The organism is Bacillus sp. AFS031507, from assembly GCF_002584635.1.
GTDB lineage: Bacteria > Bacillota > Bacilli > Bacillales > Cytobacillaceae > Neobacillus.
In genome coordinates this window covers 1-50809 of sequence record NZ_NUOW01000017.1, presented here as the reverse complement: position 1 = coordinate 50809, position 50809 = coordinate 1, and the positions used below count along the sequence as shown (strand labels likewise).

The following is a 50809-nucleotide window of genomic DNA, read 5'->3' as shown; positions in this document are numbered from 1 at the left end:
TGGTTGTTTTTTGTGTTTTCAAAGATTTATGTATGGGTGAACAGAAAATGGTAATTGTGCCCATACAACAGAAAAAAAGCCATGGATCGTAACTAAAGAGGATACTAAAAGCTTGTCTTTTTGTTTGTCATCTGTAAGGACAATGACAATAGTAAAAAAGTACGAAGTGTTTTCAAAGAAATTACGAATAGACATACACCCAATTGCTAATTGTTACATAATATATTAATTAAGATGACGGCGAAAAGATTATTCAAAAAATTGTATACAAATAGGCACATAAGGGCAGAATGGATGTATGGAGGTGGAGGGATTGAGTTCATTATTAGCACAGAAGTATCATGAGGAAACGTGCGTTATTTGTGAAAATCAAAAACCAAAGGGCATACATCTATACACTTCATTTATTTGTACAGAATGCGAATATGATTTAATACAAACAGATACAAAGGATCCAAAATATAAATACTTTCTCAAACAACTGAAAAAAATAACCACACCAGAAATTTTTTCATAAAAGTCCATTATGGGCTTATTTTTTTGCATTCAAATGAGATTGAGCACTGATTTTTTGTTAGAATGAAGTGAAACTCCAGCAGTGGGGGGTTCTTGCCTGCTAATAAGGCTGAATAAACGAAGCTCTTAGAAGGAAGTAAACAAATGAATAATCAATTAAAAACACCTTTGTATGATGTGTTAATCGACCATGTCAAAAAGAACCCTATTTCCTTTCATGTCCCTGGACATAAATATGGTACTATAAATCAACGAGAAGCAAATCGTTATTTTAAGCAGATTTTACAAATAGATGCGACGGAGTTATCGGGGTTAGATGATCTACATTCGCCAGAAGGGGCGATAGTTGAGGCTGAGTCACTACTAGCTAGCCTATTTCAAACCCAAAAGAGTTATTTCCTTGTGAATGGTTCCACCGTAGGCAATCTAGCAATGATTATGGCAGCTTGCTCAGATGGAACAAAGGTTCTTGTTCAAAGAAATTGCCATAAATCCGTTTTAAATGGACTAAGCTTGGCAAAAGCTGACCCCGTGTTTCTCGAGCCTGAATTTGACCAGGAGTGGAAAGTCCCTTCTGGTATACGTATAGAAACGGTTAAAGAAGCTATTAACTTATATCCGGATGCAAAAGCACTCATTTTGACTTATCCGAGCTACTATGGAATGGCATATGATTTACAAGAAATAATCAAAGAAGCACATCTGCATGATATCCCTGTATTAGTGGATGAGGCACATGGACCACATTTTATTCTTGGCGGACCTTTCCCATCGTCAGCCCTTCAATTGGGTGCAGATGTTGTGGTTCAATCGGCACACAAGATACTCCCGGCCATGACAATGGGATCCTATTTGCATGTGAATAGCCAGTTGATTAATGGCAATAAGGTAAAGGAATACTTAGCCATGTTCCAATCAAGCAGCCCGTCCTATCCGATTATGGCATCCTTGGACCTGGCCAGAAATTATTTAGCTACATATAAACCAAACGATTTAACCTTTCTTTTGAATGAAATCCAACGCTTTAAAGAAATGTTGGCGGAAATTCCAGCAATCCGGGTGTTAGAATACCCCAATGATAACGGCGATCCTTTAAAATTAACCATCCAGTCCCGCTCGGGGTTAAATGGCTTTGAGCTCCAAAGAAGATTAGAAGAGGTATCCATTTATACAGAATTAGCCGATCCACATAATGTGCTCTTTATTCTTCCTTTATTAAAAGAAGGTCAAAGCTTTCCTTTGGAAGAAGCGGTCCTGAAAATTAAGAAGGCACTAGCTGGTTTACCTGTAAATGGTGCCCAAGAGGTGTTTGAGGTGGCTAGTCAAAAAATCTCAACGTTAGCGATCCCTTTTAAAGAAATGGGTAATTTAATGGTAAAAGAAGTAGATATAGCTGCAGCGATAGGTGAGGTATGCGCTGAAACGATTATTCCCTACCCCCCGGGTATTCCCTTGCTGATAAAGGGTGAAAGGATAACAAAAGATAAACTCAGTCAACTCGCCAGCCTGTTAAAATCAGGAGCTAGATTTCAAGGCGGCGCTCGATTAAAAGATGGTCTTATAAAGACCTTTTACACATCTTAAGAGATAGATAAAGTTTTGGAGGTTTTATTTAAATGGATAAAGGAATATTTATAACGTTTGAGGGCCCAGATGGTGCGGGAAAGTCAACCATTATTAACATGGTTGCCCAGGAGTTTGGAAACGTACTGCTAACGCGTGAACCAGGCGGGATTGATATCGCGGAGCAAATTCGATCCGTCATTTTAGATAAAGAAAATACCGCGATGGACCCTCGGACAGAAGCCTTACTCTATGCTGCTGCAAGAAGGCAGCATTTGATAGAAAAGGTGAAACCAGCCTTAGCAGAGGGGAAAATCGTGTTGTGTGACCGGTTTGTTGATAGTTCCTTGGCTTACCAAGGCTATGCACGCGGGTTAGGAATTGATGAAGTTTTTGTAATCAACCAATTTGCGATTGAAAATTTGATGCCTGAGTTAACGATCTACTTTGATATCGAACCAGAGTTAGGCTTAAAGCGGATCAACAAAAATAAAGGCAGAGAGATTAATCGATTGGATTTAGAAAACCTGGAATTCCACCAAAAGGTTAGCACAGGTTATCATCTATTAATCGAACGCTTTCCAGATAGAATTAAGTCTATTGATGCTTCTGGCACAGTGGAAGAGGTTTTTCAAGAAACCCTAAAAATAATAGTAGAAAAATTAGCAAAAAGGAAGCCTTCCCTATAAGGCTTTTTTTTATCCTAAAAGAAATATGTAGGCGTCCCTGCCATTATGAATGTAAGGAACTCTGTTACCTGTTATAATATAGGAAACAACAAAACTAGATTGGGATATAAAAGAGAGGGTGGTTCTTATGAAACTTATCATAGCTGTTGTACAGGACCAGGATAGCAATCGGTTATCAAAGGCACTAGTAGATAACAATTTTAGGGCAACAAAACTAGCGAGTACAGGTGGATTTCTGAAGTCAGGTAACACGACCTTTATGATTGGTACTGAGGATATTCGCGTGGACAGGGCCCTCCAAATTATTAAGGACAACTGCAGATCCAGAGAACAGTTAGTTGCCCCTGTTTCGCCAATGGGTGGAAATGCAGACTCTTATGTCCCATATCCCGTTGAAGTTGAGGTTGGCGGGGCAACCGTATTTGTCCTTCCAATTGAGCAATACATGCATTTTTAAGCCTAGTGAATGTCGGTTAATTTTATAAAGTAAGAGAGTGATGAGCTTGGTAAAATCATGGGAACAGCTAGAAGAGCTTCAGCCAACTGTGTTAAACATGTTAAAAAACAGTTTAGTGAAAAATCGAGTGGCCCATGCGTACCTTCTTGAGGGCATTAGAGGGACAGGTAAGCGGGAAATTGCGTTGTTACTGACAAAGTCCCTATTTTGCGAGTCCATCATTGATTGTTATAAACCGTGTGAAGAATGCAATAATTGTCGTCGAATCAATCATGGCAACCACCCTGATGTTCATATTGTTGAGCCGGATGGATTATCCATTAAGGTTGACCAAATCAGAAGCCTGCAGGTTGAGTTTTCCAAAAAGGGATTAGAATCTTTGAAAAAGGTTTATTTGCTTATACATGCAGATAAAATGAGTGTCAGTGCGTCCAATAGTTTACTGAAATTTTTAGAGGAACCCAATCCCGGGACAGTTGCCTTTCTATTAACAGAACAGCCGCAGAAAATTCTACCAACGATCCTTTCGAGGTGCCAAATACTAACATTTCATCCATTATCACCTCAAGTTATGATTAAACAATTGGTGGAAAACGGCGTAGAACCGCTAAAGGCTCCGCTACTTGCTCAATTGACCAATAGCTTGGATGAAGCACATAAATTAAATGTCGATGAATGGTTTGCACAAGCTCAAAAAATAGTGGTAAAATTATATGAGGTGTTGAAAAAAAATCCGTTGGAGGCTATGGTAACGCTTCAGACTGAGTGGTTTCCACACTTTAAAGATAAAGAACAAATTCACCGTGGTTTAGACCTTATACTTCTTATTTTTAAGGATTTACTATATATACAATTAGATAGGCAGGAGCAAATTGTTTTTCGAGAGGAAAATGAACGGCTGCAACAATTTGCATTGCAAACATCTGGACGGCGCATATCGGATCAAATGTCAGCTATTCTTGATGCAAAAAGAAAGCTTGAGAGGAATATGAATCCTCAGCTGATGATGGAACAGCTTGTGTTAAAATTGCAGGAGGGATCTTCATTTGTATGATGTTGTAGGAGTACGCTTTAAAAAGGCGGGGAAAATCTATTATTTTGATCCAGGGGACCTCCCTATAGAAAAAGATGACTTTGTGATTGTCGAAACAGTTCGTGGAGTTGAGTATGGTAAAGCCGTCATCGCTCGCAAACAGGTGGAGGAGCATGATGTTGTCCTTCCACTAAAAAAAGTGGTGAGAATTGCCGACCCGAAGGATCGAATGATTGTTGAAGAGAATAAGCAAGCCGCAAAGGAAGCTTATGAAGTTTGTAATGAAAAAGTGAATGAGCATCAACTGGATATGAAACTAGTCGATGTAGAATATACATTTGATCGAAATAAAGTCATCTTCTACTTTACAGCTGATGGAAGAGTTGATTTCCGTGAGCTTGTGAAGGATTTAGCAGCTATTTTTAGGACGAGAATTGAATTACGCCAGATTGGTGTCCGCGATGAAGCGAAGATGCTTGGTGGTATCGGTCCCTGTGGGAGAATGTTATGCTGTTCGACCTTTTTAGGGGATTTCGATCCAGTTTCGATAAAAATGGCGAAGGATCAGAACCTTTCATTGAATCCTACAAAAATATCTGGATTATGCGGCAGGCTGATGTGTTGTTTAAAATATGAAAATGATGAATATGAATCTGCTAAAGCATTGCTGCCGGATTTAGGGGAATTCATTGAAACACCACAGGGTAGAGGAAAAGTAGTAGGATTAAATATATTAGAGCGGGTACTGCAGGTTGAACTAAAGGAACAGGATCGAGTTCTGGAGTATACCTTGGAGGAAATCAATAAAGAAGGTGCCTTTTCTATACAATCCACAGATTAACGAGGTGGAAGACGTGGATAAAAAAGAAATATTTGAATCAGTAAGTAATATGGAAACACAAATTGGACATCTTTACCAGCAGCTGGGGGAATTAAAGCAGCATTTAGCCGAAATACTAGAAGAGAATCATTATTTAAAGCTTGAAAATGAACATTTGAGACGTCGTTTAGATGTAACGACTGAAGCGGAAAAAAAGGTAACAGGGAATAAAAAAGGGGCAGTCCTGCCCGAGTCTCCGGGGGTAAAGCCATTTGATGTTGGGGAAGGATATGATAACCTCGCCCGACTCTATCAAGAAGGGTTTCATATCTGTAACCTTCATTTTGGAAGTTTACGCAAGGAAGGCGATTGTTTATTCTGTCTTTCCTTTCTTAATAAGAAATAACCTTAAGAGGCTGACAAAAATCAGCCTCTATTTTCATACATTTAGGGGATGGATAATTTGGTCAACTTGAAGGAAGATGAACGGTTAGATTATTTATTAGCGGAAAACTTAAGGATTATCCAAAGTCCGTCTGTTTTTGCCTTTTCCCTTGATGCCGTTTTACTAGCAAGATTTGTATATGTTCCGATTCAAAAAGGGAACCTAATTGACCTCTGCAGCGGGAATGGTGTCATCCCTTTATTTCTAAGTGCACGAACAAAGGGCCAGATTACTGGTGTTGAAATACAGGAACGGCTTTACGATATGGCGGTAAGAAGCATTGAATATAATGGACTAGAACCCCGACTGCAAATGATTCATGGTGATATCAAGGATATGCCAAAACAGCTGGGCCATGGGCAATTTGATGTCGTCACTTGCAATCCTCCGTATTTTACAACGGCGTCAAAGGAAGAGATGAATCCCAATGAACATCTAGCGATTGCCCGTCATGAAATTCTTTGTACACTAGAGGATGCGGTCAAGGCTTCAAGTCAATTGGCTAAACAAGGCGGCAAGGTGGCTTTTGTTCACCGACCGGGGCGACTGCTGGATATCATTACATTGATGAGACAATACCGGCTTGAACCCAAACGAATTCAATTTGTCTATCCGAAGAGGGGGAAAGAGGCTAATACGCTTTTAATTGAGGCAATTAAGGATGGCAGTCCGGATCTAAAAATTTCTCCACCGTTATTTGTTTATAATGATAACAATGAATATACACCAGAAATTAGAGAGATTTTATATGGAGAATGACGATCACTATTTTTATGTACTTACCTGTAAGGACGGTAGTTTATATGGTGGATATACGAATAATCTTGAACGCCGGATTAAGCTTCATAATGAAGGAAAAGGGGCAAAATATACGCGGGGCAGAGGTCCGGTCGAACTTACATACTATAGAAGCTATGAAAATAAAGGGGAAGCGCTAAGGGCAGAATATTCCTTTAAGCAATTAAGCAGGAAGAAAAAAGATGAATTTTTAATAAAAGAAACAGGTGATGTGTATGTGGCAGCAAAAAAGCTTTGAGAATGAGGCTACGAAAGGGATCTTATATCTTATTCCCACACCAATTGGTAATTTAGAAGATATGAGCTTCCGTGCGATTCGATTATTAAAAGAAGCAGACTTAATTGCTGCAGAGGATACAAGGAATACAAAGAAGCTTTGCAATTACTTTGAAATTGGAACACCTGTTGTAAGTTATCATGAACACAATAAAGAAACGAGCGGCGATAAATTGATTCAAAAAGTAAAGGAAGGGTTAAAGATTGCGCTCGTCAGTGATGCGGGTATGCCTGCCATTTCAGATCCAGGTTATGAGCTGGTTGCAGCGGCCATTGAAGAAAAGGTAACAGTCGTTCCGTTACCAGGTGCAAATGCTGCTCTAACATCATTAATTGCCTCCGGTTTAGTGTGCCAGCCCTTTTACTTTTTTGGTTTTTTGAATCGAAACAAGAAAGAAAAGCGGGCGGAGTTAGAACACTTAAAATGGCAGTCAGCTACGTTGATCTTTTATGAATCACCACATCGCCTAAAAGAAACGCTTTCGATTATGTCAGATGTCCTCGGTAACCGGAAAATCGCAATTTGCAGGGAGTTAACGAAAAAGTATGAGGAATTTATTCGAGGAACGCTCGAAGAAGTAATCGCTTGGACCACGCAGGATGAAATCCGCGGAGAGTTTTGCTTGATTGTTGAGGGGACGGATCAGCAACAAGAGGAAGAACCAAGCTGGTGGCACAATTTAACGCTTGAAGAACATGTAAATCACTATATTTCTGAAAAAAATATCCCTTCGAAGGAAGCGATCAAACTAACAGCGAAAGATCGTGACATAAATAAAAGAGAAGTGTATCAGGCCTATCATGTCGAATAGATAGAGCTTAAGCGGGATACACCGCTGAACGTTTGTTTCGGCTTTTCACAGAAAAAAGCTCCAGCACTAATTGAAGTGCCGGAGCTTTCTATTATTTTACTAATTCAAAGTTGTTTTGGATTTCTTGTAATAACTGTTCTGCACCTTCACGGCTAAGAATTAATTTACCGCCAGCAAGAGTTAAATTATCATCAGATACTTCTCCTGTAACTTGGCAAGTCATATTTGGCTTGTATTTCTTTAAGATAATACGCTCATCATCAACGTAAATTTCAAGAGCATCTTTTTCAGCGATACCAAGAGTACGTCTTAATTCGATTGGAATAACCACACGGCCTAACTCATCAACTTTACGAACAATACCAGTAGATTTCATTTTTATGATCTCCTCTCACATTTGCACTTATTTTTTTCTCTATCTATTTATTCGTCATTATTCGACAAAATTTTCATAACCTAATAATACAAGAAATTCCCATATCCGTCAATTATTTTATTTGGAAAATTAATAGTAAATTTATTCAATTAAGATGATCGTTGGTTTAACAACGTTTTTTCTAAAAATTACCTATATTTAGCAGTAAATAATACTATTGGATTGTTGGTAAAACAACTGTTCAATTCTTTACTTTTTCGACAAACTTCAACATAAATTGTTGCGATTGAACTATATATCCTTCGAAGGAATAGAAACCTTTATGGGTGTAATAGGAAAATATGAAAAAATAAAGGAATCAGGTAAAAGAGCGCCTCCTTGCACAAAAGTTGGTTTTTCGGTATATTTTGAGGATAGAAGCGGGAAAAAGAGGCAATAATGGTTAAATAGAGCTTTGGACTCGCAAACTAGCGGAGGGATTAAGATGGAGAATAAATTAAAGACTTTTTACCTAACGACACCGATTTACTATCCAAGCGGTAATTTACATATTGGGCATGCTTATACAACTGTTGCAGGTGATGCAATGGCCCGTTATAAGCGGATGCGCGGCTATGATGTTATGTACTTAACTGGAACGGATGAGCATGGGCAGAAAATTCAAAGGAAAGCTGAAGAAGCAGGGATTACTCCGCAGCAGTATGTCGATGAAATTGTCGATGGAATTAAAGAATTATGGAAAAGACTCGATATTTCTTATGATGATTTTATCCGAACAACGGATGAAAGACATAAACAAGTCGTTGAAAAGATGTTTGCGAGACTGCTTGAACAAGGAGATATTTATCTCGATCAGTATGAAGGCTGGTACTGTACACCATGTGAATCCTTTTATACAGACCGTCAGTTAACGGATGGAAATTGTCCGGATTGTGGCCGTCCGGTGGAAAAGGTTAAAGAAGAATCATACTTTTTTAGAATGAGTAAATATGTAGATCGTCTTTTGCAGTACTACGAGGAAAATCCCGATTTCATCCAACCTGAATCTCGAAAAAATGAAATGATTAATAACTTTATCAAACCTGGCCTGGAGGATCTTGCTGTTTCAAGGACAACGTTTGATTGGGGGATCAAGGTGCCGGGGAATCCAAGGCATGTTATTTATGTTTGGATTGATGCCCTTTCCAACTATATTACGGCACTTGGTTATGGAACAGAAAATGATGCAAAATATTTAAATTACTGGCCAGCCGATGTTCACTTAATGAGTAAGGAAATTGTACGTTTCCACACCATCTATTGGCCAATTATGTTAATGGCATTAGATATTCCACTGCCCAAAAAGGTATTTGCCCATGGCTGGCTGTTAATGAAGGATGGAAAAATGTCCAAATCGAAAGGGAATGTGGTTGACCCTGTCACCTTAATTGATCGTTATGGTCTGGATGCACTTCGTTATTATTTATTAAGGGAAGTGCCGTTTGGGGCGGATGGTGTATTTACACCTGAAGGATTTGTTGAAAGAATCAACTTTGACTTAGCCAATGATTTAGGAAATCTTTTAAATCGTACGGTCGCAATGATTGAAAAATACTTCAACGGAGTTATACCTGATTATTCCGGCTCTATTGGGGAATTTGATGCATCGCTGCTGCAGGTCAATCTTGATACCGTTAATAAATATGAGGAAGCAATGGAGAAAATGGAGTTTTCTGTTGCGTTAACTTCGATTTGGCAATTAGTCAGCCGGACGAATAAGTATATCGATGAAACAAAACCTTGGACATTGGCAAAGAATGAGGAGAATAAAGGTGAGCTCTCAAGTGTAATGGCTCATCTGGCCGAATCCTTACGAAGAATTGCGATTTTACTGCAGCCATTCCTAACACGTACACCGAATTCCATCTTTACGCAGCTGGGTATTCAGGATGAGAGCCTTAAAACATGGGAAAGCCTCTCTGATTTTGGTGCCATTCCAAGCGGAACAAAAGTCGAAAAGGATGCACCGATATTCCCAAGACTTGAAATTGCTGAGGAAGTAGAATTTATTAAGACGAAAATGCAAGGTTCTGCTCCCGTAGTTGAAGAAAAGAAAGAAGAAAAGCCGGAAGAGAAACCTGAAGAAATCGATGAAATTGCCATTGACGATTTTATGAAAATTGATTTAAGGGTAGCAGAAGTTGTCCAAGCAGAGCCTATAAAAAAGGCGGATAAATTGCTTAAGCTTCAGCTCGATTTAGGCTATGAAAAGCGCCAGGTCGTTTCTGGAATTGCCCAATATTATAAGCCGGAAGAATTAGTTGGTCGAAAGGTCATTTGTATAACCAATCTAAAACCAGTTAAACTTCGTGGTGAACTATCACAAGGAATGATCCTAGCTGGTTCAAAAGATGGTCAACTTTCGCTGGCAACCGTCGATCAAACATTACCGAATGGTTCCAAGGTGAAATAAAGGTTAATAACTTTACAAGAAAAGCGCCTGCACAAGGCGCTTTTCAATGTTACACGTGGAACATTTTTCGTGATATTTCTATTTATTACTTGGTTATTGTTGAATATTGGCATTTCAAACGCGAATAAGAAAATGTTAGCGAAAAATAAAGTTCTTATTGAAAAAAATGGTGAAGGAGCAAAACTATGCTATTTGATACCCATGTACATTTAAATGATGACCAATATAACGAAGATTTAGAAGAAGTGATCACCAGGGCTCAAAGTGAGGGAGTCACTACTATGGTCGTGGTCGGGTTTGACCGCAAGACCATTCAAAGGGCAATGGAATTAGCTGATAGCTATGATTTTATCTTTGCCTGTATTGGGTGGCATCCCGTTGATGCGATCGACATGACCGAGGAGGATTTACGTTGGATAGAGGAATTAACTGCCCATCCAAAGGTAGTTGCCATCGGTGAAATGGGCTTGGATTATCATTGGGACAAATCTCCAAAGGATATTCAGAAGGAAGTTTTTCGAAAACAAATCAGACTTGCTAAAAAGGTTAATCTTCCAATCGTGATTCATAATCGCGAAGCAACAGCTGATATTGTGGAAATTTTAAAGGAAGAAGATGCCGAAGAAGTAGGCGGGATTATGCATTGCTTTAGCGGCAGCCCTGAAGTGGCGAAGGAATGCGTGAAAATGAACTTTTATATTTCTCTTGGCGGCCCTGTTACCTTCAAAAATGCCAAAAAGCCGAAAGAAGTAGCTGCAGAAATTCCACTTGATAAACTATTAATAGAAACAGATTGCCCGTATTTGGCTCCCCATCCCTACCGCGGGAAAAGAAATGAGCCTAGTTATGTAAAATTAGTAGCTGAACAAATTGCCGAAATAAAAGGATTGACAATCGAAGAAGTGGCGGAAGCAACGACACGAAATGCTAAAAAATTATTCGCCATAAAATGATAGGGGAATTTGTCGAAGCTGGTGGAAGCTTGTCTTATATTTTAGCGATAACAAAAAGTTCTACATGTCTCCTTTTCTACATAGGATAACCGTGTCGATAAGTTTATCTTTGCAATTTTCCCAACTTTGTGCATAATTAGAAATACCTTCGCACAGTATGCAAAGATTAACAGCCGACAGCATGGTTCATTAATCTCTCTAAGAAAAGGAGGCGTTTTTCATCGTATTCAAAAACATGAAAAACCTGTTTTCCAAGTCTTTGAGCCGGAAGACATTGACCATTGCTTTTGCTAGTTTCGTAGTTTTGCTGACAACTCTTGGTATTCTTTTTTACGAAGGATCAAAGAAAACTGTTGCCATCACTCTTAACGATCAGCAAAAGGTCGTGAAAACACATGCAGATACCATCAAAGAATTATTAGATGAATTGGATGTATCCACCCGCTCACAAGACTATTTGCAACCTAAGGCGAATGCAAAGGTGAAGGACCACCTGAAAGTCGAATGGAAGCAAGCTAACCAGGTTCACATTGTCAAGGACAACGAGAAAAAAACGATCTGGACGACAGCTGATACAGTAGCTGAACTCCTAAAAGAGCAGAAAATTGTTTTGAGCAAACATGACCAAATCTCACCTAGACCGCAAGCAGCAATACAAGATAAGATGAAGGTTGGAATAAAAGAAGCATTTCATCTTACATATGTTGACGGCGGTAAAAAGCAACAAGTTTGGGCCACTTCGGCTACGGTCGCTGACTTTTTATCACAACAGGGCATTCAGTTAAACACACTAGACCGAGTTGAACCGTCATTAACAGAAACCATCTCAGAAAATGGTGTTGTTAACGTCATTCGAGTAGAAAAAGTCACCGATGTAGTGGAAGAACCTGTTCAATTTGCTGTAGTAACCAAAAAGGATGAAAGTTTAGAAAAAGGCAAAGAAAAGATCATTACCGAAGGCAAGCACGGTCGCGTTTCTAAACAATATGAAGTCCTAATTGAAAATGGCAAAGAAGTAACTAGAAAATTAATTAGTGAGCAGAAGATTGCAGAAAAGCAAGATAAAGTTGTGGCTGTCGGAACGAAGGATTTATCGTTACAAGTTTCACGTGGTGCAGATGAGTCGGGACAGGAGTTTTACGTTACTGCAACTGCTTATACAGCGTATTGTAATGGCTGTTCAGGTAGAACAGCAACGGGACTTAATCTCCGAGCTAACCCGAACATGAAGGTGATTGCTGTTGACCCAAGGGTTATTCCGCTGGGAACAAAGGTGTATGTTGAAGGATACGGCTATGCTGTAGCAGCTGACACAGGAGGGGCAATTAAAGGATATATCATTGATTTATTCATGCCATCCAATCAGGATTGCTACCGCTGGGGGCGCAAAAAAGTAAAGATTAAAATTTTAAATTAGTTTACAATTTGCAGAGGGTCCTATCCTCTGCATTTTGCTTTTTTCATAAATTTCTTTATACTAACATCGAATACATATTGATAAAATGCTTCATCTTTATTTTACTTTATTGTATGAATGGATTCAATAATATAGACGATGTACATTACAAAAATGTTTCAAGTTTTTTTCATTATTTATTTTTTTTATTACGGAGGCTCACACTTTTAAAATGAAGATTAAAGAAATTATAGTTGTGGAAGGTAAAGACGATACTACAGCGATTAAACGGGCAATCAATGCAGATACAATTGAAACAAATGGTTCAGCTGTAAATGAAACCACCATTGAAAAGGTAAGACGTGCTCAACAGTCCCGAGGCGTAATTATTTTTACGGACCCTGATTTTCCTGGTGAAAAAATTAGAAAGACGATCGCTGAGGCTGTTCCTGGTTGTAAACACGCATTTTTAACGAAGGAAGCAGCTATGGGAAAAGCAGGGGAAAGCCTCGGTGTGGAACATGCCAGTCCTGAAGCCATCCAAGAGGCGCTAAAGGATGCCCAGACCATGCGTGAAACGTTTATAGAGGAAATAACGCAAGAGGACCTACTTACAGCTGGCCTTATCGGCGGTGAAGGGGCTAAAGAAAGAAGAATCATGTTGGGAAAAATTTTAAAAATTGGTTATACCAATGGAAAACAGCTTCATAAGCGCTTAAATGTATTCCAAATCAGTAAGCAGGAATTCGCTGAAGCACTAAGGGTTGTAAGTCAGGAGGAACTACATGAATAAAGATATAGCTACACCGGTAAGGACAAAAGATATTCTTAAAAAATACGGATTTTCATTTAAAAAGAGCCTTGGCCAAAACTTTTTAATTGATACAAATATTTTGAAAAAGATTGTTAGCTTTGCGAATTTAACAGAAGATTCTGGTGCGATTGAAATCGGACCAGGAATTGGTGCGCTTACTGAGCAATTGGCCCGCACAAGCAAAAAGGTCGTCGCCTTCGAGATTGATCAACGTTTATTACCAATCTTAAATGATACCTTATCACCCTACCCCAATGTAAAAATCATACATAACGATGTATTAGAGGCAGATGTGGCAGAAGTTATTAGCGAAGAATTTAATGATATGGACGATATCATGGTGGTTGCTAATTTACCCTATTATGTTACAACGCCGATCATCATGAAGCTTCTTGAAGAGCATTTACCCATCCGCGGGATTGTTTGTATGCTCCAAAAAGAGGTAGCAGACCGGATTTCTGCACGGCCAGGGACGAAGGACTATGGCTCACTTTCCATCGCCGTTCAGTATTACACAGAGGCAGAAACAGTAATGATCGTTCCAAAAACGGTTTTTGTGCCGCAGCCGAATGTGGATTCTGCCGTCATCAGGTTAACCAGGAGGGAACATCCCGCTGTTACGGTCACAGATGAAACATTCTTTTTTCAAGTGACCAGGGCCAGCTTTGCGCAACGAAGAAAAACCCTGCTTAATAATTTAACAAGCCAGCTACCCGAGGGAAAGCAAAAGAAAGAAGACATCCTCCAGGCCTTAAGTGCAAGCGGAATCGATCCTGCTAGAAGAGGAGAGACCCTTTCCTTAGAGGAATTTGGCCGCTTAAGCGAAGAATTATATCCGTTTTTCCACTAGACTCTTTTTATAGGGTCTATTTTTTTTCACAAGAAAGCAAAGGTTTGCATAGCCTATGAGAGAAACTTTATTTAAAGGCCCTTTTGCTGGTCTTATTGGAGTGACCACAGTGGATATAAAATTAATGGATATTGTCGGCAGGCGTTCGTATAATTGTGATATTCTCTTTCGAGTGATTGATGTTCGAAAAATAAAAGACCAGAAATTTGCAGTTCTATACGGAGAAGACTTTCGCCTTGTGGCAGACGCACCATACGAGGATTTGGTCGTCATCGACGATAATCAACGAGTCAAGCTGAAGAATGAATACCGGACACTTGAGGAACAGTCTTTTAAGCTGTTTAAACAGGATGTTGAATTACTCAAGCACCGTCAGGATTATGAAGCGACCGGAGGATATGTAAAACCAAGTAATTATTTTCAAATGCCAGGGAAGGTTCTCCATCTGGATGGTGATTCATCCTATTTGAAGAAATGCATGACACTGTATGAAAAAGTGGGAATCCCTGTTTTAGGTATACACTGTAATGAAAAAGAAATGCCAGAAAAAATAGGGGAATTGATTGATTTATACCGCCCGGATATTCTTGTTATTACAGGACATGACGCGTATTCAAAGGCAAAAGGAAAAATGACGGATATTAATGCATATCGCCATTCCAAACATTTCGTCCAAACGGTCAAGGAAGCACGAAAAAAGATTCCCCACTTAGATCAGTTGGTTATTTTTGCAGGAGCATGTCAATCGCACTTTGAATCATTGATTCATGCTGGGGCAAATTATGCCAGTTCGCCCTCAAGAATTAACATCCACGCCCTCGACCCAGTCTATATTGTCGCCAAAATCAGCTTTACACCTTTTATGGAGAGAATTAATGTCTGGGACGTGTTAAGGAACACATTAACAGGTCAAAAGGGACTTGGAGGAATTGAAACAAGAGGAGTGTTACGAACGGGAATGCCTTATCGGCCAATCCAAGAAGAGGATGAATAAGCCTTTGCTGTCCGATAAGGCTTATTTTTTTTATTTCTGAGCCGATACATATTCCCATCCAAATAAGGTAACGATAAAAATGTTGAAATTTAGAAGAAAAAGTAGAATAAAAAATATTGACAATCTTTTTGTTTGACTGATATAATTTATGTTTTTGTTTGACATGACTATGTCAGTGTGTTATACTTTACACAGTGAGGTGGACCGAAATGCCAAAAACCTTAGCCGATATTAAAAAGGCTCTTGACACAAATTTAGGGAAAAGATTACTGCTTAAAGCCAACGGAGGACGAAGGAAGACGATTGAACGTTCCGGTGTTTTAGCTGAAACTTATCCATCTGTTTTTGTTATTGAATTAGATCAGGATGAAAACTCATTTGAACGTGTTTCTTACAGCTATGCAGATGTGTTAACAGAAACAGTTCAAATTACTTTCTACGAAGATGCATCAGGACATTTAGCCTTAAATTAGAATATAAGCAATACACAGCAGTAAACATTTGTTTACTGCTTTTTGCTATTTTAAAACAGTTTCATGAAAACCCTATATCTATCCCATACTAACAATGCTGTAGTATGAAGGGGGTTGTTTAGATGAGCAGAAGAAGAGGGATTATGTCCAGTCGCTTTAAAGAGGAGCTTGCGAAAGAGCTTGGCTTTTATGATGTCGTTCAAAAAGAAGGATGGGGCGGCATCAAGGCAAAGGATGCAGGGAATATGGTCAAGCGTGCCGTTGAACTTGCACAAGAACATTTGGCTAATCGGGGTCCAAGAGTTTAACTTTTAAATAAGTCACTTCCGCTTTTGATATTAATCAATCACATACTTCAGCGAGACCAGAGGACAATCTCCTCTGGCTTTCTTTTTCTCCAATTTATGACCCTTTTCTTAAAAAACTAATAATAAAATATGAAATTTGATAGGATTTATCATATCTCACGTCTTAGTTTTATCATTTTGTGGTAAAATAGGACAAAATGTGGATTTCCGGACAATAAAGAAGTAGGTGGACGTAGTGAAGCTTTTAGTAAAAGCCCCGGCCAAAATAAATTTAGCATTAGATGTTTTACACAAACGATCAGACGGTTTTCATGAGGTGGAGATGATTATGACCACTATTGATTTGGCTGACCGGGTTGAATTATCGTTATTAAACGATGATAAAATACATATCCATTCCCACAATCGCTATGTCCCTGATGACCAGCGTAATTTAGCCTTTCAAGCTGCACAGCTCTTGAAGGATCGATTTAATGTGAAAAAAGGTGTGCTGATTTCGATTGAAAAGACGATTCCCGTTGCGGCTGGGCTTGCGGGGGGAAGCAGTGATGCTGCTGCCACTTTAAGAGGTTTAAATAAACTTTGGAATCTCGGTTTAACAATGGATGAATTGGCCGAACTAGGAAGCGAAATTGGATCAGATGTTTCATTTTGTGTCTATGGAGGTACTGCTTTGGCAAAGGGCAGAGGGGAAATGATTACCGAAATACCTGCCCCTCCGACATGTTGGGTGATCCTTGCGAAGCCCTTTATTGGGGTTTCAACAGCTGAAGTATACCGAAGACTAGATACCAATAAAATGGCCCATCCAAACATTCCGGGAATGATTGAAGCAATAAATGAACATGATTACCAAAAGGTGTGTACAAACGTGGGGAATGTTTTAGAAGATGTTACCTTAAACCTTCACCCTGAAGTTGCATTAATAAAAGAACAAATGAAGCGTTTTGGTGCAGATGCCGTATTAATGAGCGGCAGCGGTCCAACTGTTTTTGGAATTGTTCAGCATGATTCAAGAATGCATCGAATTTATAATGGATTAAGAGGATTCTGTGACCAAGTATTTGCGGTCCGCATGTTAGGGGAACGGCACTCACTTGATTAAAAACGTACGAAAATGGTATTCTATAACTAGAATATTCGTGTTTTTGGGGGCATGTTATGAAATTTCGCCGCAGTGAACGTTTGATTGATATGACAAATTATTTATTAGATCATCCTCGGCAACTAGTTCCGCTAACTTTTTTTGCAGATCGTTATTCATCTGCGAAATCATCGATTAGTGAAGATTTGGGTATCATCAAAGAGACGTTTGAAAAAAGAGGAATTGGGACCATACAAACAGTGCCAGGGGCTTCAGGCGGGGTAAAGTTCTTTGTAAAAGTAAGTCAAGAAGCAGCAGAACCTTTTATCAATGAATTGTGTGAATTAATTGCTAAACCTGACAGGCTTTTACCTGGTGGATATTTATATTTAACTGATATATTAGGGGATCCTCAAGTAGTGCAAAACGCGGGCCGCATTATTGCCTCTGCCTATACAGATGCAAAAATTGACGTGGTCATGACCGTTGCTACAAAAGGAATTCCGCTTGCCTATGCTGTGGCAAGTCAGTTAAATGTTCCAGTTGTCATCGTCCGAAGAGATAGTAAAGTAACGGAGGGACCGACAGTAAGTATTAATTATGTGTCCGGTTCAGCCAAAAGAATCCAAACCATGGTCCTTTCAAAACGAAGCATGAAACAGGATTCACGCGTCCTTATTGTCGATGATTTTATGAAGGCTGGCGGAACTGTCATGGGAATGATCAGCATGCTTGAGGAATTTAATGGGCATCTGGCTGGGATTGCAGTTTTAGTAGAGGCAGAAAAAATTCAGGAGCGTCTAGTCGATGAATATATTTCCCTCGTTCAGTTATCTGATGTGGATGTGAAGGAAAAAAAGATTAATGTTCAAGTTGGAAATTATTTTACTAAATAATTGGAGGGAATTTGGATGAAAACAGTTCAAACAAATCAAGCACCGGCGGCTATTGGCCCATACTCGCAAGGAATTATCGTAAATAATATGTTCTATAGCTCAGGGCAAATTCCATTAACAGCTGATGGAGCCTTGGTAACCGGCGATATTAAAGAACAAGCTCACCAAGTTTTTCAAAATTTACAGGCAGTTTTAACAGCTGCTGGTGCGTCTTTTGAAACAGTCGTTAAGACAACTGTATTTATTAAAAATATGGATGATTTCGCTTCATTAAACGAGGTATATGGTGAATATTTCTCAATCCATAAACCTGCTCGTTCGTGCGTCGAGGTTGCCCGCTTACCAAAAGATGTTTTAGTTGAAATTGAAGTTGTCGCACTCGTCAAGTAATTTAATTAATTTCTGTTAATTTACTCCCGTGTTTACAATTGTTCACTATTTTGCCCTAAATTTTCTAAAATATTTTGAATATAAAGAAGGATTTCTGAAAAATTTGTTGAATTTAATTATTTAGCTTTTTATATCAGAAAAGGGTGTGAGCACATGGAAGTAACTGACGTAAGATTACGCCGAGTTAATACGGATGGACGCATGAGAGCGATTGCATCAATCACTTTGGACAATGAATTTGTTGTTCATGACATTCGTGTTATTGACGGGAACAACGGTTTATTTGTAGCTATGCCAAGCAAACGTACTCCAGATGGAGAATTTCGTGACATTGCGCATCCAATTAATTCAGGAACGCGCGGTAAAATCCAAGAAGCTGTTTTGGCTGAGTACCACCGTTTAGGTGAATTAGAAGTAGAATTTGAAGAAGCCGGAGCTTCCTAAGGATTTTTACAACTAGGGCCTTTCTTCTATGAAGGCTCTTTTTATTGTTTTTAGTTAACCCCATCCCCTTTATTACCTCTATTTTTATATCCTCATAAATTAACTCATTATTACAAAATTAGACTCTTCCCTCACATACCTTGAAAAGAGCGCCCATTTACGTTAATATTTTTAATGGATAAAAAGGTTAATTGGAGGACTTAAACATGCATAATCGTTATGCTGTGATTTTGGCTGCAGGGCAAGGAACGCGGATGAAGTCAAAGCTATATAAAGTATTACACCCGGTATGCGGAAAACCAATGGTACAACACGTGGTTGACCAAGTAATGAAGCTTAATATACAAGAAGTTGTCACAATTATTGGTCATGGGGCAGAAATGGTGCAAGCACAGCTGGGCGATAGCAGTCGGTATGCTCTCCAAGATCAGCAGTTAGGTACTGCCCATGCTGTTAGTCAGGCACAGAGCCTGCTCGAAGGGAAAGCAGGAGTGACGATTGTTGTTTGTGGGGATACTCCTCTAATCAAAGCTGAAACGATGGAGTCTCTGTTTAAACATCATGAAGAGCTAGCTGCAAAAGCTACCATCCTCACAGCGAGAATTGAAGACCCAACAGGATACGGCCGAATCATTCGTAATAAAAAAGGCTTAGTTGAAAAAATTGTTGAGCATAAAGACGCCTCTGAAGAGGAAAGAAAGATTAATGAAATCAATACTGGTACTTATTGCTTCGATAATCTTGCGTTATTTGAAGCCTTAAAGAATGTTTCAAATGAAAATGTTCAAGGGGAATATTATCTACCAGATGTGATAGAAATTCTAAAAAAACAGGGGGAAGTTGTCACAGCTTTCCAAACAGATGAATTTGAAGAAACATTAGGTGTGAATGACCGCGTGGCTTTAGCAGAAGCAGAACGAATTATGCGTGGCCGTACGAATGCAGCACATATGCGGAATGGTGTAACGATTATTGATCCTGCGAACACCTATATAGAAACAGAGGTTGAAATAGGGCAGGATACAGTTATCTATCCAGGAACGATGATCAAAGGCAAAACAGTGATTGGAGCAGAATGTCAGATTGGACCAAACTCTGAAATCGTTTCGTGTGAAATTGGCGCTGAAACGGTAATCCGTCAATCAGTTGCCCATAATAGCTCAATCGGTGCTCAAGTCAACATTGGGCCATTTGCCCATATTCGTCCAGAATCAGCGATTCAGGATGAAGTGAAGATTGGCAATTTTGTCGAAATTAAAAAGGCTGTCTTTGGAAAAGGAAGCAAAGCCTCCCATCTCAGCTATATTGGTGATGCTGAGGTAGGTTCCGATGTAAACATTGGCTGTGGCTCGATTACAGTGAATTATGACGGTAAAAATAAATTCTTAACAAAAATAGAAGATGGAGTCTTTATTGGCTGCAATTCAAATCTAGTTGCTCCTGTTACGATTAAGAAGGGTGCATATGTGGCCGCTGGTTCAACGATTACAAAAGATGTACCAAGTGAGGCCTTATCGATTGCCCGGGCAAAGCAAGTGAATAAGGAAAATTACGTTCAAAAGCTTAATCTAAAGAAATAGGCTAAGAAATTTAGGAGGCTATTATGTCGAATCAATATTTAGACCCAAATCTTAAGGTATTTAGTTTAAATTCCAATCTTCCCCTTGCAAGAGAAATTGCTAAATTCATCGGTGTTGAATTAGGTAAATGTTCTGTCACAAGATTTAGTGATGGAGAAATTCAAATCAATATTGAAGAAAGTATTCGTGGTGGTGATGTGTATGTCATCCAATCGACTAGCCAGCCGGTAAATGAAAATATCATGGAATTATTAATCATGATTGATGCATTAAAAAGAGCTTCTGCTAAAACGATTAATATTGTGATGCCATATTATGGCTATGCACGTCAGGATCGTAAGGCGCGTGCTCGTGAGCCGATTACAGCTAAATTAGTGGCAACCCTGCTTGAAACGGCAGGAGCAACCCGTGTGATCTGTCTTGATCTGCACGCACCACAAATTCAAGGATTCTTTGATATTCCTACGGATCATTTAATGGGTGTACCTATTTTAGCTGACTATTTTAAAACTAGAGATTTCAATAGCGAAATTGTCATCGTTTCTCCAGACCATGGCGGCGTAACTAGAGCTCGGAAATTAGCGGAACGGATGAAAGCTCCAATTGCGATTATCGATAAACGCCGCCCAAGACCAAATGTCGCTGAAGTGATGAATATCGTAGGTAACATTGAAGGGAAAACGGCGATTTTAATTGATGATATTATCGATACAGCCGGAACCATTACACTCGCTGCGAACGCTTTAATTGAAAACGGTGCATCAGAAGTTTATGCTTGCTGTACCCATCCTGTCTTATCGGGTCCTGCAATCGAAAGGATTCAAAATTCAAAAATTAAAGAATTAGTGATCACTAATTCCATTGCACTTCCAGAAGAGAAAAAGATTGATAAGATTATTAACTTATCTGTAGCGCCACTGCTTGGTGAAGCAATTATTCGTGTTCATGAGGAGCAATCAGTAAGTACTTTGTTTGATTGATGATAAGAATGAAGGGTCTGGCCTCTTTGGTCAGATCCTACTTTTGCTTATGTATAGTTACCTATTTTGGAATAAACAGTCCAAAAAAATGTTTAGACCTCCCTCTTTTGGGGCATTTTTATATAGACAGTTTTTGATAAAATAGGAGGGTAACTAAACATGAGTACTGTACTACAGGCAAAAGAACGGAAGGAATTCCGTCATTCCGCATTAAAGGCAATTAGAAAAAACGGGGACATCCCCGCGATTATTTATGGTGCGAAGGTCGATAGTAAGCCCGTGTCGATTAGTTCAGCAGACTTAACAAAGACGATCCGTCAAGTGGGCAGGAATGGTGTTATTTCTCTTGATGTAGATGGCAGTAAACAGGATGTAGTCTTAACCGAATACCAAGAGGACTCTATTAAAAAGGAAATCATACACGTTGATTTCTTAGCTGTAGATAAATCCTCAAAAATTAATGTGGATGTAAGACTTGTTCTCGTTGGGGATGCAGCAGGAGTAAAAGATGGCGGCGTGATGCAGCAACCACTTCATCAATTAGCAGTTACTTCCACTCCGGATAATATTCCACCGCAAATTGAAGTGGATGTATCAAACCTACAAGTAGGTGAAACGTTAACCATTGCCGACATTCTGTATCAAGGTTCTTCTTTTACGATTAACCATGAGAATGATGAGGTAATCGCTTCGATTCTTCCACCGAAGGCAGAAGAGGAAATTAATGCAGGTGAACAACAAGCACCGGGACATCCTGATAATGAAGAAGGAAGAGAGACCACTCCGGAATAGAAAAGCAATAACACTTGGGCTAGACAATGTTCCATGCGCAATGTAAATTAAGAGTTGGAAGGCGTAATCCTCTTCAGGTTACGTCTTTTATCGCATTAAATATTCATGGGAGAAAAATCTATGTTTCGTAAAATATTTAAAAGGTTGGCTAAGCCAGAAGAGGTGGGACCCCAGATGAAGTTAATCGTTGGTTTAGGTAACCCAGGAAAACAATATGACCAGACGAGGCACAATATTGGTTTTGAAGTCATTGATGCTCTATCGAGTAAATTTGCGATCCCACTTAACCAGTCCAAATTTAAAGGACTGTATGGGATTGGTTTTTATAGTGGTGAAAAAGTAATTTTATTAAAACCGCTTACTTATATGAATTTATCTGGAGAGTCAATCAGAGCTGTCATGGATTATTATGATATTGACATAGAAGATCTGCTCGTGATTTATGATGATCTGGATTTGCCAGTCGGGAAGATTAGACTTCGGCAAAAAGGGAGTCCAGGCGGACATAACGGGATTAAGTCCACAGTAGCCCATCTTGGAACACAGCAGTTCAACAGAATAAGGATTGGAATTGACCGCCCTCAGCCTGGAATGAGTGTGCCTGATTATGTTCTAGGACGTTTTCATCCGGACGAAAAGGCTCCAACTGAGGATGCAGTGAAAAAAAGTGCTGAAGCCTGCTCTGCGTGGCTCGAGAAGCCCTTCTTGCAGGTCATGAATGAATATAATCAGTAAATTGTTCATGACACAAGCCATTGTTTCATACAATAAAGCATTAAAACGAAATGGAAGGATCATCATACGAGCGGTTAATCTAATGAATAAGTTCCTCCTAGTAGGTTAATACTAATAAGGAATCCTAGATTAGGGAGGGACAGGCGTGGCTATTCATTACCATTGTCGTCATTGTGGTACGAAACTTGGTTCAATTGATAAAGCATCGATACACAGCGAAAGCCTCGGTCTTCATAAATTAACAGATCAAGAAAGACTGGAAATGGTTGCGTATGACTCGTCCGGCGATATTCACATCACAGCCATTTGTGAAGACTGTCAGGAAGCTTTAGATCGGAATCCAGATTACCATCAATACGATTTCCTTATTCATTAACCCAGCTTTGGAGTACCGTCCAAAGCGTTTTTCTATTTATAATTTACTAACATAAGAACGTTATTAATATGAATTTTGTTGAGGAGGGAGGAGAAACCTTGAAAGCTTTAAAATCGTTATTTCTAAAGCAGGAAGATGTCCATTCCGTAATCGCGGGAGTGGAAGAGGGATTAAAGGAACAGTTGATTGCGGGGTTATCGGGTTCGTCAAGAACAGTTTTAACCGCTTCTATCTACGAACAAACACAAAGGCCGATCATGCTCGTCACCCACAATCTATTACAAGCACAAAAACTCTATGATGATATTGTCAATCTATTAAGTGAGAAAGATGTTTTTCTTTTTCCAGCCAATGAGTTAATTGCTGCTGAGATGAGCATTGCCAGTCCGGAATTAAAAGCCCAAAGAATTGAAGCTTTAAACTACTGGAGCAAGCATAATAAAGGAATATTAATTGTCCCAATTGCAGGGTTAAAGAAGATCGTACCTCCTAAGTCTTTGTGGAAAGAATACCAGCTCTCATTAAAATTAGGGGAAGATATAACGATCGAGAAAACCTTAAATACATTTGTAAAAATGGGTTATATCCGAGCGGAAATGGTCACAACTCCAGGGGAATTTAGCGTAAGAGGCGGGATCATCGATATTTATCCGCTTACCGAAGCAAATCCGCTGCGAATTGAATTATTCGATACTGAAATTGACTCGATTCGTTATTTCTCGCTTGAGGATCAACGTTCAAAAGAGAAGGTTTCAGAGGTTCATATTGGACCAGCTACAGAAGTAGTGTTAGAGGCAGACAATTATAGCCGCATTATTGATCATCTTGAAGCCGGATTAGGTAAAAGTCTTCGAAAACTAAAAGATGATAAAGCAAAAATGCAGCTATCGCAAAATATCAGTTTTGAATTGGAGCAGTTAAAAAACGGTCAAAAGCCTGACCAAGTCTTTAAATACCTTTCACTAGCCTACGATAGGGCTGCTAGTTTACTAGACTATCTGCCAAGCAATGGCCTTGTATTTATTGACGAAATAAGCCGAGTTCAAGAGATGAATGATTCCTTAGTAAAAGAAGAGGCAGAATGGTATACAAGCTTACTTGGCACAGGACAGATTATCCATGATTTACATATTTCCCATGACCTTTCAGTTCTGTTGCAAAAAAGAGAATTACCGATTGTTTATATGTCCTTGTTCTTACGTCATGTCGCCAATACAAGTCCGCAAAATATCATTAATGTCTCCTGCAAACAAATGCAAAACTTTCATGGGCAAATGCATTTATTAAAGGCAGAGATCGACAGGTGGAAGAAAAGCAATTATTCTATTTTATTTTTAGGACCGGATGAAGAGCGGGTAAAAAAATTAGAGCGTGTACTAGAGGACTATGAAATTAGTGCAAGTATGACGAAGGGTGAACAGCAGCTGTTACCTGGCCGAGTTCAGATTATGCAAGGAAACCTGCAAACGGGCTTTGAACTGTCGATCCAGAAAATAGCTGTGATTACCGAAGAAGAATTATTTAATAAACGGGTCAAAAAATCTACTAACCGTCAAAAACTATCAAATGCTGAAAGAATTAAGAGTTACTCAGAGCTTAAAATCGGTGATTATGTTGTTCACGTGAACCATGGAATCGGTAAGTATTTAGGAATTGAAACGCTGGTCATTAATGGAATTCATAAGGATTATCTCCATATCCGCTATCAAGGGACAGATAAACTTTATGTTCCAGTTGAACAAATTGACCTGGTCATGAAGTATGTCGGTTCAGAAGGAAAAGAGCCAAAAATTTATAAACTGGGCGGAACGGATTGGAAAAAGGTTAAGAAGAAGGTTCAATCCTCTGTTCAAGATATTGCTGACGATTTAATCAAATTATATGCGGAGCGGGAAGCTGCTGTGGGTTATGCCTATTCGCCAGATGGCGATATGCAAAGAGATTTTGAAACATCGTTTGCTTACCAAGAAACAGACGATCAGTTGCGTTCGATTCATGAGATTAAGAAGGACATGGAAAGACCACGTCCGATGGACCGCCTCCTTTGCGGCGATGTAGGTTATGGAAAAACAGAAGTGGCTATTCGCGCGGCCTTCAAGGCCATCGCAGATGGGAAGCAAGTCGCTTTTCTTGTGCCTACAACCATTTTAGCTCAGCAGCATCATGAAACGTTAAGGGAGAGATTTCAGGATTATCCGATTAATATTGGCCTATTAAGCCGTTTCCGCTCGAAAAAGCAGCAAACGGATACAATTAAAGGTTTAAAAGCGGGTACGATTGATATTGTCGTAGGAACACACCGCCTGCTTTCAAAAGATATTGTTTATCGTGATTTAGGATTGCTGATCATTGATGAAGAGCAGCGGTTTGGGGTTACCCATAAGGAAAAAATTAAGAAATTAAAAACGAATGTCGATGTATTAACATTGACGGCAACACCGATCCCTAGAACTCTTCACATGTCAATGCTCGGGGTCCGAGATTTATCGGTTATCGAAACTCCGCCTGAAAATCGTTTTCCTGTCCAAACCTATGTGATGGAATATAATGGATCATTGGTGCGGGAAGCGATTGAAAGGGAACTAGCCCGCGACGGACAAGTCTACTTTTTATATAACCGAGTGGAAGACATTGAACGAAAAGCTGAGGAAATATCGGTGCTTGTCCCCGATGCGCGTGTGGCCTTTGCCCATGGTCAGATGACAGAAAATGAATTAGAAGCGGTGATGATTGGCTTTTTAGCTGGTGATTTTGATGTTCTTGTTAGTACGACCATTATTGAAACAGGTGTGGATATTCCGAATGTTAATACATTAATAGTCTTTGATGCGGATCGCATGGGGCTTTCCCAGCTGTATCAGCTCCGTGGTCGTGTGGGAAGGTCCAATCGTGTTGCCTACGCCTATTTCACCTATCGAAAAGATAAAGTATTAACAGAAGTCGCTGAAAAGCGCCTTCAAGCGATCAAGGAATTTACTGAATTAGGTTCAGGATTTAAAATTGCGATGCGTGATTTATCGATAAGAGGGGCAGGAAATTTACTAGGGGCCCAGCAGCATGGATTTATTGACTCCGTCGGTTTTGATCTTTATTCGCAAATGTTGAAAGAAGCCATTGAAGAGCGAAAGGTTAACATCGGCGTGACTGGAGCAGCTGTAAAAAAATCGGTAGAAATTGACCTTGAAATTGATGCCTACATTCCGGATACATATATTAAGGATGGGCATCAAAAAATAGAAATGTACAAACGTTTTAGAGGGGCCGAGACTCTTGCAGATATTGAAGAGCTTGAAGCGGAAATGTTGGACCGGTTTGGTGAATATCCGGATGAGGTTTCCTGCCTATTCCAAATCGCTGAAATGAAGGTTTATGCCCTTATAAATGGGGTGGAACAAATTAAGCAGTTAAAACAGGAAATAACCATTTTAGTGAATGAACAGGTTACCAACACGATTGATGGAAGTAAGATTTTTCATATTGGAAGCCAATTTGGCCGAAATGTTACGCCTGGAATGGAAGGTCCTAGGCTGAAAATTGTGATCAAGGTCAAGGATTATAAAGCCTCACAATGGCTTAATATTGCCTTTGAAATGGTTAAGGGTCTGTCCCAAGCAAAAAAGGGTCATGAAAATCCAGTAAATTAACTGGATTCCTCTAAACATTGGTAGAAAGTGTCCCGCTTGTGGTTTGCCCAAGCAATTCACTGGAATCCTGCTTTATCCAATTTGGGATAATTGTTATATATTTGAAAAATTATAACGTTTATGTATAGAACTTTCCAGATGAAAGATACTAAGTTCAAAGTTGGTGATGATTACAATAAAAGGAAAAACCGTCATCGCCAAGTTGAATAATCATCAGATGAAAGTGAGGCAACATTGGATGAAAGCAACTGGAATAGTTCGTCGAATCGATGATTTGGGTCGTGTTGTCATTCCTAAAGAAATACGTAGAACTTTGCGTATCCGCGAAGGGGATCCGTTAGAGATTTTCGTTGATCGAGACGGAGAAGTCATCTTAAAAAAGTATTCACCTATAAGTGAATTGGGTGATTTTGCCAAAGAATATGCTGAAGCACTTTTCGATAGCCTCGGAAACCCTGTATTAATTTGTGATAGAGATACCGTTATTGCAATGGCAGGCGGTTCCAAGAAAGAATACTTAAATAAAAATATTAGTGATGTAGTTGAAAAAACAATGGAAGAACGAAATTCAGTGCTGTTTACTCAAAAGGGTGACATCGCCTTAGTGGATGGAAATGAAGAAGCAATAACTTCATATACGATCGGCCCTATTATTGCAAATGGTGATCCAATCGGGGCAGTCATCATTTTTTCTAAAGAAGGAACTCTTGGCGAAGTGGAGCAGAAGGCTGTTGAAACAGCAGCTGGTTTCTTAGCTCGACAAATGGAGTCATAAAAGAACTAATCCTATTTAACAAATTTTAAAAAGACAGCCATTGCTGTCTTTTTTATTTAGTTTAAAAGGACTCTTCCCATGATATAATAACCTTCGAGTTTGTATATTTTGTCTAGCTCCAGCGCTAAACGGGCGCTTGCGCTTTTCTTAGTAGGTGAATAAATGAAGTCTGTGAATCAATCAAAGGCTCTGTTTAGAGGAGCCTTTATCCTAATGCTTGCGGCCCTTATTACAAAAATTTTAAGTGCCTTTTATCGAATTCCTTTTCAAAACATTGTCGGAGATGTTGGCTTTTACATATATCAGCAAGTATATCCGTTTTATGGGATGGCCATCGTCCTTTCGACGACTGGCTTTCCAGTCGTCATTTCAAAGCTCTATGCGGAGCAGAAACAAAAAGGTGATGACGAAAAATCACGCTTGCTTCTTTTTGTATCATTTATTTATTTGCAATTATTTGGTTTTATCTGTTTCCTTATTCTTTACTTTGGTGCTGAAGCAATCGCTGTTTGGATGAATGACCCCCATCTCTCGATTCTATTAAGGGTAGTCTCGATTGTGTTTCTAATGTTTCCAATGATGTCGACTCTGAGAGGCTATTACCAAGGGATTGGGAACATGGTCCCCACGGCACTATCACAGGTGGGGGAACAAACCACACGAGTATTGACGATTCTCTTTTTGGCCTCTCTTTTTATAGAAAAGGGTTATTCCCTTTATCTTGTCGGCGGTGGGGCCATGTTTGGTTCGATTACCGGCAGTATGATCTCAGGAATTATCTTGTTTATGTTTTTATGGATACGTAAAGAATGGAAGGTAGTAGCACCAAGGCAAGGAATGTTTCAAAGATATGCAAACGATGCAAAAAAGATCTTTAAGGCCCTTGTCTATCAGGGTCTCACGATTTGTATTAGCGGGATGCTCATGATATTTATCCAATTAGCCGATGCTTTGAATCTCTACTCCCTGCTTGTCGGAAGCGGGATTGATAGAGACGTGGCTAAAAGCCTTAAGGGGATATTTGACCGTGGACAGCCATTAATTCAGTTAGGAACCATTGCTGCCACCTCCATGTCTTTAACCCTTGTTCCCTTAATCACAAGAGAGCGGTTGGCTGCCAAACCTGAATTTTTACAACACAAAATTCAAGTAGCTCTTAAAGTGAGTATCATTTTCGGTTTGGGTGCCTCTTCAGGTCTATGGGCAATCATTAAACCGACTAACACAATGCTGTTTGAAAATGAAGCTGGTTCAGCGGTGTTAGGGGTATTGAGTTTTGTGATCTTGTTTACGTCGCTTACTGCGACGATAATCGCCATTATGCAGGGCATGGGTGTGCTGCTATTTCCAGCCATCGCAGTTGCATGTATATTTCCGTTAAAATATATCCTAAATGTTTATTTGGTACCCTTATATGGAACAATGGGTGCTGCCATTTCATCACTTATTTCGCTGGGAATGGTCACAGCACTGCTATTCATTCAATTTAAAAAGGTCGTTCGGGTTTCACTATTCTCCCTTCACTTTTGGAGAACGATCATAATGGCCACCGCATCGATGGTCCTCTTTTTAAAGGTTTATTTATATATGTTCGGCTTGGATAATTATGGTCGAATCGAAGCTGTCTTTCAATCGTTAAGCGCGGTAATCGTTGGTGGTTTCCTCTTTTTATTGATTATTATTAGAGGCAAAATCTTTCGTGAGGAAGAATTGGCGCTATTTCCATTTGGAAGTACATTAATAAAATTATTGGCCCGAAAGGATAGGAATTAACAATGGTAAGAAGGATTGAAATTCTAGGTTTAGGTGCAGGAGATTTGGAACAACTTCCTGTTGGTGTATATAAGAAGTTACTTAAAGCAAACTCGTTATTTTTGCGGACGAAGGAACATCCGGTGGTCTCTGAGTTGGAGAAAGAAGGATTAAGGTATACTTCATTTGATTCAATCTATGAAAAACACGATCAATTCGAGGAAGTATATGAAGAAATTGTCGAGACGCTGTTGCAAAAGGCAGAAAGCGAGACGATTGTTTATGCTGTCCCAGGACATCCACTAGTAGCAGAGCGGGCTGTGCAGCTTCTTTTGGCGTATGGACCAACAAGGGATATTGAAATAAGCATTGGCGGAGGACAAAGTTTTATTGATGCCTTATTTACCTCGTTAAAGATTGACCCGATTGAAGGGTTTCAGTTACTTGATGGGACATCACTCAACGCAGCACAACTGCAAATTGACCAACATATGATTGTGAGCCAAGTATATGACCAATTTGTTGCCTCTAACGTTAAATTAACCTTAATGGAAAAATTACCAGATGATTATCAGGTTTATATCGTTACAGCGGCAGGGAGCAGTCAAGAAATAATCGAAAAAGTTCCATTGTTTGAATTGGACCGAAATGTATCGATTAACAATCTGACGTCCGTTTATATTCCGCCAGTCAAAGAGGAACAAATCCTATTGAAGAATTTTTCAAAGTTAAGGGAAATTATTGCTGAACTTAGGAGTCCAACTGGCTGCCCGTGGGATAGAGAGCAAACCCATGAATCCTTAAAAAAATATTTAATAGAAGAAACCTACGAAGTAATTGACGCAATTAACCATGAAGATATTGACCATTTAATTGAAGAACTGGGCGATGTACTGCTGCAGGTCATGCTCCATGCCCAAATCGGTGAAGATGATGGTTATTTTTCGATTGATGACATTATTGAAGGATTATCAGCGAAAATGATTCGCCGCCATCCCCATGTGTTTGGAAATGGTCAGGCGGATAATGCCGAAGAGGTGGTAAGAAACTGGCAGGAAATTAAGAAGCAGGAAAAAGGTGAAGTGCCTTCTTCTTTACTTGAAGGCGTGTCAATGGCCCTGCCGAATTTGTTAAGAGCGTATGAATTGCAAAAGAAAGCGGCAAAGGTTGGCTTTGATTGGCAGGAAATCACACCTGCGCTGGAGAAAGTGAAAGAAGAACTCGAAGAATTTGTGAATGAATTAGACGGAACAGACGAAGGCATGGCACGGGCTAAAGGGGAATTTGGCGATTTACTATTTGCGTTTGTCAATGTTGCCAGATTCTTGAAGATTCATCCAGAAGAAGCATTGTTTGAAACGAATGAAAAGTTTACACGCCGTTTTCGATTTGTCGAGGAAAAAGTAAAGGACAGTGGCAGGACATTTGAAGAACATGCACTGGAACAACTCGACCAATACTGGGACGAAGCTAAGTTATTAGGACTTTAGAAGAAGGGGAGATCATCCATGCGTCTAGATAAGTTTTTAAAAGTATCGCGATTAATCAAAAGAAGGACCTTAGCAAAAGAGGTGTCTGACCAAGGGAGAATCGAAATTAATGGGAAGGAGGCCAAGGCTTCTTCAACGGTTAAAGTCGGGGATGAATTAACAATCCGACTGGGGCAAAGAAAAGTTACCGCAAGGATTGACCGGATCCAGGATACCACCCGCAAAGAGGAAGCAGCAGAGATGTATACGATCATCAATGAAGAAAGAATTGGCTCCACAGAATTCCCAATGTAGTAACCGAGTTCTAATTTTCAAATCCTTCACATAAATTGTATCAAAAAGGTTGTACAAATGATTGTGAGGGATGTTAATGAGCCAGTATTATGATACTAATCCAACAAAGAGCAGTGTTCCAGACCATGACGTCATCATGAGAGGCAGAAAACTTCTTGAGATTACCGGTGTCAAACAAGTGGAGAGTTTTGATAATGAAGAATTTTTATTAGAAACATCGATGGGATTTTTAGCAATCAAAGGACAGAATTTGCAAATGAAAAATCTCGATGTAGAAAAGGGGATTGTTTCGATTAAGGGGAAAATTTTTGATTTAGTTTACCTTGACGAACAGCACGGGGAGAAAGCTAAAGGGTTCTTTAGTAAGTTATTCCGATGACCCTCTCGACTCAATTTATTACGTTGCTTTCAATGATAGGAATGGGGTCGTTATTCGGCGCCATGTTCGATACCTATCAGCGGTTTTTAAATCGGCCGAAAAGAAAGCAGTGGATTGTATTCTTTAATGATTTATTATTTTGGATGATCCAAGCTGTGATCATATTTTACACGTTATTTTTAGTGAATAATGGGGAATTAAGATTTTATATCTTCCTCGCACTTATTTGTGGATTTGCCGCCTACCAGAGTTTATTTAAAGGGATTTACCTTCACTTGCTGGAGGTATCGATTAAAACAACGATAGCTGTCAGCCGCTTTATAAAAAAAGCTTTCCATCTCCTGATTTATAAACCAATCTTGGGTCTTATTCAGCTAATTATTATCATTATCATTTCAATTGGCAGGGGGCTTTTAACCCTTGTTAGATTTATGGGTAAGGTTTTACTATTTATACTAAAGATTATTTTTGTGCCGTTACAAAAAATTATGTTAATTTTTTGGAAACTTTTGCCGAAAAGTCTTAAAAATTCCGTCGAGAAGTTATATAATAAAACGGCAGGAAATTTTCACAAAATCAGGAATTATATAAGTAAGCTGATTAATAGATGGAAAAAACCAAAAGAGTAAGGCGGTGAGGGATATGGGAGCAGAACAAAAGAAAAGTGTGTCAAAGATCCAGACAACATATGTTAAACAGCAGGAGTATGCAGAAATTGCCTCAGCTAGGAAAAAGAAATTATTAGCAAGGCGGCTGTCGATGTTTTTGGTTTTGGCCAGTATTCTCTCTTATTTAATGATTTCCAGCACCATTTCCCAAACTGCTAAACTCAAGGCAAAGATTGCTCAAAAGAAGGAACTTAATCACCAATTAACAGACTTAAAGAATCAGCAGGATATTCTCAATGAAAATATTATTAAATTAAATGATGATGATTATATTGCAAAGTTAGCTAGAAAAGAATATTTCTTCTCTGAGAAAAATGAAATTATTTTTACGATCCCTGATGAAAAAAAGGGGAAATGAACCAATTTGTAGCCATATTGACACTGATTTTTTTCTTTTTGTATAATATAGAGTAGATTGATTTTTTATACTTTTAAGGAGGAACATTCTTTCTATGTCAATTGAAGTAGGCAGCAAGTTACAGGGGAAGGTAACAGGAATTACTAATTTTGGAGCGTTTGTGGAGCTGCCGGGTGGCTCAACAGGACTCGTACACATCAGCGAGGTTGCGGACAACTATGTGAAAGATATTAATGATCATTTAAAGGTTGGCGACCAAGTTGAGGTAAAAGTCCTCAATGTTGAGAAGGATGGGAAAATTGGACTGTCGATTAAAAAAGCGAAGGATCGACCAGAGACGCAGCAAAGGTCCCATTCAAACTCACAATCACAACGTCCTCGTCAGGGTAGAAACAACGATCGCAATAATGCTAAGCCGGAAAATTTTGAAACCAAAATGGCAAAATTTTTAAAAGATAGTGAAGATCGTTTATCTTCCTTAAAACGGCACACGGAGTCCAAGCGTGGAGGAAGAGGAGCTAAGCGGGGGTAAACTTGCTGTTAACTTTTATCAGAATAAGAGTGGCCTTACTCAATATCTATAAATCTAAGACAGGTCTAAATGGCCTGTCTTTTTTTGTTTTCCAATAAAAAAGTGTCAGGCACCATGTGAATTCTTCACATGGTGCCTGACACCCAATGATGACACCCAACGACACAAATTACTATTATTTGAATGATAATAGTGAAAAGCGTCGAACGATTCTTTTTGCTTGTTCACTAATTTGACAAACTTTTCTGACTATTAATTTTATAATTATCTGAACAATGAAAGAATAGGGAGTGTGATTTATGGAAAAGACAAATGCTAGTTTCATAGAACCAGTCAGAGAAGTTAATCTTCATTCATCCAAATGGGCTATGCAGAGTGGATTGAAAAAAATTCAACTAATGCTAGAGTCCTTTTTCATAAAAAAGGGGTATCTGTTATTATTGGTGGGTTTTTTGCTGGGACGGGCCTTGATTTTGGCAAAGTTGACTCCATTTTGCCTTCCCTTTTTTGCCTCTGTTTATTTAATTAAACGAGATCGGGCACCGCTTGCCTTGATCGGATTGATTATCGGTGCAGTGACCATTTCGCTTACAAATGCGGCATTTACCTTCGTAGTTACACTCAGCTACATGGTAGTTTTCCGAATATGTAAGAAATGGTTAAGGAATGAAATGAAATCGACACCTTTTATTGTCGGTATTGTGCTTGGGCTGGGGAAACTGGCTGAAGCGTTTATACTTTCACAGCAATTGACACTATATGATTTAATGATGGTCGGAGTTCAAACAAGTCTTGCTTTTATTTTGACGTTAATTTTTTTACAAAGTATCCCATTGCTAACCTTTAATAAACGGAGACAATTGTTAAAAACGGAAGAAATCGTTTGTCTAATCATTATGCTCGCTTCGATTATGACGGGGACAATTGGCTGGAAGGTTTATGACCTATCGGTGGAGCATATTATGTCGAGATACCTAGTATTAGTGTTTTCTTTTATTGCTGGTGCAACAGTCGGTTCGACAGTGGGAGTCGTCACTGGGTTAATTTTTAGTCTTGCTAGCGTGTCTAGTTTTTACCATATGAGTTTACTTGCTTTTTCAGGTGTCTTGGGAGGCTTGATGAAGGAGGGTAAAAAAATAGGTGTTTCAATTGGATTATTTATCGCTACGCTCCTAATTGGCATGTATGGGGAAGGCGGAGGGTCCATTCTGCTTACTGTATTAGAGTCAGCTGCGGCCATCTTCTTATTCCTCTTAACACCTCAGGTATTAACTTCTCGGTTAGCCAAGTATATCCCTGGTACACCGGAGTACACAGCAGAGCAGCAAAAATATATGCGTAAGATGCGCGATGTTACGGCACAGCGGGTTTCACAATTCTCTAATGTCTTCCATGCCTTGTCCAAAAGCTTTTCACAAATGGAGATCCAGCCAAAAGAAGAGCAAAGTGAACGTGAAATGGATTACTTTATGAGTAACGTAACTGAAAAAACCTGCCAAACATGCTTTAAGAAGGATCAATGCTGGGCGAACAATTTTAATACAACCTATGCCTATATGGAAGAAATTATTCATGAAATGGATCAAAACGACGGGAATGTTTCTACTAAACTATCGCGCGAATGGGAAAAGATTTGTACACGATCAAAAAGAGTGTACGAATCGATTGGGCAAGAATTAACGTTTTTTCAAGCCAATCAAAAGTTGAAAAAGCAGGTTCAGGAAAGCCGCAGACTTGTTGCGGATCAATTATTAGGTGTGTCCGAAGTGATGGATAATTTCGCGAAAGAGATCCAACGGGAAAGAGAAAACCACCACAAGCAGGAAGAACAAATTATGGAGGCCATGCAATCGTTCGGAATCCATATTGAACAGGTGGAAATCTATAGCCTCGAGCAAGGAAATGTCGATATTGAGATGTCTTTGCCATTTTGCGATGGCCATGGTGAATGTGACAAGTTAATAGCGCCGATGTTATCAGATATTCTCGGTGAAACCATTGTCGTTAATAAGGAAGAATGTGCAACCATTCCGAATGACTTTTGCCGCGTGACATTCAGATCATCAAAGGCGTTTACTGTAGAAACAGGAATCGCCCATGCTGCCAAGGATGGGGGTCTTGTATCGGGAGACAGCTATTCGACGATTGAACTCGGATTAGGAAAATATGCGATCGCCATTAGTGATGGAATGGGAAATGGCGAGAGAGCCCATTACGAGAGTAAAGAAACACTGCTCCTATTACAAAAAATCCTCCAATCAGGAATCGAGGAGAAGGTTGCGATTAAATCTGTTAACTCGATCCTCTCGCTCCGGACGCAGGATGAAATTTTTTCTACATTAGATTTAGCGATGATTGATCTGCAAAATGCTTCAGCCAAGTTCCTTAAGATTGGATCCACACCAAGCTTTATTAAAAGAGGGAGTAAGATTATTAAAATTCAGGCAAGCAATCTGCCAATAGGAATGATTCAAGAATTTGAAGTGGATGTGGTCAGTGAACAACTAAAAGCTGGAGATTTACTAATTATGATGAGCGATGGGGTGTTTGAAGGTCCCTTGCATGTAGAAAATTATGATTTATGGATGAAAAGAAAATTACAAGGATTAGAGACAGATAATCCGCAGGAGGTAGCTGATTTAATTCTCGAGGAAGTCATTCGATCGAGATCTGAAATCATCCATGATGATATGACCGTGACCGTAGCGAAAATAAAACATAATACGCCAAAATGGGCATCCATTCCTGTTCCCAAATTGAAACGGCAGGCCTAATAGAGTATTTTACACCGTCTCTCATTAAAATATGTATAAATCATTTAGATCCCGTCGAAAATGGTACCAATACATGTTGTGAAGGGAGAAGGTTATGTATACAGGGAAAATTCGCCAAATTTTACTTATTACCGATGGATGTTCCAATCAAGGGGACGATCCAATTGCCATGGCTGCACTAGCGAGAGAACAAGGAATCACCGTCAATGTCATCGGTGTGATGGAGCAGGATACCATTGATGAAAAAGGAATGACTGAAATTGATGGGATTGCGATGTCAGGAGGGGGAGTCAGTCAGATTGTCTATGCCCAGCAGCTCTCACAAACGGTGCAAATGGTAACCCGTAAGGCGATGAATCAAACTATTCAAGGTGTGGTTAACCGTGAATTGCAACAAATTTTGGGACGCTCGCAAACAATGGAAGACCTCCCGCCTGAAAAACGCGGGGAAGTGATGGAGGTTGTCGATGAATTAGGAGAAACTGTCGAATTAGAAGTGTTGATTCTTGTCGATACAAGCGCAAGTATGAAACACAAACTTCCGACAGTTAAAGAAGCCCTGCTTGACCTCTCTCTAAGCTTGAACGCTCGAACTGGAGATAATCAATTTTCGGTTTATGTATTTCCCGGGAAAAAGAAAGATGTCGAAAAATTGCTGGATTGGACACCTAAACTGCAAACTCTGACAAGTGTATTCTCCCAGTTGTCCACTGGAGGAATAACACCGACAGGACCCGCGTTACGGACAGCGTTATCCTCTTTCGAAGAAAAACAATCCCTAAGGAGCCTGCTTTCACGTGATGATGAATCATACTTTGAAGAGTCAATGTAAGGTAAGCCAAGGGACAATCATTTCAGGGAAATGGCATTTAAAAAAGTATAAAATTATAAAGGAACTTGGATTTGGAGCAAACGGGGTGGTCTACCTTGCTGAGCATAATAGCACTCAAGTCGCTTTAAAAATGAGTGATAATGGTATGTCAATCACTTCTGAGGTAAATGTTTTAAAATCCTTAGCAAAGGTCCAGGGACCCCCAACCCTTGGACCTTCTTTGCTTGATGTCGATGATTGGCAGAGTAATAACGGACGCATTTCCTTTTACGTGATGGAATATATCCAAGGACCAGACTTTTTATCTTTTTTACAACAAAAGGGGAAATCCTGGACAAGTGTGTTATTTTTGCAGCTTTTAAATGATTTAGACAAGCTTCATGAACATGGCTGGGTATTCGGTGACCTAAAGCCAGAAAATTTAATCGTCACAGGTCCTCCTCCAAAAATAAGATGCATTGATGTTGGCGGCACGACCATTCAAGGAAGAGCGATTAAGGAATTCACGGAGTTCTATGACCGTGGTTATTGGGGACTGGGGTCTAGGAAAGCTGAGCCTTCCTATGACCTTTTTGCAGTGGCAATGATTATGATTAATACCGCCTATCCAAAAAGATTAACGAAAACCAGTGGAGGAATATCGCAATTAAGAGATGCGATCCGACAGAAGCCAGAACTGCTAGCGTGGGAAAAGGTCATCCTAAAAGCACTTCAAGGCCATTATAGCAGCGCTAAACAAATGAGAGCAGACTTAGTAGATCTTATGGTAGATAAAAAAATGCCCGATCCGCCCTTAAAGCCCATTGGTCCGACCAAACCTTCCCAAAAACAGCCGCCCCGGCCAGATTCAAAAGGGAACCAGCCTGTAACAAGGCAGCACTATCGGAAAAAGAAAAAAAAGAGTGGCTGGATGGAATTTTGGTTAATAGCGATCGTGTTAGGTCTTTTATATGGCTGGTACACATTTAATAAATTGCTGTAATTGTTGAAACTATTCCCAAGGTCATTCGTATAAGAAGAAAGGTTATTTAATACGTAGTTCTGTAAGCGGATAACTAAGAAAAATTTCTAAGCATTTTGTAATGCCAATGCTTTGATAGTTTATTCGTAAAAGTGGTAGACTAATGTTATTCTAAACGTTTTAATGCTTTAAACTTTGTTTTAAGAAAGAGTGCAATCATATGTTGGAAACTAAGGTCAAGGCCTTTCTTAATCACCAGGGATTCAGATTAGAATCCAAAAAGATTGTCATTGGTGTTTCGGGAGGCCCGGATTCGCTAGCACTGCTTCACTTTTTGCTTGCGGAACAAGAGAAACAAAATATGACCCTTGTTGTAGCCCATGTAGACCATATGTTTCGTGGTCAGGAGTCCTATGAGGATGCTATGTTCGTCAAAGCATTTTGTGAACAGAATAATCTTCCGTTTGAGATGACTCGCGTCAATGTGCCAGAAATTATCGAAAGCACAGGAAAAAGTTCGCAAATCGCCGCAAGAGATGTAAGGTATGAGTTTTTTTCTAAGATTATGGAAAAGTATCAGTATCGATTTTTAGCCCTTGCACATCATGGTGATGATCAAATCGAAACCATGCTAATGAGATTTACGAGAGGCAGTGCGGGACTGGCTCGAGCGGGTATTCCTTTTTCGAGGCCATTTGAACAGGGAATCATTTTTCGTCCATTTTTAGGATTGGAAAGGGCTGATATTCAGGAATATTGCCTAAATCATAAGCTAAGCCCACGAATAGATCCGAGTAACGAGAAAGGGATCTATAGTAGAAATCGCTTTCGAAAAGAAGTTGTCCCTTTTTTAAAAAAGGAAAATCCACATGTGCATGAACATTTTCAACGGTTCAGCGAAGAATTAAAAAGTGATGAAACCTTTCTTCTGGAGTTAACTGTCCAACGAATGAATACAGTTATGACAAAAAAGGAAGAAAGTGAAATCCGCATTGACATTAAACACTTTCTTGAAGTGCCTATACCTTTACAAAGGCGAGGGATTCAACTAATATTAAACTATCTTTACAAAGAAATACCAGCTTCATTATCTGCCGTACATATCGATCAAGTATTTTTCATAATTAATCATCCCCATCCATCAGGTCAACTTGATTTGCCCAATGGTTTAAAAGTTTCCCGTTCCTATCATTCCCTTTCCTTCCAATTTCAACCGATCGAGGTTGGGTCCTATCATTTTGAAATGACAGAGCCTGGAACGATTTTATTGCCAAATGGCGGGGAAATTAGCAGCAAATATATGGAGGGGGACATTCCAGCGACAAATCCATACACTGCCTTGTTTCATACAAGCAGTATTCAGTGGCCGATTATCATTCGTTCAAGGAAATTGGGTGATCGGATGACAATTAAGGGAATGCAAGGATCGAAAAAGTTAAAATCCATATTTATTGATCAGAAAGTACCAGTTCATGATCGAAATATGTGGCCTGTACTCACCGACAAAGAAGGTTCTATTATCTGGCTTCCAGGTTTAAAAAAATCTTCTCTTGAAGGCATAGATTACTCAGTTAAACAATATATACTATTCAAATATCAAAAGTAACGATCTTCTAGGGGGCACATTTAGAATGAAACAGGATATTGAAAAGGTCTTAGTATCAGAAGAAGAGATTCAAATTAAAATCCGGGAGTTAGCTGGACAATTAACGGAAGAGTATCAGGATCGATTTCCGCTTGCCATAGGTGTTCTAAAAGGGGCAATGCCGTTTATGGCTGATTTATTAAAACGGATGGATTGCTACCTTGAAATGGACTTTATGGATGTTTCCAGCTACGGAACTGGGCTTGTTTCTTCCGGAGAAGTAAAAATCCTCAAGGACCTAGATACATCTGTAGAAGGCAGAGACATTCTAATTATCGAGGATATTATCGATAGCGGTCTAACACTTAGTTATTTGGTTGACCTATTTAAATATCGGAAAGCAAAATCGATCAAGATTGTAACACTGCTCGATAAACCAACAGGTAGAAAAAGTGCAATTAAAGCTGATTATGTTGGTTTTATTGTGCCAGATGAATTTGTTGTTGGATATGGCTTGGATTATATTGAAAAATATCGAAACCTTCCATATATCGGTGTCTTAAAACCTGAAGTATACAGCAATAATCTTTAAGATACTTATCCGCTCATTCCTAAAGCAACATATAAAGCTTTAAGCATGAGAGTAATTCCTTGAATTAGTAAGATTTTCTATGATACCATTTAGTATAGTTTGCCTATCGTGGGAGGAGGTAAGAGATGAATCGGATTTTCCGTAATACCATCTTTTATTTATTGATATTTTTAGTCATTATTGGCGTGGTAAGTTTCTTTAATGGAAGCAATGAACAAACGGATCATATTTCATATGATAAGTTTGTAACGCAATTAGAAAATGGCGAAGTGAAATCATTTTCAATGCAGCCTGAACGAGGCGTTTATGAAGTTCGTGGTGAGTTAGAAGCGAAAAGCAAAAAATTCATAACCTATATTCCAAACAGCGAAAAGATTCTTGAGCGAATTGATAAAGCTGATTCTAAAGTGGAAGTAATGCCTGCCAAGGAAACAAGCGGATGGGTGACTTTCTTTACATCGATTATTCCGTTTGTGATTATCTTTATTTTATTTTTCTTCTTATTAAACCAAGCCCAAGGCGGCGGCAGCCGTGTGATGAACTTTGGTAAATCTAAGGCGAAGCTTTATAATGATGATAAGAAAAAGGTTCGATTTAGAGATGTAGCTGGTGCGGATGAAGAAAAAGCAGAATTGGTTGAAGTAGTGGAATTCTTAAAGGATCCGCGGAAATATGCCGAACTGGGTGCCCGTATTCCAAAAGGAGTGCTTCTAGTGGGCCCTCCAGGTACTGGTAAAACATTGCTTGCTAGAGCAACTGCAGGAGAAGCAGGCGTTCCGTTTTTCTCGATAAGCGGTTCAGATTTCGTTGAAATGTTTGTCGGGGTCGGAGCTTCCCGTGTTCGTGATTTATTTGAAAATGCCAAGAAAAATGCACCTTGTATAATTTTTATTGATGAAATTGATGCAGTTGGACGTCAACGTGGCGCAGGACTAGGCGGCGGACATGATGAACGTGAGCAAACCTTGAACCAATTGCTCGTTGAAATGGATGGTTTTGGGGCTAATGAAGGAATTATCATTATTGCTGCTACAAACCGTGCCGATATTTTGGATCCAGCTCTTTTACGTCCTGGTCGTTTCGACCGACAAATTACCGTGGACCGTCCGGATGTGATTGGACGTGAAGCAGTACTTAAGGTACATGCACGTAATAAACCGTTAGATGAATCTGTAAACTTAAAGAATATTGCGATGCGTACACCGGGCTTTTCAGGTGCTGACTTAGAGAACTTGTTGAATGAGGCGGCATTAGTTGCAGCCCGAAGCAGTAAGAAGAAAATCGATATGGAAGATATTGATGAAGCGACCGACCGAGTAATTGCTGGGCCAGCTAAAAAGAGCAGGGTTATTTCCCAAAAGGAACGTAATATCGTTGCATTCCATGAGGGCGGCCATACGGTGATTGGTTTGGTGCTAGATGAAGCCGACATGGTACACAAAGTTACCATCGTTCCTCGTGGGCAAGCAGGCGGATATGCTGTCATGCTTCCTAGAGAAGATCGTTACTTTATGACGAAGCCTGAGTTGCTTGATAAAATTGTTGGCTTACTCGGTGGGCGTGTAGCGGAAGAGATTGTCTTTGGTGAAGTAAGTACTGGAGCCCACAACGATTTCCAACGCGCTACAGGAATTGCTCGTAAGATGGTAACCGAATACGGTATGAGTGAAAAGCTTGGACCGCTTCAGTTTGGTCAAGGTTCAGGCGGCCAGGTTTTCTTAGGCCGTGACATTCATAATGAGCAAAATTATTCCGATGCAATTGCATATGAAATCGATTTAGAAGTTCAAAGAATTATTAAAGAATGTTATGAACGAGCAAGAGTAATTCTGACAGAAAATCGCGATAAGCTTGATCTAATTGCGAAGACATTACTTGAAGTTGAAACGCTTGTGGCTGAACAGATTAAATATTTGGTTGATCATGGCCATATGCCAGAACCTAATGTCGCTTTAGAAGCCGTTAAAATCGGTCCGAAAAAGGTAGAAGACGTGAAGGTTAATATCAATACGAAAAAGGAAGAGGTTGAGCCGCTTAACCCTCCTAATGAAACAGATAATAAATAAATCATCCAAAGAGTGCTTCATTGAAGCGCTCTTTTTTTTTATCAAAAAACATATTTATGTTATTATGTTTTCAGTATAGAAGTGAATAATCTGAAAAGTGAGTGATAGATGTGATTTTCGTATTTGATGTAGGGAATACCAATATTGTACTGGGTGTTTATGATCGTGAGGAACTTAAATATCATTGGCGTGTAGAAACAAATAGAAATCGTACGGAAGATGAGTTTGGAATGAACATTAAAGCATTGTTTGATCATGCTGGCCTCTCTTTTTCAGATATTGATGGCATTATTATTTCCTCTGTCGTTCCACCAATTATGTTTGCGCTGGAAAGAATGTGTCAAAAGTATTTTCATGTGAAGCCGCTTGTTGTTGGACCAGGGATTAAAACGGGTTTAAATATTAAATATGAAAATCCAAGAGAAGTTGGGGCGGACCGAATCGTTAATGCTGTTGCCGCTATCCACGAATATGGCAGTCCTTTGATTATTGTCGATTTTGGAACCGCAACAACTTATTGTTATGTGAATGAGGAACGCCAATATATGGGTGGTGCGATTGCCCCGGGAGTGGGTATTTCAACAGAGGCCCTTTATTCGAGAGCTTCAAAATTGCCGAGAATTGAAATAGCCCGCCCTGAAGCGGTAATCGGCAAAAATACCGTGGCGGCGATGCAGGCTGGTATTGTCTACGGGTATGTGGGACAGGTAGAGGGCATCGTAAAGAGGATGATGGAGCAAAGCGAGAAGAAGCCAACGGTCATTGCGACAGGCGGACTAGCTAATTTAATTGCCCAAGAATCAACCATTATTGATATAGTCGATCCATTTTTAACTTTAAAAGGCCTACAGCTTATCTATAAGAGAAACGTGGATATCCTAAGGAATAACAGCTAGAAGGGGGTTAACATATGAAGGATTATCTTGTAAAAGCACTTGCCTATGATGGCAATATTCGAGCGTATGCCGTTCGTACAACAGAAACGGTAAGTGAGGCGCAAAGACGCCATCAAACCTGGCGGACAGCATCAGCTGCACTCGGCCGTACGATGACCGCAGGGGTAATGATGGGGGCTATGCTTAAGGGTGAGGATAAATTAACAATTAAGATCAACGGCGGCGGCCCGATTGGCCCGATTGTTGTGGATAGCAATGCCAAAGGGGAAGTGCGGGGGTATGTAACCAACCCAGAAGTTGATTTTGAATCAACTGAAAATGGCAAGCTTGATGTCCGCCGTGCGGTGGGTACCGAAGGGACGCTCGCGGTTGTCAAGGATGTAGGGCTTCGTGATTTTTTCTCTGGACAGGTTCCATTGGTATCGGGTGAATTAGGAGAAGACTTTACGTATTACTTTGCGACATCTGAGCAGACTCCCTCTTCGGTTGGTGTTGGTGTTTTAGTAAATCCCGATGATAGCATATTGGCAGCAGGCGGGTTTATTTTTCAATTAATGCCTGGGACACCGGAGCCCATCATTTCAAATCTTGAAGAAAGATTAAAAACCATTGAGCCCATTTCCAAATTAATTGAACGAGGTTTAACACCAGAACAGATCCTCGAAGAGCTTTTTGGCAAAGAGCAAGTAAAGGTCTTAGAAACGATGCCAGTGGGCTTTGAATGTAATTGCTCTAAAGAACGCTTTGCTAATGCGATTGTTGGCTTAGGGGCAGCAGAGATCCATGCCATGATTGAAGAAGATGGACAGGCTGAGGCTCATTGTCACTTTTGTAATGAAAAGTACCTCTTTTCGAGCGATGAATTGGAAGAACTGAAAAAGGATGCAAAGTAAGGTGCTTACGCTTTTCTGATTGGGGGAGAGACGTTGGGGAGGAAGCAACTTTGGATGGTTATTGCGGCCCTGATCATGGTTAATTGCCTAACAATCGCCTTTTTTCTATCAAAGGCAAATCTGGCAGGCGGAGCAGTAATGAATGAAGAGGCAGTTGCAACAGTCGGAAAAAAAACCATCCTAAGACAAGAATGGCTGAATGAACTAGAAGCCAGATATGGAAAAGATGTTTTAAAAGAAATGGTCGATCAAAAGGTCATAGAGGAAATGGCAGCAAAATATAAAATTAAAATAACCAATCAAGATGTTGAGCGTGAATATAGAATGCTGCAAGCTACCTATAATTCTTTGAGTAAACAAACCGTGAAGAATGAAGAGAAGTGGAAGGAACAAATCCGAAGCAACCTCCTTTTAGAGGAACTTTTAACAAAAGATGTCGAGGTTTCAACCGATGAATTAAGTAACTATTATGAAAAAAATAAAGAGCTTTTTCATGTGCCGCCTGCCTTTCATTTATCACATATCGTTGTGAGTACAGAGGAAGAAGCAGACCAGGCTTTACAAGAATTGGCACAAGGTTCGAACTTTTCGACATTAGCGATGGAACGGTCGATTGATGAATTTTCAGCTAATGAAGGCGGAGATATAGGATACCTTAGTGAGGAAGATGAACGGTATCCGGTCCAATATATCCAAATAGCTAAGGAATTAAAGAAAGGCGCCTACAGTATGCCGATTAAGGTAGACCAGGGTTATGCAATCATTAAGCTAGAAGGAAAAATAAATGGAAAGAAATATTCCTTTAAAGATGTAAAAGAGCAAATTCGTCGCCAAATTGCTCTAGAACAAATGAAATCGCCAGCTACTGCTTCTACTTTTTGGGATGATGCTAAGGTGGATTGGTTTTACGGTAAAGAAGGAAACTAAAAACACAGATGTTATTTCTGTGTTTTTTCATTTCCAAATTTGAAATATTGTAAATATAGCGAACAAAACGATTGACAAACTAAGTATAAAACTGGTAAATTTAATTATATAAATCCAATCAAATTACTCGGAATAGGGGTGCTCTAAATGGTTCGTGTTGCAAATTCAGTTGCCGATTTAGTCGGTCAAACGCCTATCGTTAAATTAAACAGATTAGTAGATGAAAATAGTGCAGAGGTTTATTTGAAACTTGAATATTTTAATCCTGGAAGCAGTGTAAAGGATCGTATCGCTTTAGCTATGATTGAAGCAGCAGAAGAACAAGGTTTAATTAAACCTGGTGTCGATACCATTATTGAGCCTACAAGTGGAAATACTGGAATTGGACTAGCTATGATTGCTGCAGCAAAAGGTTACAAGGCCGTTTTTGTTATGCCTGAAACGATGAGTTTGGAAAGACGGAATCTACTTCGTGCTTACGGTGCGGAACTTGTGTTAACACCTGGTCCAGCTGGTATGAAGGGTGCTATTGCTAAGGCAGAAGAATTAGTACAGGAACATGGTTATTTCTTACCCCAGCAATTTAAGAACCAAGCGAATCCTGAAGTTCATAGAAGAACAACAGGTAAAGAAATCGTTGCACAAATGGATCAATTAGATGGATTTGTTTCAGGAATCGGAACTGGAGGAACGATCTCTGGAGCAGGAAGTGTTCTTCGTGAAAAATTCCCTGAAATAAAAATCGTTGCTATTGAACCAACAGATTCACCTGTTCTTTCTGGCGGATCACCTGGCCCGCATAAGCTTCAAGGTCTTGGAGCAGGATTTATTCCAGAAACCTTAAATACTGATATTTATGATGAAGTGATTCAAGTTGGAACGGAAGATGCTTTTGCTGCATCAAGACGTGCAGCTAGAGAAGAAGGAATTCTTGGTGGTATTTCTTCAGGAGCAGCAATCCACGCTGCATTAGAAGTTGCGAAGAAACTTGGAAAAGGTAAAAAGGTTCTAGCAATTATTCCTGATAACGGTGAACGTTATTTAAGTACAGCGCTTTATCAGTATGATGCTGAATAAATAGTAAAGTGGCAACGCCTGTTTAGCGGCGTTGCAACTAGACAATTAAAGAGAGGCGTCGGCTTACCGATGCTTCTTTTTTTTGTAAACTAATTAAGATTTCATGTATGATAAAAAGAGTGAAAAAAGCCTGTATAGGAGGATTAGGTATGAGAGCAACTCAAGAACAAATCAAATGTGGACCATATACCTTGGATAGTAGTAAAAAAACCATTATTATGGGCATTTTAAATGCAACTCCAGATTCCTTTTCAGATGGCGGCAAATTCAATCATGTTGAAATGGCTGTTGAACGAGCAAAAGAAATGGTCGTAAATGGGGCTGATATCATTGATATTGGCGGTGAATCGACACGGCCTGGCTTTGCAGTGGTTCCCCTCGAGGAAGAACTCAAACGGGTAATGCCGGTAATTGAGGCAATCGCTAAGCATGTCGATGTACCAATCTCGATTGATACGTATAAGGCAGAAGTGGCAAAGCAGGCGATTGAAGCAGGAGCCCATATAATCAATGATGTATGGGGGGCAAAAGCCGATGAAAAAATGGGTCAAGTTGCTGCAGACTACGGTGTTCCAATCGTGCTTATGCATAATCGTCATGACCGAAACTATAAGGTTTTCATGAGAGATGTCATTAATGATCTTTATGAAAGTATAACGATTGTCAAAAATGCAGGTGTAACGGATGAAAATATTATTCTCGACCCTGGTATCGGTTTTGCGAGGGATTATCAAGAAAATCTGCTAACTATGCAGAATTTAGATACATTTGTTAAACTAGGCTATCCAGTATTATTAGGGACATCCAGAAAAACAATGATTGGACAGGCATTAGATCTTCCAGTTCACGAAAGAATGGAAGGTACAGGAGCAACGATTTGTTATGGAATCCAAAAGGGCTGCCACATAATACGTGTTCACGATGTCAAGGAAATGAGCAGGATGGCAAAAATGATGGATGCCTTAATGGGAAAGGGTGAACTGATTGGATAAAATTTATGTCAATCGAATGGAGTTTTACGGCTACCATGGTGTTTTCCCGGAAGAGACTCGGCTGGGACAGCGATTTGAGGTTGATTTAACCGTTTCCCTTGATTTAAAAAAAGCAGGCGAAACAGATGAACTGGAGCACTCAGTAAATTATGCTGAGTTATACCAAGTATGTAAGGAAATAATCGAGGGGCAGCCGTATAAGTTAGTCGAAGCTGTTGCAGAAAGCATTGCTTCAAACGTCCTGATGGGGTTTCCACTTGTATCCGAGGTTACAGTAACCGTGATTAAGCCAAATCCGCCGATTGCAGGCCATTACAGGTCTGTTGCAGTAGAAATTACAAGGAGAAGATAAAAGTGGAAAACACAGCGTTTATTTCCCTTGGCTCGAATCTAGGAAACCGATATGATAATTTAACGAGTGCAATCAAAAAATTAACAAGCTATTCTGATCTTCATTTGGTAAATTACTCCTCAATTTACGAAACAGATCCGGTTGGCTATGAAGACCAAGATTTATTTTTGAATATGGTAATTGAGATTCAGACGGCATTAAGTCCAATGGAATTGCTGGATTTATGCTTAAAAATCGAATTGGAACTTGGGAGAAAAAGGGAAATAAAGTGGGGTCCGCGAACAATAGACCTTGACATTCTTACCTTTAACCAAGAAAATATTGAAAGCGAGAAGCTCATAGTTCCACATCCGAGGATGTTAGAACGGGCTTTTGTAATTATTCCACTTTTAGAGATAATTCACGACAGTCCATTTTTAAAGATAAATAAATTGCTTGAATCATCGTTAGAAGAATTACCTGATAAAGAAGGAGTCCGAATATGGAAGCGGAAAAATGGGGAAGACGGATTCGTGCCTATCGGAAGCTAAAGGGCTTTACACAAGAAGGCTTTTCGAAGGAACTAGGTGTATCTGTATCGATTTTAGGAGAGATTGAAAGAGGAAATCGCCTGCCTGCAGTTGACCTGCTTGAGAGAATTGCGCATTCATTAAAAGTAAGTATTGATGATTTAACGCCTAAGGAATAAGTTCATCAAAGAATAGGGGGTGGCTTCATGTTGAAAATTGGCGATATTGAAATGAAGAATCCAGTGGTTTTAGCTCCAATGGCTGGGGTATGTAATTCTGCATTCCGTCTAACGGTGAAAGAGTTCGGTGCTGGTTTAGTTTGTGCAGAGATGGTAAGCGATAAAGGTATCGTTTATAAAAACGAAAAAACAATGAATATGCTTTACATCGATGAGCGTGAAAAACCGCTTAGTTTGCAAATTTTTGGAGGCGTAAGGGAAACACTTGTCGAAGCAGCCAAATTTGTTGATAAGAATACCAATGCTGATATTATCGATATTAATATGGGCTGCCCTGTTCCAAAAATCACTAAATGTGATGCGGGAGCAAAGTGGCTTCTTGATCCAAATAAGATCTACGAGATGGTTTCTGCGGTAGTTGCGGAAGTGGAAAAGCCTGTTACCGTGAAAATGCGGATGGGCTGGGATGAACAGCATATTTTCGCTGTGAAAAATGCCCAAGCAGTAGAACGCGCAGGAGGAAAGGCTGTGTCGCTTCATGGCCGAACGCGTGTTCAAATGTATGAAGGAAAAGCTAACTGGGATATCATCCGTGAAGTAAAGCAAAACCTTAACATTCCGTTAATTGGGAATGGGGACGTCCAGACACCACAGGATGCAAAACGAATGCTCGAGGAAACTGGTGTGGACGGAGTCATGATTGGAAGAGCTGCCTTAGGAGATCCATGGATGATTTATCGTACCGTACAATATTTAGAAACTGGTATATTAATGCCTCAACCAACTGTTAGAGAAAAGATTGATGTATGTATTCTTCATCTTGACCGTTTAATCGCTCTGAAAAATGAAAATATTGCGGTTCGCGAAATGCGCAAGCATGCTGCTTGGTATTTAAAAGGGGTCCGCGGCAACGCTAAAGTTCGTAATGCCATTAATGAGTGTGAAACAAGAGATCACTTAGTGACAGTATTAAACGACTTAGTGTTAGAAGTTGAGGAACAAGAACAAAGTCAGTTGATCGTAGGGTAAATTTGTCACTTAAAGTGTCTTTTTCGATACTAATTGGATGCTGCCAGTGAAATAACTGGCAGTTTTTATTTTATTAAGATCTTTTTTGATGTCTGAAAGTATAAGTTTGTGTAAAATAATAAAGTATGTAGAAAAATGGATGGATTAATAAAAGCATTTTACATAATAAATGATTATTGGAGTGGATTTTATGAGTCAGGAAGATTTAAATGACCAATTAAGGGTCAGACGTGAAAAAATGAACACGATGCGCGAAAATGGTCTTGATCCATTTGGTAAGCGTTTTGACCGTTCACACAATACAAATGAATTGATCGAGCAATATGGAGAATTAGAAAAAGAAGACATCGAAGCAAAAAACATTTTCGTTTCTTTAGCAGGCCGAATTATGACGAAGCGTGGAAAAGGTAAAGCAGGTTTTGCGCATGTTCAAGATTTAACAGGTCAAATTCAAGTATATGTTCGTCAGGATGCTATTGGTGAAGAGAATTACAAACTATTTGATACAGCTGACCTAGGGGATATTATTGGGGTAACTGGAACATTATTTAAAACAAAAGTGGGCGAGCTATCGGTAAAGGTAGTAAACTTTGTGTTCTTAACAAAGGCATTGCGTCCGCTGCCTGATAAGTTCCATGGGCTTAAAGATGTGGAACAGCGTTACCGCCAGCGTTATTTAGATTTAATCATGAGCCAGGAAAGTAAGGCGACATTTATTGCGAGAAGCCGCATTATTCAATCGATGCGTCGTTATTTAGATGACCATGGTTATTTAGAAGTTGAAACACCTATGATGCATTCTATCGCTGGGGGTGCGTCCGCACGTCCGTTCATTACGCATCATAATGCTCTCGATATGCCGTTGTTTATGAGGATTGCCATTGAGCTTCACTTAAAACGGTTAATTGTCGGCGGTCTGGAAAAGGTTTATGAAATTGGCCGTGTATTCCGTAATGAAGGGGTCTCTACCCGTCATAACCCAGAATTCACAATGATTGAACTTTACGAAGCCTACGCAGATTATCGTGATATCATGAGTCTTACTGAGAATTTAATCGCCCACATTGCTCAAGAAGTAGTTGGTTCTACTACAATTCAATATGGGGAATATGAAGTAGACCTTAAACCGGAATGGAAAAGACTTCACATGGTTGATGCCATCAAAGAATACACGGGTGCAGATTTCTGGAAAGAGATGAGTGTGGAAGAGGCTCGTGAACTTGCTAAAGAACATGGTGTCGAAATTAATAACAACATGCTTTATGGTCACATAGTAAATGAATTCTTTGAGCAAAAAGTAGAAGAAAAGTTAATCCAGCCTACTTTTATTTACGGCCATCCAGTAGAAATTTCTCCGCTTGCGAAGAAAAATGATGAGGATCCAAGATTTACAGATCGTTTTGAATTATTTATTGTAGCGCGCGAGCATGCCAACGCGTTTACAGAGCTTAATGATCCGATTGATCAAAGAGAACGATTCGAAGCGCAATTAAAGGAACGCGAACAAGGGAATGATGAAGCCCATATGATGGATGATGACTTCGTTGAAGCGCTGGAGTATGGTATGCCGCCTACTGGAGGATTAGGAATTGGGATAGACCGCATAGTTATGCTGCTGACTAATTCACCATCTATTCGCGACGTACTGTTATTCCCATTAATGCGTCATAAGTAATATCTTTAAAAAGTGCCTTTGCTGAACTGGCACTTTTTTTATTGCTTTTAGCCGTGAAGAGTTAGAATAGTTTTACTTTGTAATTTTATATAAAAAAATAATAAATACTATTGCAGTAGGTCTTTAATGGTGGTATATTAATATCTGTTGCTGCGAGACAGTGATGGCAAGAAAAAAGAAATAAAAAAAGTTATTGACTTTACATTGATAACTTGATAAGATTATAAAGTCGCTTTTAGGCGATAGAGAAAATTGATCTTTGAAAACTAAACAAAC

General features: G+C 39.5%; 53 protein-coding genes. 52 read left to right on the top strand and 1 reads right to left on the bottom strand.

Annotated elements, in window-relative coordinates:
- The first annotated feature begins 313 nt into the window (after positions 1–313).
- From COE25_RS17905 to rsmI, 10 genes are all read left to right on the top strand, one after another.
- Positions 314–517 carry a sigma factor G inhibitor Gin gene (locus COE25_RS17905; protein ID WP_098933559.1) on the top strand — a complete coding sequence of 68 codons (204 nt, stop codon included), beginning with the start codon at positions 314–316 and terminating at the stop codon, positions 515–517.
- A gap of 143 nt (positions 518–660) precedes the next feature.
- Positions 661–2100, top strand: coding sequence for an aminotransferase class I/II-fold pyridoxal phosphate-dependent enzyme (locus COE25_RS17900; protein ID WP_098933558.1), 1440 nt, complete (start codon positions 661–663; stop codon positions 2098–2100).
- Positions 2101–2132: 32 nt separating this feature from the next.
- Positions 2133–2768, top strand: coding sequence for a dTMP kinase (tmk, locus tag COE25_RS17895; protein WP_088084907.1), 636 nt, complete (start codon positions 2133–2135; stop codon positions 2766–2768).
- A 127-nt stretch (positions 2769–2895) separates the two neighbouring features.
- Complete coding sequence (locus COE25_RS17890) at positions 2896–3225, top strand: cyclic-di-AMP receptor (protein ID WP_088084908.1); 330 nt, start codon at positions 2896–2898, stop codon at positions 3223–3225.
- Between the two features lie 46 nt (positions 3226–3271).
- Positions 3272–4279, top strand: a complete 1008-nt coding sequence (gene holB, locus COE25_RS17885) for a DNA polymerase III subunit delta' (protein ID WP_088084909.1) — start codon at positions 3272–3274, stop codon at positions 4277–4279.
- Positions 4272–5099 (top strand): PSP1 domain-containing protein, encoded by an 828-nt coding sequence (locus COE25_RS17880; protein ID WP_098933557.1) that lies wholly within the window; start codon positions 4272–4274, stop codon positions 5097–5099. Before holB ends, COE25_RS17880 begins: the two co-directional genes overlap by 8 nt.
- 13 nt (positions 5100–5112) lie before the next feature.
- Positions 5113–5484 carry a DNA replication initiation control protein YabA gene (yabA, locus tag COE25_RS17875; protein WP_088084911.1) on the top strand — a complete coding sequence of 124 codons (372 nt, stop codon included), beginning with the start codon at positions 5113–5115 and terminating at the stop codon, positions 5482–5484.
- A 57-nt stretch (positions 5485–5541) separates the two neighbouring features.
- Positions 5542–6282 carry a tRNA1(Val) (adenine(37)-N6)-methyltransferase gene (locus tag COE25_RS17870; protein WP_088084912.1) on the top strand — a complete coding sequence of 247 codons (741 nt, stop codon included), beginning with the start codon at positions 5542–5544 and terminating at the stop codon, positions 6280–6282.
- Entirely contained in the window at positions 6272–6559 is a 288-nt protein-coding gene (locus COE25_RS17865; RefSeq protein ID WP_098933556.1) for a GIY-YIG nuclease family protein, read from the top strand. The genes COE25_RS17870 and COE25_RS17865 overlap by 11 nt, the downstream gene beginning before the upstream one ends.
- Positions 6537–7409, top strand: coding sequence for a 16S rRNA (cytidine(1402)-2'-O)-methyltransferase (gene rsmI, locus COE25_RS17860; RefSeq protein WP_098933555.1), 873 nt, complete (start codon positions 6537–6539; stop codon positions 7407–7409). Before COE25_RS17865 ends, rsmI begins: the two co-directional genes overlap by 23 nt.
- 91 nt (positions 7410–7500) lie before the next feature.
- On the opposite strand, the gene COE25_RS17855 is transcribed toward rsmI, so the two are convergent.
- Positions 7501–7791, bottom strand: coding sequence for a transition state genes transcriptional regulator AbrB (locus COE25_RS17855; protein ID WP_176525588.1), 291 nt, complete (start codon positions 7789–7791; stop codon positions 7501–7503).
- 478 nt (positions 7792–8269) lie between these two features.
- Here COE25_RS17855 and metG point away from each other — a divergent pair, with 478 nt between their 5' ends.
- From metG to lysS, 42 genes are all read left to right on the top strand, one after another.
- Positions 8270–10237, top strand: a complete 1968-nt coding sequence (gene metG / locus COE25_RS17850; protein ID WP_088084916.1) for a methionine--tRNA ligase — start codon at positions 8270–8272, stop codon at positions 10235–10237.
- Positions 10238–10422: 185 nt separating this feature from the next.
- Positions 10423–11190 (top strand): TatD family hydrolase, encoded by a 768-nt coding sequence (locus tag COE25_RS17845; RefSeq protein ID WP_088084917.1) that lies wholly within the window; start codon positions 10423–10425, stop codon positions 11188–11190.
- A gap of 235 nt (positions 11191–11425) precedes the next feature.
- A complete protein-coding gene (locus COE25_RS17840; protein ID WP_088084918.1) occupies positions 11426–12607 on the top strand; it encodes a G5 and 3D domain-containing protein in 1182 nt (393 codons plus the stop codon).
- A gap of 211 nt (positions 12608–12818) precedes the next feature.
- Positions 12819–13379 (top strand): ribonuclease M5, encoded by a 561-nt coding sequence (rnmV, locus tag COE25_RS17835; protein ID WP_088084919.1) that lies wholly within the window; start codon positions 12819–12821, stop codon positions 13377–13379.
- Complete coding sequence (rsmA, locus tag COE25_RS17830) at positions 13372–14250, top strand: 16S rRNA (adenine(1518)-N(6)/adenine(1519)-N(6))-dimethyltransferase RsmA (RefSeq protein ID WP_088084920.1); 879 nt, start codon at positions 13372–13374, stop codon at positions 14248–14250. Before rnmV ends, rsmA begins: the two co-directional genes overlap by 8 nt.
- A gap of 109 nt (positions 14251–14359) precedes the next feature.
- Positions 14360–15244 (top strand): sporulation peptidase YabG, encoded by an 885-nt coding sequence (gene yabG / locus COE25_RS17825; protein ID WP_098933561.1) that lies wholly within the window; start codon positions 14360–14362, stop codon positions 15242–15244.
- A gap of 209 nt (positions 15245–15453) precedes the next feature.
- Complete coding sequence (veg, locus tag COE25_RS17820; RefSeq protein ID WP_066249244.1) at positions 15454–15717, top strand: biofilm formation stimulator Veg; 264 nt, start codon at positions 15454–15456, stop codon at positions 15715–15717.
- A gap of 122 nt (positions 15718–15839) precedes the next feature.
- Entirely contained in the window at positions 15840–16025 is a 186-nt protein-coding gene (locus COE25_RS17815) for a small, acid-soluble spore protein, alpha/beta type (protein WP_098933554.1), read from the top strand.
- A 235-nt stretch (positions 16026–16260) separates the two neighbouring features.
- Positions 16261–17130 carry a 4-(cytidine 5'-diphospho)-2-C-methyl-D-erythritol kinase gene (gene ispE, locus COE25_RS17810; RefSeq protein ID WP_088084922.1) on the top strand — a complete coding sequence of 290 codons (870 nt, stop codon included), beginning with the start codon at positions 16261–16263 and terminating at the stop codon, positions 17128–17130.
- 56 nt (positions 17131–17186) lie between these two features.
- The gene (purR, locus tag COE25_RS17805; protein ID WP_088084923.1) at positions 17187–18005 is read left to right on the top strand and encodes a pur operon repressor; all 819 of its coding nucleotides are present in this window, start codon (positions 17187–17189) and stop codon (positions 18003–18005) included.
- A 15-nt stretch (positions 18006–18020) separates the two neighbouring features.
- On the top strand, positions 18021–18395 hold the full coding sequence (locus COE25_RS17800; RefSeq protein WP_088084924.1) for a RidA family protein: 375 nt from the start codon (positions 18021–18023) through the stop codon (positions 18393–18395).
- Positions 18396–18548: 153 nt separating this feature from the next.
- Positions 18549–18839, top strand: coding sequence for a septation regulator SpoVG (gene spoVG / locus COE25_RS17795; protein ID WP_003347151.1), 291 nt, complete (start codon positions 18549–18551; stop codon positions 18837–18839).
- Between the two features lie 206 nt (positions 18840–19045).
- The gene (gene glmU / locus COE25_RS17790) at positions 19046–20419 is read left to right on the top strand and encodes a bifunctional UDP-N-acetylglucosamine diphosphorylase/glucosamine-1-phosphate N-acetyltransferase GlmU (RefSeq protein ID WP_098933553.1); all 1374 of its coding nucleotides are present in this window, start codon (positions 19046–19048) and stop codon (positions 20417–20419) included.
- Positions 20420–20442: 23 nt separating this feature from the next.
- Entirely contained in the window at positions 20443–21399 is a 957-nt protein-coding gene (locus COE25_RS17785) for a ribose-phosphate diphosphokinase (protein WP_088084926.1), read from the top strand.
- Between the two features lie 159 nt (positions 21400–21558).
- Positions 21559–22191: a 50S ribosomal protein L25/general stress protein Ctc gene (locus COE25_RS17780; protein ID WP_088084927.1), complete on the top strand. Its 633-nt coding sequence runs from the start codon at positions 21559–21561 to the stop codon at positions 22189–22191.
- Positions 22192–22365: 174 nt separating this feature from the next.
- Positions 22366–22926 carry an aminoacyl-tRNA hydrolase gene (gene pth, locus COE25_RS17775; protein WP_098933560.1) on the top strand — a complete coding sequence of 187 codons (561 nt, stop codon included), beginning with the start codon at positions 22366–22368 and terminating at the stop codon, positions 22924–22926.
- A 145-nt stretch (positions 22927–23071) separates the two neighbouring features.
- Positions 23072–23302 carry an anti-sigma-F factor Fin gene (gene fin, locus COE25_RS17770; protein WP_088084928.1) on the top strand — a complete coding sequence of 77 codons (231 nt, stop codon included), beginning with the start codon at positions 23072–23074 and terminating at the stop codon, positions 23300–23302.
- 98 nt (positions 23303–23400) lie between these two features.
- Positions 23401–26946, top strand: coding sequence for a transcription-repair coupling factor (mfd, locus tag COE25_RS17765; protein WP_098933552.1), 3546 nt, complete (start codon positions 23401–23403; stop codon positions 26944–26946).
- Between the two features lie 238 nt (positions 26947–27184).
- Entirely contained in the window at positions 27185–27721 is a 537-nt protein-coding gene (gene spoVT / locus COE25_RS17760) for a stage V sporulation protein T (protein ID WP_088084930.1), read from the top strand.
- Between the two features lie 162 nt (positions 27722–27883).
- Complete coding sequence (locus COE25_RS17755) at positions 27884–29494, top strand: putative polysaccharide biosynthesis protein (protein ID WP_098933551.1); 1611 nt, start codon at positions 27884–27886, stop codon at positions 29492–29494.
- A gap of 2 nt (positions 29495–29496) precedes the next feature.
- On the top strand, positions 29497–30963 hold the full coding sequence (gene yabN, locus COE25_RS17750) for a bifunctional methyltransferase/pyrophosphohydrolase YabN (protein WP_098933550.1): 1467 nt from the start codon (positions 29497–29499) through the stop codon (positions 30961–30963).
- An 18-nt stretch (positions 30964–30981) separates the two neighbouring features.
- Positions 30982–31257, top strand: coding sequence for an RNA-binding S4 domain-containing protein (locus tag COE25_RS17745; protein ID WP_088084933.1), 276 nt, complete (start codon positions 30982–30984; stop codon positions 31255–31257).
- Positions 31258–31333: 76 nt separating this feature from the next.
- Positions 31334–31636 carry a sporulation protein YabP gene (gene yabP, locus COE25_RS17740; protein WP_088084934.1) on the top strand — a complete coding sequence of 101 codons (303 nt, stop codon included), beginning with the start codon at positions 31334–31336 and terminating at the stop codon, positions 31634–31636.
- Entirely contained in the window at positions 31633–32265 is a 633-nt protein-coding gene (yabQ, locus tag COE25_RS17735; RefSeq protein ID WP_088084935.1) for a spore cortex biosynthesis protein YabQ, read from the top strand. Before yabP ends, yabQ begins: the two co-directional genes overlap by 4 nt.
- Before the next feature lie 13 nt (positions 32266–32278).
- A complete protein-coding gene (locus COE25_RS17730) occupies positions 32279–32662 on the top strand; it encodes an FtsB family cell division protein (protein WP_088084936.1) in 384 nt (127 codons plus the stop codon).
- 94 nt (positions 32663–32756) lie between these two features.
- Positions 32757–33194: a S1 domain-containing RNA-binding protein gene (locus tag COE25_RS17725; protein WP_088084937.1), complete on the top strand. Its 438-nt coding sequence runs from the start codon at positions 32757–32759 to the stop codon at positions 33192–33194.
- Between the two features lie 299 nt (positions 33195–33493).
- Positions 33494–35968: a stage II sporulation protein E gene (spoIIE, locus tag COE25_RS17720; protein ID WP_088084938.1), complete on the top strand. Its 2475-nt coding sequence runs from the start codon at positions 33494–33496 to the stop codon at positions 35966–35968.
- Positions 35969–36062: 94 nt separating this feature from the next.
- Positions 36063–36800: a vWA domain-containing protein gene (locus COE25_RS17715; RefSeq protein ID WP_088084939.1), complete on the top strand. Its 738-nt coding sequence runs from the start codon at positions 36063–36065 to the stop codon at positions 36798–36800.
- Positions 36769–37782 carry a serine/threonine protein kinase gene (locus COE25_RS17710; RefSeq protein ID WP_098933549.1) on the top strand — a complete coding sequence of 338 codons (1014 nt, stop codon included), beginning with the start codon at positions 36769–36771 and terminating at the stop codon, positions 37780–37782. The genes COE25_RS17715 and COE25_RS17710 overlap by 32 nt, the downstream gene beginning before the upstream one ends.
- A gap of 199 nt (positions 37783–37981) precedes the next feature.
- Positions 37982–39367, top strand: a complete 1386-nt coding sequence (tilS, locus tag COE25_RS17705) for a tRNA lysidine(34) synthetase TilS (RefSeq protein WP_098933548.1) — start codon at positions 37982–37984, stop codon at positions 39365–39367.
- A 25-nt stretch (positions 39368–39392) separates the two neighbouring features.
- Complete coding sequence (gene hpt / locus COE25_RS17700; protein WP_088084942.1) at positions 39393–39938, top strand: hypoxanthine phosphoribosyltransferase; 546 nt, start codon at positions 39393–39395, stop codon at positions 39936–39938.
- A gap of 125 nt (positions 39939–40063) precedes the next feature.
- A complete protein-coding gene (gene ftsH / locus COE25_RS17695; RefSeq protein WP_098933547.1) occupies positions 40064–42004 on the top strand; it encodes an ATP-dependent zinc metalloprotease FtsH in 1941 nt (646 codons plus the stop codon).
- A gap of 110 nt (positions 42005–42114) precedes the next feature.
- Positions 42115–42900 (top strand): type III pantothenate kinase, encoded by a 786-nt coding sequence (locus COE25_RS17690; protein WP_098933546.1) that lies wholly within the window; start codon positions 42115–42117, stop codon positions 42898–42900.
- A 14-nt stretch (positions 42901–42914) separates the two neighbouring features.
- Positions 42915–43793 carry an Hsp33 family molecular chaperone HslO gene (gene hslO, locus COE25_RS17685; RefSeq protein WP_098933545.1) on the top strand — a complete coding sequence of 293 codons (879 nt, stop codon included), beginning with the start codon at positions 42915–42917 and terminating at the stop codon, positions 43791–43793.
- A gap of 33 nt (positions 43794–43826) precedes the next feature.
- Positions 43827–44720, top strand: a complete 894-nt coding sequence (locus COE25_RS17680) for a peptidyl-prolyl cis-trans isomerase (protein ID WP_098933544.1) — start codon at positions 43827–43829, stop codon at positions 44718–44720.
- Positions 44721–44867: 147 nt separating this feature from the next.
- Positions 44868–45797, top strand: coding sequence for a cysteine synthase A (gene cysK / locus COE25_RS17675; RefSeq protein ID WP_098933543.1), 930 nt, complete (start codon positions 44868–44870; stop codon positions 45795–45797).
- A 149-nt stretch (positions 45798–45946) separates the two neighbouring features.
- Entirely contained in the window at positions 45947–46789 is an 843-nt protein-coding gene (gene folP / locus COE25_RS17670) for a dihydropteroate synthase (RefSeq protein WP_098933542.1), read from the top strand.
- Positions 46782–47141: a dihydroneopterin aldolase gene (gene folB, locus COE25_RS17665; protein ID WP_098933541.1), complete on the top strand. Its 360-nt coding sequence runs from the start codon at positions 46782–46784 to the stop codon at positions 47139–47141. The genes folP and folB overlap by 8 nt, the downstream gene beginning before the upstream one ends.
- Before the next feature lie 2 nt (positions 47142–47143).
- Entirely contained in the window at positions 47144–47671 is a 528-nt protein-coding gene (gene folK / locus COE25_RS17660) for a 2-amino-4-hydroxy-6-hydroxymethyldihydropteridine diphosphokinase (RefSeq protein ID WP_098933540.1), read from the top strand.
- Positions 47623–47829 (top strand): helix-turn-helix domain-containing protein, encoded by a 207-nt coding sequence (locus COE25_RS17655; protein WP_088084951.1) that lies wholly within the window; start codon positions 47623–47625, stop codon positions 47827–47829. The genes folK and COE25_RS17655 overlap by 49 nt, the downstream gene beginning before the upstream one ends.
- 27 nt (positions 47830–47856) lie before the next feature.
- Positions 47857–48858: a tRNA dihydrouridine synthase DusB gene (dusB, locus tag COE25_RS17650; RefSeq protein WP_088084952.1), complete on the top strand. Its 1002-nt coding sequence runs from the start codon at positions 47857–47859 to the stop codon at positions 48856–48858.
- 190 nt (positions 48859–49048) lie between these two features.
- Positions 49049–50533: a lysine--tRNA ligase gene (gene lysS / locus COE25_RS17645; protein WP_098933539.1), complete on the top strand. Its 1485-nt coding sequence runs from the start codon at positions 49049–49051 to the stop codon at positions 50531–50533.
- Positions 50534–50809: the final 276 nt, after the last annotated feature.

Bases quoted from the DNA above. Each gene is read 5' to 3' on its own strand.
- COE25_RS17900 (WP_098933558.1), top strand. From the start codon at position 661: ATGAATAATCAATTAAAAACACCTTTGTATGATGTGTTAATCGACCAT.
- tmk (WP_088084907.1), top strand. From the start codon at position 2,133: ATGGATAAAGGAATATTTATAACGTTTGAGGGCCCAGATGGTGCGGGA.
- COE25_RS17890 (WP_088084908.1), top strand. From the start codon at position 2,896: ATGAAACTTATCATAGCTGTTGTACAGGACCAGGATAGCAATCGGTTA.
- COE25_RS17865 (WP_098933556.1), top strand. From the start codon at position 6,272: ATGGAGAATGACGATCACTATTTTTATGTACTTACCTGTAAGGACGGT.
- rsmI (WP_098933555.1), top strand. From the start codon at position 6,537: ATGTGGCAGCAAAAAAGCTTTGAGAATGAGGCTACGAAAGGGATCTTA.
- metG (WP_088084916.1), top strand. From the start codon at position 8,270: ATGGAGAATAAATTAAAGACTTTTTACCTAACGACACCGATTTACTAT.
- COE25_RS17845 (WP_088084917.1), top strand. From the start codon at position 10,423: ATGCTATTTGATACCCATGTACATTTAAATGATGACCAATATAACGAA.
- COE25_RS17840 (WP_088084918.1), top strand. From the start codon at position 11,426: ATGAAAAACCTGTTTTCCAAGTCTTTGAGCCGGAAGACATTGACCATT.
- rnmV (WP_088084919.1), top strand. From the start codon at position 12,819: ATGAAGATTAAAGAAATTATAGTTGTGGAAGGTAAAGACGATACTACA.
- rsmA (WP_088084920.1), top strand. From the start codon at position 13,372: ATGAATAAAGATATAGCTACACCGGTAAGGACAAAAGATATTCTTAAA.
- veg (WP_066249244.1), top strand. From the start codon at position 15,454: ATGCCAAAAACCTTAGCCGATATTAAAAAGGCTCTTGACACAAATTTA.
- COE25_RS17815 (WP_098933554.1), top strand. From the start codon at position 15,840: ATGAGCAGAAGAAGAGGGATTATGTCCAGTCGCTTTAAAGAGGAGCTT.
- purR (WP_088084923.1), top strand. From the start codon at position 17,187: ATGAAATTTCGCCGCAGTGAACGTTTGATTGATATGACAAATTATTTA.
- COE25_RS17800 (WP_088084924.1), top strand. From the start codon at position 18,021: ATGAAAACAGTTCAAACAAATCAAGCACCGGCGGCTATTGGCCCATAC.
- spoVG (WP_003347151.1), top strand. From the start codon at position 18,549: ATGGAAGTAACTGACGTAAGATTACGCCGAGTTAATACGGATGGACGC.
- glmU (WP_098933553.1), top strand. From the start codon at position 19,046: ATGCATAATCGTTATGCTGTGATTTTGGCTGCAGGGCAAGGAACGCGG.
- COE25_RS17785 (WP_088084926.1), top strand. From the start codon at position 20,443: ATGTCGAATCAATATTTAGACCCAAATCTTAAGGTATTTAGTTTAAAT.
- COE25_RS17780 (WP_088084927.1), top strand. From the start codon at position 21,559: ATGAGTACTGTACTACAGGCAAAAGAACGGAAGGAATTCCGTCATTCC.
- pth (WP_098933560.1), top strand. From the start codon at position 22,366: ATGAAGTTAATCGTTGGTTTAGGTAACCCAGGAAAACAATATGACCAG.
- spoVT (WP_088084930.1), top strand. From the start codon at position 27,185: ATGAAAGCAACTGGAATAGTTCGTCGAATCGATGATTTGGGTCGTGTT.
- COE25_RS17755 (WP_098933551.1), top strand. From the start codon at position 27,884: ATGAAGTCTGTGAATCAATCAAAGGCTCTGTTTAGAGGAGCCTTTATC.
- yabN (WP_098933550.1), top strand. From the start codon at position 29,497: ATGGTAAGAAGGATTGAAATTCTAGGTTTAGGTGCAGGAGATTTGGAA.
- COE25_RS17745 (WP_088084933.1), top strand. From the start codon at position 30,982: ATGCGTCTAGATAAGTTTTTAAAAGTATCGCGATTAATCAAAAGAAGG.
- yabP (WP_088084934.1), top strand. From the start codon at position 31,334: ATGAGCCAGTATTATGATACTAATCCAACAAAGAGCAGTGTTCCAGAC.
- yabQ (WP_088084935.1), top strand. From the start codon at position 31,633: ATGACCCTCTCGACTCAATTTATTACGTTGCTTTCAATGATAGGAATG.
- COE25_RS17730 (WP_088084936.1), top strand. From the start codon at position 32,279: ATGGGAGCAGAACAAAAGAAAAGTGTGTCAAAGATCCAGACAACATAT.
- COE25_RS17725 (WP_088084937.1), top strand. From the start codon at position 32,757: ATGTCAATTGAAGTAGGCAGCAAGTTACAGGGGAAGGTAACAGGAATT.
- spoIIE (WP_088084938.1), top strand. From the start codon at position 33,494: ATGGAAAAGACAAATGCTAGTTTCATAGAACCAGTCAGAGAAGTTAAT.
- COE25_RS17715 (WP_088084939.1), top strand. From the start codon at position 36,063: ATGTATACAGGGAAAATTCGCCAAATTTTACTTATTACCGATGGATGT.
- COE25_RS17710 (WP_098933549.1), top strand. From the start codon at position 36,769: ATGATGAATCATACTTTGAAGAGTCAATGTAAGGTAAGCCAAGGGACA.
- tilS (WP_098933548.1), top strand. From the start codon at position 37,982: ATGTTGGAAACTAAGGTCAAGGCCTTTCTTAATCACCAGGGATTCAGA.
- hpt (WP_088084942.1), top strand. From the start codon at position 39,393: ATGAAACAGGATATTGAAAAGGTCTTAGTATCAGAAGAAGAGATTCAA.
- ftsH (WP_098933547.1), top strand. From the start codon at position 40,064: ATGAATCGGATTTTCCGTAATACCATCTTTTATTTATTGATATTTTTA.
- hslO (WP_098933545.1), top strand. From the start codon at position 42,915: ATGAAGGATTATCTTGTAAAAGCACTTGCCTATGATGGCAATATTCGA.
- cysK (WP_098933543.1), top strand. From the start codon at position 44,868: ATGGTTCGTGTTGCAAATTCAGTTGCCGATTTAGTCGGTCAAACGCCT.
- folP (WP_098933542.1), top strand. From the start codon at position 45,947: ATGAGAGCAACTCAAGAACAAATCAAATGTGGACCATATACCTTGGAT.
- COE25_RS17655 (WP_088084951.1), top strand. From the start codon at position 47,623: ATGGAAGCGGAAAAATGGGGAAGACGGATTCGTGCCTATCGGAAGCTA.
- dusB (WP_088084952.1), top strand. From the start codon at position 47,857: ATGTTGAAAATTGGCGATATTGAAATGAAGAATCCAGTGGTTTTAGCT.
- lysS (WP_098933539.1), top strand. From the start codon at position 49,049: ATGAGTCAGGAAGATTTAAATGACCAATTAAGGGTCAGACGTGAAAAA.